Raw genomic sequence first — 57671 nt, 5'->3', positions numbered from 1 at the left:
TTGCCCCTGTTGTACTAGTCGTAGTAGTCCTTAAAACCTGTGAGTTGGATGATGAGGATGCCCCAGCAGTGGTCGTAGCTGCGGTGGCTGCGGTCGTCGTTTCCGTATCTGCCCGACTTATCAGTGGATTCAGAGTAAAGGTAGCCACGGTAATACCAGCAAATACCCAGAAACGTCCCTTTTTATACATTTTATAATGCTGCTTGCTCGTTATAAATCTATTCATACATGTCCCCCCAAGAATCCATGCAATAAATCATATCAAAATTAACTTATTATCAATTTGAGTTATACTAAATCTGATTAATATCAGAATAATAACATTCTCCAAAGTTTAGTATCAATTATATTTATTGAATCAATTAATAAATAACGCGTTTAACTATCAATACAATTATATGCTAACATAATTACCAGCTAAGTCGCAAGTGCTTGTACCCGACCTTTCGCAAAATATTTATAGCCTGATAACCATTTTGCTAGTATCTAGAACATTTATAACAGTGAGCACTACATCAGTACATATAAAATATATGCTTGCCGTCGTCCGTCCACGGCACAGAACCACCAACAACACATACTAAAAAAGGTCTTCCAAGAATCGAATTAATTCTTGGAAGACCTTTTTATGACGCTGCCATACTCGTTGTATGGTGCAGCGATGCAACGCTAACGTAATCGATGCCTAGTAATGTTTCATAACCCGGTCGATTTGACGCTGTTGTTCGCGTTTCTTGATATCTTGCCGTTTATCGTATTCCCGTTTCCCGTGAGCGACTCCAATTAAGACTTTCGCAAATCCATGCTTGAGATACATCTTAAGTGGAATAATCGTCACACCCTTAGTCATTGTTGCTGCACCTAACTTAATGATTTCTTTCTTGTGCAACAAAAGTTTCCGGGACCGCAACGGGTCAACGTTATAACGGTTACCCTCTTTAAACGGACTAATGTGAACGTTTTGCATCCAGGCTTCACCGTTGCGAACTTGAACGAAACCATCCTTTAAGTTGACCCGCCGATCGCGAACTGATTTGATCTCCGTCCCCGTCAGCGCAATGCCAGCTTCATAGGTTTCCTCAACAGCGTAGTCATGGCGTGCTTTCCGATTTTGAGCGAGGGCGGTATCTGGGTGCTTACCGTGTTGTTTGGCCATTGCCGCACATCCCCTTACTTAAAAATTAACGCCGACGATCGGTTGATGACCGCCGATTGTTGTTAGTACTATGATTATTATTGTTGCTATTATGATTATTATTGTTCCGGCGACCATTGCTATTGCCATTACGATGGTTATTGTTGTTGCCACCACGATGGTCGTTATTCCGGTTATTATTGTTCCCATTTCGCCGGTAGTTACCGTTATTGCCACCACGCCGATTATTACCACGATAGTTATCATGATGTTCCCGCTTTGGCAATAAATCAGTCTTTGGCGCTTCTTCAGGATTCAATAACTTAAAGTCGACTTCTCGTTGATCCTTATCGACCCGCATTAGTTGAACTTTGACGGGCTGGCCGATTCTAAATGTCCGTTTCGTCTTACGACCAACCAACGCTAATTGTTTTTCAACGTATTCGTAGTAGTCGTCGTCCATCGTACTGATATGAACTAAGCCTTCAACGGTATTTTCTAGTTCAACAAACAGACCGAATTTCATAACGGAATCAACAACGGCTTCAAACGTCTCACCAACGTGATCAGCCATATATTCAGCCTTCTTCATCGAATCAACGTCGCGTTCAGTATCAATCCCCCGCCGTTCATGATCAGAAGTCGTTTCCGCAATATTTGGTAGGTTATCCCGATAACGTGCCCGGGCTTCTTCACCAGTGCCGTTTTCAGCATAATGGCGAATCAAACGATGAACCATCATATCTGGATACCGCCGAATTGGTGACGTAAAGTGAGTATAATACGGTGCCGCCAACCCAAAGTGACCAAGCGACTGGTCAGCGTATCGGGCCTGCTTCATGCTCCGCAGCATCATGACTGAGACCATGGCTTCTTCGGGCTTACCAGCAACCTTCTTCAAAACGTCTTGAAGCATCTTCGGCTTAACATCCTTAGAACTCCCCTTGACACTGACACCAAAGTTAGTGACGAATTCAAAGAAACTAAGCATCCGGTCACTATCAGGCGTTTCATGTACCCGGTAGATAAACGGTACCTTAAGTTGACTATAGTTTTTTGCAACCGTTTCGTTGGCTGCCAACATGAAACTTTCGATCATTCGTTCAGCTAAGCCACGTACCCGTAATTGAATGTCAATTGGATGACCGGCTTCGTCAACGATAATTTTAGCTTCGTTATCATCAAAATCGATCGCACCACGATGCCGCCGATGCTTGTACAAGATACGGTGTAAGTCGCCCATCGTATCAAACATGTCGACCAAGTCCGCGTACTTTTCACGCGTCTTGGGGTCATGGGCTTCGAGAATCTGATTAACAGCGTCATAAGTCATCCGGGCGTGTGACCGAATCACACTTTGGAAAATCTTATGGTTAACGATTTCCCCCGTTTGATCAATCTCCATCTCACAACTCATGGCTAATCGTTCAACATCAGGATTTAAGGAACAAATCCCGTTTGATAGCCGCCGTGGCAACATTGGAATCACACGGTCAGTTAAGTAAACTGACGTCCCACGTTTGAATGCTTCCCGGTCTAACTCAGAGTTCTCGGTGACATAATGGCTAACATCCGCAATGTGAACGCCTAGATGGAAGTTCCCATTTGGCAAGCGCCAAGCAACAACCGCGTCATCCAAGTCTTTAGATTCGGCGCCATCAATCGTTACTAATGGCTGGTCCGTAATGTCGACCCGACCAACTTTTTCTTCATCAGTCACGTAATCCGGAATCCGGTTGGCTTCATCCGTCACTTCTTCTGGAAACACTGATGGGACGTCGTGTTGGTAGACCACTTGTAAGACGTCCATCCCAGGATCATCAACACTCCCAATGACCTGCTTGGCAATCCCAATCATCCGCGTTGGATGCTGAGCGTCAGGATAAGCAGCCACTTCAGCAATGATGACTTCCCCCTCAGTGGGGTGTAAGCCCTGATCAGTGATTAATAACTGATATTTGGATAATTTCTTATCCTTAATTTCCACAGAACCAATAATCCCGTCTTCATCCGTACTTGGTGTATACGCACCGACAATCTGGGTATAGTTCCGTTTAACGATGCTGACAATTTTACCTTCAGGGCCGCGGTCGGAACCGGGACGGGCTGGTCGAATGATTTCAACCGCAACATCGTCACCGGTAATGGCAAACTGCGTGTTGTCCGGATTAATGTAAATATCAGGCAAATCGGGATCGTAACGAACGAAACCAAAGCCCTTGTCATTACCATGAAATGAACCTTCAACAGTCTTCGTTTCCTGGACCAGCTTGAAATGATCATGATCATCGGTACTAACTAATTTTTTACGTTCCATATTCGCAAGTTCCTTTACTAGAAAAGTAAACGCCGTTGCGCCTGTAAAATGCAATTCATCCGTTAGTTGTTCAACACTATACGTGCGATCGGGATGAGCTTGCAAAAAAGTCAGGATTTGTTCTTGTAAGTTTGCTTCTGACATTATTTACCTCATTTATAAATAGTTTTTAAATATGTTAAAACATCTTGTTCCAATTGGTGATGCGCACTGTTGACGGTAATCACGTGTCCAGCATCAGCATACCAATGAAAATCAACTGGTACTTGTGGTAATTGATCACGTAATCGTCGCGCTACCGTCGCATCAATTAATTCATCTTGCCCACCCTGACCAATGAAGAAAGGTTGGGTCACAGCGCTGAGGTGACTCGTAACCTCTGTCGTAGTAAAGGTATTGACTGCCTGCAATTGCCGCTGAACCAGTTCCGGCAACGTCATTAAGATCTGTTCACGCTCGGTAATTGAGAATTGACTGTGCGCCAGTTGATGGTGACTCAGCGTGATAAACATTTCAGCAACGTCACTACGATTACCAGCAAATAGTGGTGAACTAAACGTGCCACCACCTAGCAACTGAGGATCACGTTCCAAGGCCGCCGTCGCAAAAATACCACCTAATGATAAGCCAAAGATACTAATTTTAGTATAGCCTTTTTGCCGCATAAATGATATTGCTTGTTGCGTATCTTGCCACCATTGCGCCGGCGCCTGTGCGAGAATATCTCGTGGATCATCAGTCGCGTGTCCACTGAATTGGGGGCCATAAACTGTATAATCTTCCCGTTCTAATGCTCGTGCTAACATCCGCACATCATTGGCACTTCCCGCATAGGCGTGCAATAAAATGACGGCATGTTGGCCATGTTCAAAGAAAAACGGTTCCGGTTGTTTCAGCATCATTACACCACCTTAAAAAAAAGCCTCCTGAAATCACAGGAGGACGGTCAATTACTTCGATGAGTACCATGCTAGAGCTAACGCCAGGATAAAGAATGCGATTCCTAATACCACGGTTACCTTCTGCATGAACGCTTCAAAACCGCGGGGCTTCTGCTTGGCAAACAAGTCATCAGCACCACCGGTTAATGAAGACATGGCATCATTAGTTTTGGATGGTTGCATCATCACCGCAATGATAATCAAAACGGAAACAACCAGTATTAACGTTAACAATAAATTATACAAGAAATGTGCCTCCTAAAGCCTCCGCTATGTCTATAACAATTTAACATATTTTGCCTTATTTTTCCAGTATCCTGAACAATTCGTTGCTTTGTTTAGTGCTCAGGGCGTCGCGACCGTTAAATGTGCGATTTGATGACGCACCCACGCACGATTATCACGGTCAGTCAAGATAATTAAGGTATCACCAGCCCGCATCAAGGTGTCGCCATGCGGGATCACTTGACGCTCCCCACGGCGAATAGCGATCAATAATGACTCTGCTGGCCATTTAAAATCACGAACTTGATGGCCCTCTAACTTAGAGCCTTCAAAGATCGGCAATTCTAACCGATCCTGGATACCGCTATGTTCCGGTAACCGCGGCTGAATTAACTTCTCTAGCAAAGCCTCATAAATCGGAGCGCCGCCTAAGAGATCCACGACTAAGTAGGCCGTCATCGAAACGACTGCTAATGGCATCAAGTGATGTAGTGTCCCGACCATTTCAGTAATCAATAAAATTGCGGTAAACGGTGCTTTACCAATGCCGGCAAAGTATCCAGCCATTGCAAAAATAATAAAGTTCGGAATCAAGTTCGTCGGCATCCAACCAACGGCAACCATGAACTGGGCATAGATTGCACCTAAGATGGCGCCCAGTGACAAGATTGGCAAGAAGATGCCCCCCGGCAAACCAGAACCATATGAAATGGTAGAAAAGGTAAATCGTAACACGAAAATCCCTAACAAGGCGAGTAACGCTGGCGTTACCGCGGCCAAATTAATCCAATCGGAATCACCAGTAAAAATGGCACCAAGCCATCCAACCAACTGGGCAACCGCAACTTGGCATACCAATTTGGCATCGTCAGCGTCACGTTTTGATATAGATAACCGAAAATACCGAGAAAAATCCCGAGCCCAATCAGATTGCCATATTGACTCAACGGAAGGTTATGGCCGTACGGAATGTGTAATACTGGTACAAGGCCAAAAAAATTGAGCGAAATAAAATTACTGGCCATCGCACTAACTAATGCGGTGGTCCAAATGATTGGTGAAAAATTATGATAAACCTCTTCCAGAACAAATAACGTACTGGCAATCGGTGCGTTGAAGGCCGCTGAAAGGCCAGCTGCTGCACCACCGGCAATCAAGGAGCGTCGATCTGATCCCGTCTGTTTGAGTTTCGACGCGACACCCTGACCAATCGTAGCTCCCAATTGAATCGAGGGGCCTTCGCGGCCGAGAAACAGTCCAGAACCAATGCCCAGAATACCACCGACAAACTTGCGCCAGAGCACTGACCACCAACTATAATCAAGCTCGCCAGCTAATTGACCCTCAACTTGTGGAATGCCAGACCCTTTAATATTCGGTTCATTCTTAACTAACCAACCCACAAAGAACGCCACAGCCACAGACAAGCCTATCCATGGAAAGAGCAGTAGCCAATTTGTATGAATTTGTGCGTACACCCATTGAACGAACCTCAGTCCCTGCTCGATGCTGAAACGAAAAATACTAACCACGATCCCAGCAATCACACCGACAATTAATGCCCGGCCAATCGAGCTGAACCGTGTAAAGTCAAAATGTTGTTTTGCAATGTGCGGCCGCTGTGCCACCATGAGTTCCCCCTCTTAATCATGATAATCGTTGTGCAATCACTTGCTGGACGGCCGCTAACGTCACGGGCGCTCCAGGATGTAATGCCTGAATCTGCTGTGGTCCATCTACGCGTAATAACAAACCTAATAACAGATCCTTTTCTAAGTCGTCAGTTTGATAAGTTTCCTTAAATCCAGCCAATAAGTCAGTATCATCATTAAATGCTTGCAAAATTAGCGGGACTAATTCCGTTTGTTTTGCAGCTTGATGGGCGGCACTGAATCGCTGTAAACCTAATTCACCACTAGTCACAATTAAATTCTCGCCCACTAGATTGCCATGAACAAATTGATTAGGCGTTACGGTGTGTACTTGTAGCCAGGCCGTACGCTCGGCAACAAAGTCGGGGCCCAGTGTATCCCACTCGGTTGATTGGGCAGCGGTTGGCCCAAATGCAGGAACTTCAGCATTAAGTCGCGTCAACATCGTCCCAATCTGGCGCCCCAGTGTTGACTTAGCAAGGGGCTTAGCCGTTGCGCAAAATTCAGTTAGCGTCAGACCTTGTAGTGGCTGATAAATCACGTAGTAGAACTGGTACTTATCAAAAATGAAGCCCGCATGCAATAGACGCGGAGCACCCAAGCTCAATCGAGCCATCCGGGTCAGTCCAAAACGTTCCGCCTGATAATAGGCCCGAGTTTGGGGGATAACCTCACTGGGTGGAAAAATCGCGATTTGGGTGGGTCCGACCGTAAAGCGGGCGGCCAACTTATCCGCAACGGGTTCTGGCGTTTTATAAGGCTCATTTTCACTGGCATAAATTTTTTGAATCACCGGTTCAAAAGCACCCGCATTCAGTTGCAGTCCTTGCCAATCAGACCACTCATTAATTTGTTGCTGAAAGTCATCCATTCTGCTCGCTCCTTACTCAAAATACGCATGTTTCTATTCTACCACGACTCGTCCGTCCCTAGACCCTAAACTCAAACAGATGTTCCTTAAATTATGTATAATAAAAACGCCGTCCCATCGGAACGACGTTTTCATTAGAACTTCAAATTACTTGCTAGTAATGGTGTTCCGTGCAGCTTCGTCTAAGTTGTAGAAACCGTGGATACCTTTGTATTCTGAAGTGCTTTCAAGTTGGTCTTCGATCCGCATTAATTGATTGTATTTAGCAATCCGTTCAGTACGGCTCATTGAACCAGTCTTGATTTGGCCAGCGTTCATTGCGACAACTAAGTCAGCAATGGTCGTGTCTTCAGTTTCACCAGAACGGTGAGAAACGATGGCAGTGTAGCCAGCTTCTTTAGCCATTTCGATAGCTTCAACAGTTTCAGTTAAAGTACCAATTTGGTTAACCTTGATTAAGATTGAGTTAGCAACGCCCATCTTGATACCCTTTGCAAGGTAGTCCGTGTTCGTAACGAATAAGTCGTCACCAACGATTTGAACTTTCTTACCAAGCTTGGCAGTTGCCATTTGCCAGTCTTCCCAGTTGTTTTCATCCAAAGGATCTTCGATAGAAACGATTGGGTACTTGTCAACAATGCTGTCAAGTAAGTCAACGAATTCTTCGGCAGTAAATGATTGACCATTTTCGCCTTCACCCTTTAAGTCGTACTTGCCAGTTTCTTCGTTGTAGAATTCTGAAGCGGCACAGTCAAAGGCAATGGCAATATCCTTACCAGGCTTGTAACCGGCACGTTCGATAGCTTCAACTAAGATTTCGAATGGTTCTTCGTTGTTCTTCAAGTCAGGCGCAAAACCACCTTCGTCACCAACGGCAGTTGAGTAACCGCGTTCGTTCAAGATCGCTTTCAAGTTGTGGAAAGTTTCTGAACCCATCCGGATAGCTTCTTTAACTGAAGAAGCGCCAACAGGCATGATCATGAATTCTTGGAAGTCAACGTCGTTGTTGGCGTGGGCCCCACCATTGATAACGTTCATCATTGGTGTTGGTAAAACGTGAGCGTTGAATCCGCCAAGGTAGTTGTATAAAGGCATTTCAAGTTCGTCAGCAGCAGCACGTGCAGCGGCAATGGAAACACCTAAGATAGCGTTAGCGCCTAACTTAGCTTTGTTAGGAGTACCATCTAACTTGATCATAGCTTGGTCAATGGCACGTTGGTCAGTTACATCGTAACCAACAATTTCCTTAGCAATTAACTTGTTAACATTGTCAACGGCTTTAGTAACACCCTTGCCCATGAAACGGCTCTTGTCACCGTCACGTAATTCAACGGCTTCATGTTCACCAGTTGAGGCACCTGAAGGAACGATACCGCGGCCAAATGCGCCACTTTCAGTATAAAGTTCAACTTCAACAGTTGGGTTACCACGTGAGTCTAAGACTTCGCGAGCATAAATATCTGTAATAATAGACATTAATTTCTCTCCTTAAAATTGGCTTGTTATTTGTTTCACACTTATTGTAGAAGTTTGTCAATCAACTTGCAATAACTATTATTAGTTATTTTGATAATTAACAAGTTCCAAGAATGAATCAGGTTGTAATGAAGCACCACCGACTAAACCACCGTCGATATCATCTTTGCCCATTAATTCGTTAACGTTGGCTGGTTTAACACTACCACCGTATTGAATCCGAACTTTATCAGCAACTTCTTGTGAGTAAAGGTCAGCAACAGTCTTACGAACAACCGCACAAATTTCTTCAGCTTGGTCACTCGTAGCAGTCTTACCAGTACCGATGGCCCAGATTGGTTCGTAGGCAATAACCAATGAACTTACTTGGTCAGCTGATAAGTCTTTCAAAGCAGCCTTGATTTGGCCTGAAACCCATGATTCTGCTTCGCCGGCTTCACGTTGTTCTAATGATTCGCCACAGCAAATGATTGGCTTCATGCCGTTCTTGAAGATAGCGTGTGCCTTTTTGTTAATGTCTTCGTCAGTTTCGTGGAAATAACCGCGACGTTCTGAATGACCAATAACAACGTAATCAACGCCTAAGTCAGCTAAGGCAGCTGGTGAAGTTTCACCAGTAAATGCCCCAGCATCTTCAAAATAAGCATTTTCAGCAGCAATCTTTAAATCAGAACCCTTGGCAGCTTCAACCATTTCCTGTAAGAAAAGGGCTGGGGCAGCAACGACTGATTCAACTTTTGATGGATCTGGTAATTGATCCTTAACAGCATTAACGAAAGCTAAAGCTTCGCTAGCTGTTTTGTTCATTTTCCAGTTACCGGCAATAATAGGTGTACGCACGATAAACCTTCCTTTCGGAGAACAGATTATTTTTCAGAAATAGCAGCAATACCAGGTAATTCCTTACCTTCAAGGTATTCAAGTGAAGCACCGCCACCAGTAGAAATGTGGGTTAACTTGTCGCCAACGCCAAGTTGCTTAACAGCGGCAGTTGAGTCCCCACCACCAACGATGGTCGTTGCGTCTGATAAGGTTCCTAAGAACTTACCAATTTCAAGCGTACCTTTGGCGTAGTTGCTCATTTCGAAGACACCCATTGGTCCGTTCCAAACAACGGTCTTAGCGTCGCGTAAAACATCTTCGAATTCTTCGATTGACTTAGGACCAATATCTAAGGCCATGTAGCCATCAGGAATTGAACCTTCAACAACCTTGCTAGGAACATCGTTATCAAACTTTTCAGCAACGATTGAGTCGCTAGGTAAGACTAACTTGTCGCCAGCTTTTTCGATGATTGACTTAGCCAATTCAATCTTGTCTTTTTCAACAAGTGAGTTACCAATGCCCATGCCTTTAGCAGCATAGAACGTATAAGTCATCCCACCACCGATGATGATCTTGTCAGCTTTGCTGATTAAGTGATCGATAACACCGATCTTATCAGAAACCTTGGCACCACCTAAGATAGCAACGAATGGGTGCTTAGGATTGTCAACCGCGTCACCTAAGAACTTGATTTCCTTTTCCATTAAGAAACCAGCGGCAACTTGATCCATGTTTGAAGCAATCCCAACGTTAGAAGCATGGCTCCGGTGAGCAGTCCCGAAAGCATCGTTGACGTAGACATCACCAAGTGAAGCCCAGTACTTGCCTAATTCAGGATCGTTACCAGATTCGCGCTTAACTTGTTCGCCGTTAACAACGTCTTCAAAACGAGTGTTTTCAACAACTAAGACGTCACCGTCGTTCATGTTGTTGATGGCAGTTTCCAGTTGTTCGCCTTCAGTAACAGGTACGAAGGTAACAGGCTTGTTTAATAAGTTTGAAAGACGTTCTGCAACAGGACGTAAGCTTAAGCCTTTCTTGTCGTCTTCGCTCTTAATCCGACCTAAATGTGAGAATAAGATGGCTTTGCCATCATGTTCAATCACGTATTTGATCGTTGGTAAGGCAGCGACGATCCGGTTGTCGTCACCAATTTTGCCGTCTTTAATTGGAACATTAAAGTCGACACGAATTAAAACTTTTTTATCTTTAACATCTAAATCTGAAACGATTAATTTAGCCAATGTTAAAATCCTCCTAGAATTCGTGACTGCTGAAATTAAAAAAACGGCAAGAGGAGTTTTGCCTCCCCCCGCCGTCAAAACCATATGCGGTTTTAAAGTTCTTAACTATCTAATCAAATATTAGAGAGTGGCGAACTTCAATAAAGTACGTACCATTTGGCAAGTGAAGCCGTATTCGTTATCGTACCAAGCAACAGTCTTAACTAATTGGTTGTCACCATCAGAAGTAACTTCTGTTTGAGTAGGATCGAAGATTGAACCGAAAGTAGTACCGATAACATCAGATGAAACGATTTCGTCATCGTTGTAACCAAATGATTCGTTACCTTCAGTATGCTTCTTGATTGCGGCGTTAACTTCGTCAGCAGTAACTTTCTTGTCTAAGATAGCAACTAATTCAGTTAATGAACCATCAACAACACCAACACGTTGTGCATGGCCTTGTAATTTACCGTTCAATTCTGGGATAACTAAGCCAAGAGCCTTAGCAGCACCAGTTGAATGAGGAATAGTGTTTACACCGGCAGCACGGGCAGCACGGAAGTTACCACCACGTACAGGGCCGTCAAGTAACATTTGAGTTGAAGTGTAAGCATGGATAGTAGTCATAGTACCAACCTTGATACCGAATTCTTTGTTTTCAAAGAATGCTAATGGTGCAAGGCAGTTAGTAGTACATGAACCAGCAGAAACGATACGGTCATCTGCAGTCAAGATGTCATCGTTAACGTTGTAAACGATGGTCTTCAAGTCTGAGCCAGCAGGAGCAGAAATCAAGACACGCTTTGCACCAGCGTCCAAGTGAGCTTGTGACTTAGCCTTTGAAGTGTAGAAACCAGTACATTCGAGAACGAAGTCAACACCGTCGTTCTTAACCCAAGGAATATTTTGTGCTTGTGGTTCAGCATAAACACGGTAGTTCTTACCGTTAACAACGATTGAATCGTCGGTTGCTGAAACGTCAGCGTTCAAAGTACCATGAGTTGAGTCATACTTCAAAAGATGAGCCAACAATGCAGGTGAAGTTAAATCGTTAATAGCAACAACTTCGATATCACTTGACTTTTCACCAAGTTCTAAGATACGACGGAATGCTAAACGACCGATACGTCCGAAACCATTAATACCAATTTTTACAGACATACTAGAATTTCCTCCTTGTGGAAATAAAAATAGTTTTATTTTAAAAAGCAACTTCACTATAGAAGATTACTTTTTTAAAATCAAGTTAGCCGCACCCTCATCCGTGATCAAACACGTCTGTTTAGGTGCAATGTTCTTCATATACGCGGCAATTGCGGTGGCTTTTGAAGTCCCACCCGCAATGGCGAGTATAATCTCCCGATGGGCCAGTTCTCCGATTTGCAATCCAATCCGTGGAATCCGGTAGACCACGTTACCCTTCTTATCAAAGAAGTAACCAAAGGCTTCACCAATCGCTTCACGACTGCGTAACACCTTGATCTGATCCTCAGACATATTCCGGCGATGGGCCATTGAAATGGCTTCACCGATACTATGCACGACCACGTTAGCTTGCCCGATAATCGCCAGCACCTCTTGAATACTTGGTTCTTTGAGGAGCGGTTCATACGTTCGTTCACTGACCTGTTCTGGTACAAACAACGAGCGGAACTTACCGCCAGTATGTTGTGCCATTTGTGACGCGATGGTATTTGCTTGAATCGCAACCGATTCACCAACACCACCACGCGCCGGAACAAATAACAAATCACGTTTATCACCTAATTTATTAGTTAAGCGACTTGCCACATGTTCCATGGTATGCCCACCCATAACAGCAATAATATTACGCCCTTCCGGCAATAATTGCTGTAATAGCTGGTTCACTTCTTCGCCCATGGTCCCAATAACTTTCAACTGTCGATCGGAATCACCAGAAACGATGATGCAACGCTTAATATTAAAGTATTGCGCCAACTGTCGTTCTTTCTGGCGAATGCCCATTAGCTCATCCATAAAATGACTTAGGCCTACTAACACGTCCTGACCTTGCTGGGTAACTTGCATGCCCGATTTGTTTGTCATAATCAAATCTAGCTTCCGTAATGTATCCGTTTCGGTCCGTAACGTCCGTTCGCTAACACCTAACGTCTGAGCTAATAGCCGACGTCCAACTGGGGCCATCCAATTAATGGTTCTTAATACTAAGTAACGACGACTCAGCATGTCAACCATATCTGGGGCAATTGCCTCAATCCATTGAATATCTGAATGCATGGCATCCAACCTGCTCTCTAGTGGGACGGGTCTGGTCCAGCTATGTCGAAAAGCGACCCAAAGACTTCAAAAAACAAAGCACACAACGCAAATTCACTAAGAAATCAATGTTGCATACCTCTCTTACCACACCATGAATTATAACAGGTTCATAAGGTGGTTGCAAATGAAACCCCAATTAAACTTATAACCGACTGGTCCAAATGGCGCGTCAAATTATCGTTCGGTTCTCAAGTGTTGTTTTCGCCTTGATGACGACGGAATGTTAAGATTTTCACGATATTTCGCCACTGTCCGCCGAGAAAGTTCGACATTTTCCGCATTAAGAATCTGAACAATTTTTTGGTCTGAAAGCGGTTTTTCTTTATTTTCCTGTTCGATCAAGGTCACAATTCGGTGTTGAACACTGTCGGCCGAAACGATTTTGCCACCAGTGGGACGTTTACTGACCGCTTTGGTAAAGAAACGTTTAAGTTCAAACATACCGAAGTCCGTTTGAATGTACTTTCCATTAATACTTCGACTGATTGTTGATTCATGCACTTTTAACTGTTGGGCAACATCTCGTAACAATAGTGGCCGTAAATCCGTCGTTTTTTCCAAGAAGAAGTCTGCTTGACGCTCGATAATGGCCGTTCCCACTCGAAAAATGGTTGCCTCGCGTTGCTGCAAACTGTTAGCAATCCAGTCATACTCACTTTTCTTTTCTTTCAAATATTCCGTAACTTCCTGATCATCATGCTGCCCCATCTGCTGATAATACCGACTGCGGAATTTAACCACCGGTTGAGCCATGGATGCGGTTCGCAATGCCAGCTGGCCTCCCTGATTCGTCACCACTAAATCGGGAAAGATGTACCCGGTCGTCTCCTGCCCGATTGCCGCACCGGGTACGGGTGTTAGTGTTCGCACATAATCATAAATACTTGAAATGTCCGCAAGCGTCACCTGATACTTCTTAGCCAACAAGTCCCATTGTCGATTAACCAGCTCGTCAAAACTTTCTTCTAAGACAATATAGGCTAAGTTCGGTGCATGGTCATCATTTTCTGTCTGCAACATCAGCGCTTCTTGCAAGCTCCGGGCCCCAACACCCGGCGGATCAAGTTGTTGTAATAAGGTAATTGCATCCAACAACTCAATTGGCGTTGCCTTAGTTTCTTGCCGAACCTGCCTCTCATCAATCCGCAAATAACCATTCACGTCAACGTACTCAATTAAATAAAGGACAATCTGACGCAAATGGGTATCACGCATCGTTAGGTGAATCTGATCCAACAAGTATTCAAATAACGAATGCTGATTAGAGGTCGACACACGCTCAATGAAATCCGCCTTAGTGGTTACATTTTTGGCTGCGTTCAAACTGGCGTGATTATTATTCCAATTTGTATCCACATCGATCAATGGGTTTTCTAATGCTTTTTGCGTTAGAAAATCTCTTAGTTCTTCCACATTAAACTGCAACATCTGAATGGATTGTTGTAGTCGCTGGGTCATCGCTAACTTCTGTGATTGCCGCTGTTGCTGGCGAAATCCTGGTCCCAGTGCCATAAAAATACCTCCCTGAATAAATTTTTATGTAAAACCCTTGTGTTTTTATCCATTATTCGCTAGAATATAATATGTTGTTTAGGCGCCCGTGGTGTAATGGATAGCACGTAAGATTCCGGTTCTTGAGATGGGGGTTCGATTCCCTCCGGGCGCATCAGTAGCTGAGAAATGATTCTCAGCTTTTTTTGTGCATTTATTTAAGTGACAACTACTGGACTATACCAGTCACATCTCCATATAGTAACTTAATTTAAACCAAACAACAAGTAATATCCTTTCGGGGTCAGTAATAGTACCTATACCCGCTCGTCCAAGTAAAAATAATCAAAAAGTAATCAGTTCAAGTAAACCATATACCAGTGTAGTCGTTTAGTAGATTTAATAACAGCTAAACTTACACTATTCAAATAATAATTACTACAATTGTTATTATATTATAGAATCGTTTTAATCATGGTAAATTTCATTCATGCATCCGATACTGATTAATTCGTTGCGAGCAACTTGAGTCCAGCAACAAGGTCAAGTCGTTTAATATGTCGGCTCACGTGCGAATTTCCAACTTCTATTAGACTCATCGTTGTGGGTCACTATCAGTAAATTGATTCACCTACTATCGCGATAATAAAATTATGCGGGTCGACTACTTTTAAATCACCACATTAGTGCTGAATATGCAAGTTCATTACTGCTTAATCTTGAATCATTATTATAAGAGAACATCGTTTTCAAGCCAAGGTAGACGCAACACTTAATCCAAGGCCTACTAACTAAAATCGTCGAAAAAAAAGAGATTGGGTTCACCCAATCTCAAGCCGTATTATGATAGAAACCTAAGTATACCACGTTAACTGCATAAACGGAATTCTGTTTTTGAGGTTTTTCTTTTGACCTTCACTGACCTTAGCGGTAAACTACATTTATATTAGCAATCAGCTAATCAAATAATGCAACCTTAGGAGGCTAACAAATCATGTATCCAGTTCCTACAGTTATTGAACAGTCATCACGTGGCGAACGTGCTTATGACATCTATTCACGACTATTAAAGGACCGTATCATTATGTTATCCGGTCCCATTGAAGATAACATGGCAAACGCCATTATTGCCCAACTACTCTTCTTGGATGCCCAAGATTCAGGTAAGGACATCTATCTCTATATCAACTCACCAGGTGGTGTCGTTACTGCCGGCTTAGCAATCTACGATACGATGAACTTCATCAAATCTGATGTTCAAACCATCGTTATGGGGATGGCTGCTTCCATGGCCAGCGTCTTAGCTTCATCTGGTACTAAGGGCAAGCGTTTTGCTTTACCTAACTCTGAAATCTTGATTCACCAACCATCTGGTGGTGCTCAAGGTCAACAAACGGAAATTGAAATTGTTGCGGAAGAAATCTTGAAGACTCGTAAAAAGATCAACCAGATTTTAGCTGACAACTCGGGACAATCCGTTGAAAAGTTGAACCATGATACTGAACGTGATAACTACTTAAGCGCACAAGAGGCTAAAGACTACGGTTTGATCGATGATATTATGGAAAACAACAAATTAAAATAAGCTAATATCTTTGACTGGGCTAACTAGACGTTGGCCCAGTTTTTTTGCTCGTTTTCTTGTCATTCGTTTTGCAATAGCCCATACTGCACATAAGCAGGGATTACTACCCGGACAATATTACTTGTCCTTGAACTTAAAAGTAAAAAGGAGTCTCTATAATGACAAAAGTCTTTATTGCTGGTCAGCTTCCAGCCCAAGCTAATACGTTACTTTTACAAAGTCAGTTAGTCATTGATACTTATACCGGCGATAACCTGATCAGTCGCGCGGAACTCATCCGTCGAGTCGCTGATGCCGACTTTTTGATTACCCCACTCTCAACTCAAGTAGATCAAGATGTCTTAGACCACGCCCCACACCTTAAACTGATTGCTAATTTTGGTGCTGGCACTAATAACATCGATATCGCGGCAGCAGCTAAGCGCCAGATTCCAGTCACGAACACGCCGAACGTTTCGGCGGTCGCAACCGCTGAATCAACGGTCGGTTTGATTATCAGCCTAGCGCATCGTATCGTGGAAGGCGATCACTTAATGCGAACTAGCGGCTTTAACGGTTGGGCGCCACTGTTCTTTCTCGGCCACAACTTACAAGGCAAGACACTCGGCATCTTAGGCCTTGGCCAAATTGGTCAAGCTGTTGCCAAACGATTACACGCCTTTGACATGCCCATCTTATACAGCCAACACCACCGCCTACCGATTAGCCGTGAAACGCAACTTGGCGCAACCTTTGTCTCCCAGGATGAACTTTTACAGCGTGCCGACATCGTCACTTTACATCTGCCGCTTACCACACAAACAACGCATCTAATCGATAATGCTGCTTTTAGCAAAATGAAGTCCACGGCGCTCCTCATCAACGCCGCACGGGGGCCAATTGTCGACGAGCAAGCACTTGTGACGGCGCTGCAACAACATCAAATTGCTGGCGCTGCACTCGACGTCTACGAACATGAACCGCAAGTCACACCTGGTTTGGCCACGATGAACAACGTCATTTTGACACCTCATCTTGGCAACGCAACGGTCGAAGCTCGCGATGGCATGGCTACCATTGTCGCGGAGAATGTGATTGCGATGGCCCAACATCAGCCAATCAAGTACGTGGTTAACGACGTAACACCAGCATAGACCAATCAGTGTAGTTGTCTTGCGTGACAACTCAAGCACTGTAGAACCATTCGTCGAAATAAATAAGCGGTCCACTTCGATTCGTCAAGACACTCTGACAAGTCGAAATGGACCGCTATTTTGTTTTGATCAAGGCAACGTATGGACCTGGCGCTCCTACTAAGGTAACAGCTAAACGACCAGTTACCATGAACGTCCCTCAATCAGTTAATTATTTGGCAATATAAGCATACTTATAATTCCACTGTGTCCCAGCAGTATTATGAATAATACCCTTTACCTTTGGATTTTGTAAATAAGAGTATACCGTCTGATACAATGGCGTAATTCCTTGATCCTTCATGATCGTCTTCTCAGCGTTGATCATATCTTGCCAACGAGCACTAGTATCATTGGCATCCTGGTTTTGAGCCTTGTTAACCAACGCATTGTACGTGCTGCTGTTATATTTTCCGTAATTATAACCACTATTATTAGTCATAATTTGCAAGTGCGAGATTGGGTCGTTGAAATCAGCACCCCAACCACTGAGATAAAGGTCAAAATCACCACTTTGAGCACGACTTGAAGCTACCTTTGATGGAATGTTGGATAAGTTGACCGTCAAACCATCGAGATTCTTTTCTAATGCTGATTTCAAGTATTGTGAAATCGGCTTATTAGGTTCGTCATTAGAAGCTAATAACTGAATGGACAATTTCTTAATTCCCGTTTCCTTAAGGCCTTGTTTCCATAACTTTTGTGCCAGCGCTTTGTTATATGACGTTGAATTCTTAACCGTTGATTCATCTGCAAAATCCTTACCAGTTTTAGCGTCTTTAACTAAATCCTGAGGAACAAACGTCTTTGAGACCGTTGATGCGTCACCAATCACATTCTTTACTAACGTCTTGCGATTGATCGACAATGAAATTGCTTGACGAATCTTAGCGTTATTGAGCGCCTTTTTGATTGTCGCGTTACTGTCTTGGAAATTATAAACCAGAAACGCGGTGATAGAATAAGGGTACGTGGTATAGTCAGAACTGCTCTTCATATTCTTAACTTGTTCACTCGCTAATTGCGTTAGATCAAGTTTCTTTTCTTGGAACAAGTTCAATGTTGTCGTAGTACTCTCATTGACCGTGTAGTTGATCTTTTGTAGGTGGACAGCTTTCTTATCCCAGTACTGATTATTTTTTACAAACTGCCAGCTATTATTAGTTCCAGTCCAGCCAGTCAACTTAAACGGTCCACTGTAGAGCATGTACTGAGCCTTAGTGGCATATTTGCTACCCCATTTTTTGACCGCTTTCTCACTAATTGGTCCAAACAACGAGTAGGTCATTAACTTCTTAAAATAAGTAATTGGCTTATCAAGAGTCACAATAAAAGTATGTTCGCCTTGCGCCTTGACGCCCAATGTACTTGGTGACTTTTTCCCAGCGACAATTTCATCCGCATTCTTCACCCCTGAGAAGAGGTAGGCATACTGTGACTTAGTTGCTGGGGTGACGGTCCGTTTCCAAGAATAGACAAAGTCTTGCGCGGTTATCTTCGAACCATCGCTCCACTTTGCATTGCGAATCGTAAAGGTATACGTCTTGCCATCCTTTGAAACCTTAGTTGACTTAGCTAATCCCGGTGTAATGCTACCATTCTTTCCTAACCGGTATAAGCTTTCAAAAATATTACCCGTACTGCCATATCCCGACATATTGGAAATATCGATTGAATCCAATGAACTAGGGTACGACAAGTTTAAAACCTGACTACTTGCATACTTGCCATTACCAGAAGACTGGCTATTGTGCTTCCCACACGCAGCCAGCACCGTCACTAATACTAGGCTCATTACCACTGCTAACACTGATCGCTTCTTCAAACTTCTCGCCCCTTTACATTCCCATTTTGATGTGTTGATCTACTTATTCCCATCGGTTGTAACAAAAAACGCCTGTTCAGAATCTCGTCAGATTCCAAGCAGGCGTTTCAAAATTAACGATTTGAGCTCAATCCCGTTATTTTTGATGCAGAGACGCTTGTAATTCAACGCAAATAGCCATGTTGTTTGATTCACAACATGGGCAGCACATCATCATTTGCATTGTTGATTTTTGCATAATTACGTCTCTCCGATTTCAATAAGATGTGTTCAGTATAAATAGTTGCACTTACTTTTGTCAAGTGCTTTTCGAGTATGGCGAACGACAATCAATCCATTTCAACCCAAAAAAGCCGCTAACACCATCTAAAATGGTTAGCAAGCTTTTCAACAAAACTCATGCTTAAGCCATCCTTATCGACAACTAAGCATCTTTTTGTAATTGTTCCGCAAATTGATTGATTTTACGCAGCCGATGATTGATTCCAGACTTAGAAATCGGTCCGCCCGGAACAAGGGTTCCTAGTTCCTTGAGGCTAACTTCACGATGTTCCAACCGGGCAACAGCGACTTCTTGTAATTTTGGTGGTAACTGTTGTAATCCCACCGTAGCATCGATCAATAAAATATTTTCAATCTGTTTGCTAGAGGCATTGGCAACCTTATCCATGTTGGCATTCTCACAGTTAACCAACCGATTGACCGAGTTACGCATGTCCCGCATGATTCGAATATCTTCAAACTTAAGCATGGCATTTGTCGCACCAACCAACGACAAGAAGTCGGCAATTTTTTCCGCTTCCTTGATGTACGTAATGAAACCACCACGCCGATCAGTCGTTCGTGAATTCAAGCCATACTGATTCATCATCTCGGAGATCATATGATTATGTTCCTCATACAGTGAGTAAATTTCCAAATGATACCGGGAAGTTTCAGGATTATTAACCGAACCGCCCGCTAAAAAGGCGCCACGCAAATAAGAACGCACCGCAGCATCATCCGTTAACACTTCAGTTGGTGCCACTTCAACGATTTGATAATCCTTTAAAATACCCAAATCAGCGAGTACCATGTCCGTACCGGTCTTCAATCGTACGATGTACAAATTATTCTTATTTAATTTCATTTTGCGCCGAACAATCAATTCACTATCGACGTCATAAAATTGTTTGAGTAGCCGGTAAATACGCCGCGCGATGGCCGGATTTTCCGTCTGAATATTCAAAATGAAGTGATGATTAGCAATGCTGATCGCCCCATTCATTCGAATCAAAGCCATTAATTCAGCCTTAGCATTCTCGCGATGGACAGCGAGGTTAGTCAATTCTTTCTTAACGTCACTGGCGTATGACATGCCACGACCCCCTTATCTGAAAACGTCGGAATGACCGACTAGATTCATTAATTCAGCGACAACTTGGTCGCCATCATGAAAGGCCCCATTATCACGGAGTTTCAAGAAGTTCGATGAGATTACGCGACAGTTTTGTTCACGTAACCCCCGGAAGTCATGACTCACTTGCTTTGAAACTTCGTTAAACTTATGAAAATCCATGTAATCTTCTGGCACTTTTTCGGTGTTAACTAACACCGTATTAATAAAGTTTTGCCCCAAATGACGGTTTAAGACCCGCACATGATCAGCATCGGAGAAATTATCCGTTTCACCTTTTTGAGTCATAATATTACAAATATAAACCACTTCTGCATCAGACTCACAGACGGCCCAACCAATATTTCCAATCGTTAGGTTCGGTAGAATACTGGTAAACAAACTACCGGGCCCCAAAACAATCTGATCTGCCGCCATAATCGCATCAATAACTGGTTGAACTGCTTGTGGTTCCTTACCATTCTTGTCAGTGACCCAAACACGTTCCAATGACTTATGGGCCGCGGTAATTTCGGCTTCACCTACTAACTCGGTACCGTCACTAAACTTACCATGTAACGTGAGTGCTTCATTCGCTGCCGGGTAAACATGACCTTCTACTTGCATCATATTTGATAATTCCTGTACCGCGTCAAACACCCCGGATTTCATTTCTGTTAAAGCCGCAATCACTAAATTACCAATCGCATGGCCGGCAAAAAACTGGTCATCGCCCTGAAAACGATACTGAAAAATATTTTTATATAAATCAGGCCAATTCGATAAAGCCACCATCACATTACGAATATCACCAGGTGGAACCACGTTAACGTAGTTGCGAATAATGCCAGATGACCCGCCATCATCAGCAACCGTCACCACTGCAGTAATATCAACAGCCTGTTTACGCAGGCCATTCAGAACAACCGGTAATCCGGTCCCCCCGCCAATCACCACAATTTTAGGCCGCTGGGTCTTAAATGTGTATTTTCTCATGAGCGATTAACAGTTTCCTTTCGTTTCTCAATATCACGATGACTGATGTGCACCTTATAGTGCTTAGTCAACGCTTCACCAATACGTTGCGTCAAGGCAACAGACCGGTGTTGACCACCCGTACAGCCAATTGCAATCGTCAGACTACTCTTACCCTCGGCTTCATAGCCGGGCATAATACTTTCCAGCATACTCAAGAACTGCTGATAAAACGCTTCCGTAGCCGGTTGCTGCATAACGTAATCCGCCACAGGTTTATCTAGTCCCGTCAGCTTCTTTAATTCAGGAATGTAGTATGGATTAGGCAAGAAGCGCACATCCATAACGATATCTGCATCAATCGGGAGTCCGTATTTAAAACCGAATGATAGCATTTCAATATGAAAAGTCTCATCCTGATCCGTTTCGAATTTGTCAAAAATTGATTCACGCAATTCACGTGGTGTCAACGTCGACGTATCAATGACGTAGGAAGCCCGATCTTTCAGTGGTGACAATAGTTCCCGTTCCTTGCGCACCCCATCCATCACGCGGCCTTCCATGGCTAATGGATGTGATCGACGCGTCTCTTTATATCGTGACACTAATTCTTCGTTGGAAGCATCCAAAAACAGAATCCGGGTCGACACAAAGTCCGTGTTGTCTAAGTTAGCCAACATGTCCATAATTTCGTCATAAAAAGCCCGCGAGCGCAGATCAATCACCAATGCTACTTTCTTGATTTTGCCCGACTCCTCAACTAATTCTGAGAACTTCGGTAATAACGCTGGTGGCATATTATCAATGCAAAAATAGCCCAGGTCTTCAAAGCTTTGAACGGCAACCGTCTTACCGGCACCACTCATCCCAGAAATAATTACTAGTTGTAATGATTCTGCCATGCTGTATTGGCCCCCTTTAGTCCATATTGTTGGTAGTATAACACACCGGGTGTGTCATTTCTACTGACGAGCCACTTCGTCCCGCCATTTGATTCCAAACATTATTACATTAACGCGCAAAAAAGACCCATTAACGACACACCGGCACCATCAATAACAAGCGCCAAGTATCGCTAACAGGCCAATATTGCCAAGCTAGTTACGCCGAGCAAAGGCAATCAAGATCGCGTTGATACCAAAAACTGCAAAATAGAAACTAACCAATACATTGAAACTAATCACAGCAATCATTGGATTGATTACTAATAAGATTCCCAATGCCAAACTAATAATATCTAAGATTAGAGATAGAACAAAATACCCCGTTCCAAAGACGCGTAGATGTGAGACTACGGTCAGCCGTTCAATCGAATCGATCAAGAACCAAAAGGCAAAGACGTAACCGAGTACCAGTACTCCAGTCGGTGCGTGGAATAAGAATAGTAACCCCACTAAAATATCAATAATCGCAAATACAAGGGCAAAGTTTGCCCGCAACCCCGTTTCACGGCGTAGTTTTGTGTAACCACCGATTGTGGTGACCCCGCTAATAATTGCGGCGATGGCAAATAAAAAGACTAAACTTAAAAGTGCTGCTTGTGGTTGCTTGATGACAAAGTAAGCGGCGATCAAGAAAACGATCCCCGTCATGAATTCAGTCCAATCAAACCCCCAGCGATGATCATTAAACATACATCAACATCTCCCATATCCGATATTAATTCCATCTTACCAGTTAATGTAAGAGTTTCCAATTTTTCTGATAGACTTTATGTTAGCTTAATGCTTTTTCAAAATGTCAGTAGCATTAAAAACGGCCGCTAAATGCCGAGGTTCCGCCACTTAGAGGTCGTCTTTAAAAATAATATCAATGGTCAAATTGATAAGCATTAATTAATCAGTGGTTGCGGACTGATAGGCTGACAATTGCGTTTGTGCCCGTTGCAATTCTTGTCTAATCTGATCAAAACCAGTACCACCTAGCGAATGCCGCCGTTCCACCGCAACTTTTGCGTTCAAATCATGGTAGACATCTTCTTGGATCAGCGGTGAGATTGACTGATATTCTTTGAGTGGAATATCCTGCAACGGCCGCTGTTTTTTCAAGCCATCCAAGACGAGCTTCCCCACAATGGCATGGGCCTCCCGAAATGGAATCCCTTTGTTTGCAAGGTAATCGGCTAGTTCGGTCGCATTTGAGAAATCGTTAGTCGTGGCATCAGCCATCCGATCTTCATTAACGGTCAGCGTTGCCAACATGCCGGTGAAGACGTGGAGACTCGTTAACACGGTCGTGACCGTATCAAACGCCCCTTCTTTGTCTTCTTGCAGATCCTTATTGTAAGCGAGCGGAATCCCTTTCATGACAGTTAGCAATCCCATCAAGTTGCCGTAAACCCGGCCGGACTTGCCCCGAATCAATTCGGCCATGTCAGGGTTCTTCTTTTGCGGCATAATCGAACTACCCGTTGAAAACTGATCGCTCAAACTGATGTACTTGAATTCATAACTGCTCCAGCTGACGATTTCTTCACAGAACCTTGAGAGATGCATCATCAGGATCGAAGCATTGCTGAGAAACTCAAGCACGAAGTCCCGGTCAGAAACGGCATCCAAACTATTATGATAGACTTCACTGAATCCTAATAGTTTCGCACTATATTCCCGGTCGATTGGAAAAGTCGTTCCAGCAAGTGCAGCGGCTCCCAATGGCGAAATATCGGTATGCTTCAGGTTAAACTCGAAGCGTTCCATGTCCCGCTTGAACATTTGGTAATAAGCTAACAGGTAGTGCGCGTACGAGATGGGTTGGGCGTGTTGCAAATGCGTGTACCCCGGCATGACCGTCTCCACGTTTTCACTCGCTTTATCGACCAATACCGTTTCCAGTTCATGTAGCCGGTCCAATATTAGTGGTAATTGATGCTTCAAGTACAAGTGGAAATCCGTGGCAACTTGGTCATTCCGCGACCGGGCCGTGTGCAACTTTCCAGCGACCGACCCAATCTCTTCGGTCAATAATGACTCAATATTCATATGAATGTCTTCGTTGACCGTTGAAAATTCCAACTTACCTTGTTTTTGACGCTCAGCCAAGGTTTCCAAACCAGCAACAATTTGATCAACATCAGCGGCGGGCAAAATACCAGTTTTCTTCAACATTTTAACGTGTGCCAGTGAACCAGCAATATCTTCTGCGGCAAGCAACTGGTCAAAGCTAATTGATGCCCCAAAGTCATCAACATACTTAGCACCCGTTTCGGTAAACCGGCCACCCCATAGCTTCTTGGTACTCATTAGGCGTGTGCCTTATCAGTCTTAGCTTCGGCCTGAGCCTTCGCTTGGACTTGGGCATTAACTTGCGTTGGTAAGCCCCATAGCTTAATGAAACCAACTGCCGCTTGTTGGTCAAATGAATCCGCTGATGTATAGGTTGCCAAGTTCGTATCATATAGTGAGTTGGGTGACTTCCGCCCCTCAGTAATAACGTTACCCTTGAAGAGTTGTACCCGGACTACCCCATTGACGACTTGCTGAGTTTGCTTTAAGAAGGCAACCATCGCTTCCATCAATGGTGAGAACCAAAGACCATTGTAGATCGTATCCGCAAGCTTTTGTTCAATGATTGGCTTGAAGTGAGCTAACTCACGCTCAAACGTCAAATCTTCCAAATCTTTATGTGCTTTGAGCAATACCGTTGCAGCTGGTGCTTCGTAAACTTCCCGTGACTTGATACCGACCAACCGGTTTTCAATATGGTCGATCCGACCAATTCCATGTTCACCAGCAATCTGATCCAACTTGATGATTAAATCAGCTAGGTTAAGTGATTCACCATCTAAAGCAACTGGCAGCCCAGCTTCAAAAGTGATTTCCAAAGTCGTTGGCGTATCCGGCGTATCAGCTAAGGCCTTCGTCCGGTCAAACGCATCGGCAGGCGCGCCCTGCCATGGATCTTCTAGAATGCCACATTCATTAGCCCGGCCCCATAAGTTTTCGTCAATCGAGTAAGGGCTGTCCAAATTGATTGGTACGGGAATATTGTGTTCCTTAGCGTAATCGATCTCTTCTTCCCGTGACCAGTGCCAATCACGTACAGGCGCTTCGATCTTGATATCCGGTGCAAGAGCGTGGATGGCAATCTCAAACCGAACCTGATCATTACCCTTCCCAGTACAACCATGGGCAATTGCAACAGCGTGCTCTTGCTTGGCTAATGTGACTAACTTCTTAGCAATTAAAGGACGTGAAAGTGCTGAAACCAGCGGGTATTCACCTTCATACAAGGTATGACCTTGTAAAGCAATTAACGCATATTCTTCAGCAAATTCTTGCTTAGCATCAATCATATATGATGAAACAGCCCCTAATTTTAGGGCCTTTTCTTTGATTGCATCCATGTCCTTGCCTTCACCAACATCAATTCCGCAGGCCACAACATCATAGCCCTTATCCTTCAACCAACTAATTGCGACCGACGTATCTAAACCACCAGAATAAGCGAGAATAATTTTATCATTTTGTTTGACCATTGATTTGTACCTCCGAAATTTTTATCTTTGCTTTTATCAATGACAGTATCGTACCACCCAATTTAACTTTATTCAATAATATTTTAAATATATTCATAATTTGCACAGCATTCACTAAAATATAGAATTTTTATGCAGATATTCATCAATATCAGTATATTTTTTGTTATTTTTGAAACACTACCTTAATCTAATCTTAGATTGTTTTCCCACGATTCAGGACCGCTAAGCTCGCACAATGTCAGTAAACAGCAAAAAGAGCCTAGCTTTTCGTTATGAAAAGCTAGGCTCTTTTTAATTGGTGGCCGGCACCACCATTACTTTTTATATTTTGGTCTATTCAACGACTTTGCGTACAAATGGATCCGATGAAATTCCTTGCGATAAAATCAACTTGGCCCATTCCTTAGCTGAGAATAAAGAATGATCCTTGTAATTCCCACAGCTATCGATGGTCGTCCCTTGTACGTCTTCCCACTTAGCTGGGCCAGCAATGAATTCTAATGAGGACTTCAATGCCTTAGCAACTTCAACGGTGTCATGTTCACCCCAGGTAATCAAATGAAAACCAGTCCGACAACCAAATGGTGAGCAGTCAATCACGCCATCCATCCGATCACGTAATAACCCAGCCAACATATGTTCAATCGTGTGTAAGCCCGCCGTATCAATAGCGGTCTTGTTAGGTTGAACTAACCGCAAATCAAAATTAGTGATGGCATCACCCTTAGGCCCATTTTCCACCGTAATTTTACGAACGTAAGGTGCTAAAACCTTGGTATGATCTAATGTAAAACTTTCTACTTTAGCCATGTACAAACAACTCCTCTAAATTAAAATTACATTACAAACTCAAGTGTAGCACATTGCCCGTTATTTAGCAGGTGCAGTTGCTTCACGTGCTCGATCCCGTTCTAGAACGGGCTTCAAGTATTGGCCAGTATAACTTTCAGCCACTTCAGCGACCTGTTCTGGTGTCCCAGTAGCAACGATTGTTCCGCCGCCGTCACCGCCTTCTGGGCCCAAGTCAATCAAATAATCCGCCGACTTCACAACATCCAAATTATGCTCGATGATTAACACGGTATTACCCGCATCCACCAACCGATCCAAGACACCAATCAAGCGCCGAATATCTTCACTGTGCAACCCAGTCGTTGGTTCGTCCAAGATGTAGAAATTCTTCCCCGACTGTTGTTTGTGCAATTCGGAAGCTAACTTCATCCGTTGGGCTTCTCCACCTGATAAAGTCGTGGCGGGTTGGCCTAACTTAACATAGCCCAAACCAACGTCGACCAAGGTCTGTAGTTTCCGTCGAATCTTTGGAATTGGTTCAAAGAACTTAACAGCTTCTGAAGCGGTCATTTGAAGAACATCGGCAATATTTTTGCCTTTGTATTCAACTTCCAACGTTTCAGAATTGTATTGCTTACCATGACACACTTCACAAGGTACAAAGACATCGGGCAAGAAATTCATTTCAATTTTTAGAATCCCGTCACCGTGACAAGCCTCACAACGACCACCCTTAGTATTAAAACTAAAGCGGCCCTTCTTGTAACCACGTAATTTAGCTTCATTCGTTTGTGCAAATAAATCACGAATATTGTCAAAGACACCAGTATATGTGGCCGGATTACTGCGTGGTGTTCGGCCGATTGGACTTTGGTCAATATTAACTAACCGTTCAATATTCTTAATACCACTGACACTCTTATACTTACCAGGCTTTTCAGAATTACGATTCAACTTCTGTGCCAATACGCGTTTCAAAACATCGTTAACCAAGGTCGACTTACCAGAACCGGAAACCCCCGTTACCACGACAAATTCGCCTAGTGGAAAATCAACGTCAATTTGCTTGAGGTTGTTTTCGGCCGCACCAGTGATACGAATCTTCTTACCATTACCCGGACGCCGAGTTTCAGGTAGTGGGATAAACCGTTTGCCCGATAGATATTGGCCGGTCAGTGACTTCCGCGAGCGAGCCACTTGCTTGGGCGTTCCGGCCGCCATGACCTCACCACCGTTTTCACCGGCACCCGGGCCGATATCCACGATATAGTCAGCGGCCCGCATCGTGTCTTCATCATGTTCGACCACGATCAACGTATTCCCCAGATCGCGCATCTTCTTAAGTGAACCAATCAAGCGGTCGTTATCCCGCTGATGCAATCCAATTGATGGTTCATCCAAGATATAGAGCACGCCGGACAAGTTCGACCCGATCTGTGTTGCTAACCGGATTCGCTGGGCTTCCCCACCAGACAGCGTCCGTGCAGAACGGCTGAGCGTTAAGTACGCCAGTCCCACATTTTGCAAGAATGATAACCGGTCGCGGATTTCCTTCAAGATTGGTTTAGCAATCACGAGACTTTGTTCTGATAAGCTCAACTCGTTAAAGAAATCGAGTTCCTTACCAATGGCTAAGTCAGAGACCATCCCGATATGTTCGCCACCAACTTTGACAGACAGGGCCTTGCGATTTAAGCGGAACCCATGACAAGTCTGACAAGTGAGTTCCGTCATATACTTTCGCATCACATCGCGGGTGAAATCACTGTTCGTTTCGTGGTAGCGGCGGTCAACATTGTTGATAACGCCCTCAAACACAGCGTCAACATCGCGAACACCACCAAAGTCGTTCTGGTAGTGGAAATGGAACGTCTTTCCGTTAGACCCATACAAAACCGTTTGTTGATCAGCTTTTGATAAGTCTTCATACGGCACATCCATCGGAATTTCTAACTGTTCACAAGCTTGCTTCAACATTTCAGGATAATACTGTGAACTGATTGGATTCCAAGGCGCTAACGCACCTTCAGCCAACGTCAGCGACTTATCAGGTACGACAAGGTCCTCATCGACTTCTAGCTTGATTCCGAGACCTTCACAGTCTGGACAAGCTCCCTGAGGCGCGTTAAACGAGAATAACCGTGGTTCAAGTTCTCCCACAGTAAACCCACAGATAGGACAAGCATAATGTTCTGAGAACATAATGGGTTCGCCACCGATCACATCCGCAATCGCATAGCCCCCACTTAATCGCAACGCCGCTTCAAAAGAATCAAATAACCGAGAACGGTCACCGGACTTCACAACGATCCGATCAATGACGATTTCAATCGTGTGTTGTTGATTCTTGTTCAGTTCAAAAGTTTCACTGATATCATGAATATCACCATCAACACGGACCCGCACGAAACCTTCACGCTTGATCTTTTCAAAGATCTTTTTGTGCTCGCCCTTTTTCTGGCGGACAATTGGTGATAAAATCTGCAACTTCGTTCGTTCCGGTAATTTCTGAATCCGATCAACCATCTGTTCAACGGTTTGACTCGCAATCGGTGTCCCATCGTTCGGGCAAATCGGTTCACCGACTCGGGCCCACAGTAACCGTAAGTAATCATTGATTTCTGTAACGGTTCCGACCGTTGAGCGCGGGTTTTTGGATGTTGTTTTCTGATCGATCGAAATAGCCGGACTAAGCCCATCAATTGAATCAACGTCTGGTTTTTGCATCTGTCCTAAGAATTGACGCGCGTACGCTGACAAACTTTCCACGTAGCGACGTTGTCCTTCCGCGTACAAGGTATCGAACGCTAACGAACTCTTACCTGAGCCAGACAGCCCCGTAATCACGACTAATTTGTCGCGCGGGATGGTAACGTCGATATCTTTTAAATTATGGGCTCGCGCACCGTGAATGACAATCTTATCATTTGCCAAAAAAAGGCCTCCTCAATCTCAAGCCAGCAACCTGCTAGCTAATTTGTGCTTTCAATTCCATGACCGTATCACGCAGCGTTGCGGCTTGTTCAAAGTCGAGCTTCTTAGCGGCGGTCTTCATCTGTTCTTCCAACTTACTAATCATATCTAATTGTTGTTCACGGGTCATATCATCAAAGTCGGTTTCTAAGAAGTCATCCTTCTTGCCCGCGTCTTCAGTGGTCTTCGTCGAAGCAATTAGCTCTGGAATGGCCTTCTTAATCGTATGTGGCGTGATGTGATGATCTTCATTGTACTTCATCTGTACGGCACGACGACGTGCAGTCTCATCCATCGCGGCCTGCATCGAATCAGTCGTGGTGTCAGCATACATAATCACTGAACCGTGCTCATTACGAGCCGCCCGACCAATCGTTTGGATCAATGAACGCTCGTTACGAAGGAAACCTTCTTTATCCGCATCCAAAATCGCAACTAGTGAAACTTCGGGAACGTCAATTCCTTCCCGCAACAAGTTGATCCCGACCAACACATCGAACTTGCCCAGACGCAGGTCGCGGATGATCTGCGTCCGTTCCAACGTCTTAATATCACTGTGCAAGTACCGTACCTTGATGCCTAAATCCTTAAAATAGTCGGTCAAATCTTCCGCCATCTTCTTAGTCAACGTGGTGATAAAGACCCGTTCGTTGACTTCAATGCGCTTATTGATTTCACCCACTAAGTCATCGATCTGACCCATAATCGGTCGAACCTCAATCGTAGGATCCAATAAACCAGTTGGTCGAATAATTTGCTGGACGACATGCTTGGTCCGATCCATTTCGTAAGGGCCCGGCGTTGCGGACATATAAACCACTTGATTAATATGCTGTTCAACTTCTTCAAGTTTCAATGGCCGGTTGTCCAACGCACTTGGCAAACGGAAGCCATAATCGACTAGCATTTGTTTACGTGCTCGGTCCCCATTATACATTCCCCGAACTTGGGGCATCGTCACGTGTGACTCATCGACCACGAGCAAAAAGTCCTTCGGGAAGAAGTCCAGTAACGTATACGGTGGTTCGCCAGGTTTACGGCCATCCATAAAACGTGAATAGTTCTCGATACCACTAGTGTAGCCCATTTCTTTGAGCATTTCGACATCATAGGTCGTCCGCTGCTTGAGTCGTTGCGCCTCTAACAATTTGCCATCGGCTGTCAATTCTTTCAGGCGGCCGTCCAACTCATCTTCAATGCCCTTGATGGCGTGTTCCATAATCGCATCATTCGTCATAAAGTGGGTCGCTGGGAAGATCGCAACATGTTCACGATCAGCCACAATTTCACCGGTTAAGGCGTCAATCTCACGGATTCGATCAATCTCATCGCCAAAGAATTCAACGCGCAATGCGTGGTCATCCCGTGAAGCCGGAAAGATTTCTACGACATCACCATGGACCCGAAAACGCCCCCGCTGGAAATCAATATCGTTACGATCAAATTGAATATCAACAAGTTTACGCAACAGATCATTGCGGTCGATCTCCATGCCGACTCGCAGTGAGACTACGTGATCTTGGTACTCGTGAGGATCCCCTAAACCGAAAATACTGGAGACCGATGCCACGACGATCACATCGTTGCGTTCCAATAATGAGCTGGTCGCAGAGTGCCGTAACTTATCGATTTCATCGTTGATTGCCGAGTCCTTTTCGATATAGGTATCACTCGAAGGCACGTACGCTTCCGGCTGATAATAATCGTAATAACTCACAAAATATTCAACGGCATTGTTCGGGAAAAACTTCTTAAACTCCCCGTATAATTGACCCGCTAACGTCTTGTTATGTGACAAGATTAACGTTGGCTTATTCACCTTTGCAATCACGTTCGAAATTGTAAAGGTCTTCCCGGTCCCGGTCGCCCCCAACAAGATCTGCTCTTTTTCTCCCGATTCAATGCCAGCGGTTAATTGCTGGATCGCTTGGGGTTGATCGCCCGTTGGTTGGTAATCTGAAACTAAGTCAAAATGATTATTATCTACCCGATCAATCAAACGTAGTCCTCCTTTTAAACGGTCACCCGTTCATATCATCTATTGATAACTAAATCTTACTGTCGCACCATAAAAAATAGGCAAGCCCGCGCTTCCCTATCACATTCAAATCGCGTTTAATTTTAGCACATCGAACATACTTTCGCCATTAATCGGATTGCGGCCCGGCCGTTAAAATCTGGGTCGTCAGCGCCTGTAATTGATCCTGATGCGTGAACGGTTCCGCTAACATCTCTGGTAGCACTGCTTTTAAGAAATATTGAACACTAGTCATCTTTTTAAACGCGACAATTGTTTTTAAACTTTCTTGATAAATATCCCTAAAAACTGGTTCCGGATTACCCTTTTGAATTTCACCAAACGACTCATACAATAGGTCAATTTTATCGGCTACCGACAATATCTGGCCTTCTAGCGTTTCATCCTTGCCTTCTGATAGACGCCGTGAATAAGCTGCCTGAAACTCAGCTGGAATCTCATTTTGCACAAAATTTTGTGATAATTTATGCTCAACATCCGCCAGCATCGTCCGTAGCGTCGGCGTTGCGTACTTGACAGGCGTCTTAATATCCCCGATAAACCGCTCATTATAGTCGTGATTCAGCGCCTTCTCATAGAGGGCTCGCCAATCAACAATTTTTCCGGCATTTTCTTCCACATCACCTAAAAATTGGGCGACTTCAGCAACCTTAAATGAATGCGCCGCAACTGAATGATTCTGATACTTAAAAAAACCCGGGGCCCGTTGAATCGTTTCTAAATTACTTAAGCTCTGAAAATATTGATGCATTCCCATTGCAGCCCACCATCCTTCAATCTAATTTGGCCTAAGTGTAACAAAAGCGCCCCGGGGACGCAAACCCGGAGCGCTTTCGCTGATTAGCTTAACTGTTATGCAATGTTAAACTTGCTGATGTGAATGAACCTGGTTCGGTAATCGTAACATAAATGCCATTAAATAAGAAACAATCAAGAATCCGGCCACCACCAGATATGGATAGTGATAATTCATATCTAGTAACATCCCCGACATGATTGGGCCAACGATATTGCCAACACTCGTTAAGGACATGTTAAGCCCATTGATTAGCCCCTGGTTGGCCTCACTTGCTTTCGTTAATAGGGTCGTAATAGCGGGCCGCAAAAGATCGAATGCCGAAAAAATAACGAGCGTTGCAACCATGACAGCAACTTTCGAATGAGCCTGCGTAATCCAGATAGTGCAGAGCGCCGCAGCTGCAAAGCACACCCGAATGACCCGCCGTTCGCCCCAACGCTGGACAAAGGTATCAAATAGTGCCACCTGTAGGAAGAGCGAAATCAAACCATTTAAAGTCAAGACCAACGCAATGTTGCTCAGACTAAAGTGAAAGACTTCATTCACGTAAATACTATAAATGCTCTCAAACCCCTGTAAGCCAAAGGAAGACACTAAAATCATCGTAAATAATATAATAATCGGGACGGTCCAAAATGCCCGCGTCATCGGATGATTGGTCGTCGTTGTCGTGGCCGTAATTGCTTCGCGATCAGGATCAATCTGACGATCCGCAGGCAACAGAATGACGAGCACAATAGCACTGAGTAATCCCAATGCACCAGCAACCCAGAACGGCGTCTTATAACTAATGCCAGCCAATACCCCACCGATACCGGGTCCTAAAATCAAGCCACCACTAAAGGCCGCCGATAACCAGCCAATTACTTTAGCTCGCTGTCGTTTGGTCGTAATATCGGATGCTAACGCCATCGCCGTCGGAACGACCATCGCTGCTGATAAGCCACCAACAATCCGGGAAATATTAAAGACCCACAGCTGGTTGGTTAGCGCAAATAGTACTTCCGAGACCATATATAAGACTAGCCCTACCGTTAATACGGGCTTGCGACCAACTTTGTCTGAAACCCGGCCAATAATGGGTGAGGCCACAAATTGTGCCAATGCGAATAACGCATTCATTATTCCCATATCGGTAGCCGTTAAATGCAGTTCATTTTTAATAAACGGCATGACCGGAATAACTAAACTAATCCCTAAACAAACTAAAAACTCACTAAAAACTAAAATTAAAATTGCGCGTCGTGTTTGTCGATCCATGCGACCTCACCTCTTCAATCAATTGTTAAATTTACACCGCTTTCCATCATATCAGGGACCCGGATTGAAAGCTAGCAGAAAGTTTGACACCATTTACAACCCTTTTAGTCGGTAAAATATCGGCCAATCAGATACAATAAGCATAACTAAATTCTAAGGAGGCCCTACTATGGATCAAGCTTTAACTGGTTTCACCAATATTCAACACTTAGACCCCGAAATCATCGTTGACCTGCGTTATGCCACCACCAATAACTTTACTCATCAAGTGATTTACGACTTTACCACGGCCATTGTTCGCACTGGCACGGCCCACAAACTCGCCAAGGCAAGCGCCCTGGTTAAACAACAAGGTTATCGGCTCAAAGTCTGGGATGCTTATCGGCCCGTCAGCGCCCAGCGCCGTTTATTTGAAGTGTATCCTGATCCAGAATTTGTTGCCCAGCCTAATCCTAATTTCAGCCACCAAAAAGGCGTCACCTTAGATTTGACCCTGGCCCATCCTGATGGTAGCGAGTTAACAATGCCAACTGCCTTCGATGACTTCACGGCAGCTGCTCACCGTGACGCTCCTCGAACCGCACTTCAAGAAAAAAATTATCAGCTGCTGGACACCGCCATGACCGCCGCGGGCTTTGTCGGCTACGTTAACGAATGGTGGGACTACCGCGACACCGAAATGGACGCTTACCAACCCCTAGCCGCTGATCCCAACGACTATGCTTGACCAATCGCTTTCAAATAATATAAAGGTGGCCGCCTAACAGTCAGGTTATGAAACCCACTGTTAGGCGGCCACCTTATTTGGCTCATTATTTTTATGGATTCACCAGCACTTATTATTAAAACATGCCAGTTAGTTGGATTCTTGCCCGTCAGCATATGCGCGTCCTCGTCTGACTTCCAGGAAACCACTCGAGTGGCAGATGAACGACCGCTTAACCCAAGCTAAACTGTCGCTGAACCATCCTACTCCGTTAGACTTGGAACAAACGTTAACGTAGCACATTCGTTTTGAATACCATCCCAGCCGATTGGCAGCAATAACTGAAGAACGGTATCGGACACACTCACCACACAAGTTTACGCTAATCTGAACTTATTCCAGCGGGTCTAAGCTGGCTGTTCTTGATTTTAACAACCAGCACCTTCTGACCATAATTAGTGCAAAAACTTAATTATTCCGACGATAGCCATGTTCCTGATCTACTGCAGCCTGCGCCACTAAATTCAAGTAATTAAACGGTTCATCAAAGTTGGGTGAGAATAGCATATCCATGAAGGCTAATTCATCAATCGTATTACCATTATGAATCACTACGGACAACGTATTTGCTGATTGTGAAACTTCATGAGCACTCATTAGTTGACCACCCAAAACCTTCCGCGTTTGTTGATCATAAACCAACTCAATCATGACTTTCGCCGTGGTAGGCATAAAGTCCGGCCGATAATTGCCTTCATAAAAAGCTGCTTGGGCATCGAAGTTAGCTGCTTTGGCCGCCGTTAAGGTCAGACCTGCACAAGCCACGGTCTGATCAAAAATCAACATCCCAGTCGTCGCTTGCGTACCAATTGCACCTAAGCGTTTATCAAAGATATTAATTCCTGCCAGTGCACCTTGCCGAATTGCATGTGAGACTAATGGCATATAGGCGTGTTCCTTCGTAGGATTAAAGTTAACTTCCGTCACATCGCCAGCCGCAAATATATCCGGGTTGGAGGTTCCCATATAACGGTCCGTTACAATGGCCCCCTGCTTCGTTCGGTTGACCTGTCCCGCCAATAACTCTGATTGTGGAATCACCCCCGGACAAATAACAGCCATATCAAATATTTCTTCACTATCAGCGGTTGCAACTCGTAGTCGATTATCAGCCGTATCACTAAAAGCCGTCACTTGTGCATTGGTTCTAACTTGGATGCCTTTCGTCGTTAACAAGTCTTCGATCTTCTCAGAAATTTGTGGATCAAGATACTCATTAATTAAGTGGGGGCCCCGTTGAAACAACGTCACAGTGTGTCCGGACTTCACGTACCCCTCAGCAAGTTCCACCCCCGAATAGCCACCACCAACGATTGCAATATGGTGTGCATGTTTAGCTGCTTCGTAGAGTTGCTGGGCCTGTTCACATGTTTTGCAAAGCATGACCTTAGGATTCTCTACGCCCGGAATAGCCGGGATTGCAGTGATTGAACCCGTCGCCATGACTAACTTATCATAGTGATCCGTTTGTAATTCTTTTGTCTGTAAATTTTGAGCCAAAATTGTATGCTTATCAGCATTCACATTGATCACATCATACTGCATCCGCATCTGCACACCTTGTTCACTAAATTCACTAGGATTAGCGTACAACGCTTGATCCAAATTATGGATGGTACCCCCTAAGTGTAGATAAGTCCCACAAGACATATATGAAATATCCGCGTGCCGTTCATAGACGGTAATTTCAGTGCCCGGATAATATTTCAAGATTTGTTTCATGGCGGCAATCCCCGCATGTGTACAGCCAATAATGGCAACTTTCATTGTTTCGACCACAGCTTTCATTAAAAGTTAAAATTTAACTTGGATTAAGTTAAACATTTATTTAAGTTGACGTATACTTAGAGTATACAGCGATTCGGTTGATATTAAAACGATTCAATGATTTTAAACTTATTATAAAAGGCGATGGTACTTATGGAACCAATTTACCGCTATTTTGTACAACCTCAACTTAACTTACTCAACAATACAGTTTACGGATACGAACTACTAATCAAACAACTAACCCCAGACGGCTGGCGTCTGCCTGAATCCTTTGCCGCAATTAGTTCACAAGTTACCTCTGATCTGCTCATTGCAACGACTAAAATTCTTGGACTAAAAGTTCGTTATTGTGCAGTCAATATCAGTCGCGAACAATTGATGGATACAACGGTTGCGAAGGCCATTATTCAAAGTCAGGTTCAGCTCTATCCTGCTAAATTAGTCGTTGAGCTAACTGAGGAACGTAGTCCTAAGGATTATCCAGATACCATGTTAATCCCACACTTACGGGGGTTCATCGAACATGGTATGCAAATTTCACTTGATGATGTTGGTACCGGAATTAACGATTTCAAGAGTATCCAAGAAATTTTGCCATTAGCTTCTGAATTAAAATTTGCGTTGCAAAACTTCCGCAGTGATATCAAAGATCCTAAGATTCAGCAAAAGCTCCATTTTTGGCGGGCCATCAGCAGTGAATACGGATTGCGTTTAATCTTAGAGGGGATTGAAGACGCCGAAGATGATCACTTGAGTAGTCACTTCGATATTAATCTTCGACAAGGTTATTACTATGGCAAACCGCAATTATTACGCCTACCCGGTGACCCCGTCAACTTTGAATATCCGACAATGAATTAATTTCTAATGTGAACAACAACTAAATAACGCCTTACGAAATTAACTTGAAATTTCGTAAGGCGTTATTTATCACTTAGCATGGCTAGTCAGCTGGGCCGTACAACTTCTGACTAAATAACCAATTTATTCTTTAATAAACGCTTGAATGGCATCTTCAAATTTCGCTAACTTATCATTAGCTTCTTCTAACGTACTACCTAGCGTTCCAATGTAGAACTTGATCTTTGGTTCCGTACCAGATGGCCGAATGGCGATCCAAGTGCCATCATTTAAATGATACTTCAAGACATTCGCCTTTGGCAAAGCAATTGGTGCCGTGTGGCCATCAGCAAAGCTTTCCGTTTGACTCTGGAAGTCTTCAGTCCCAGTGACATCGTAGCCGGCAAAGGCAGTTGGTGCTTCGCTTCGGAACTTAGTCATCAGAGCCGCAATCTTATCGCTGCCGCCAACGCCATCAAATTCTTCGGACGTGGTTTGTTCGCGGAAGTAACCGTATTCCTTAAACAAGTCTTGTAATCCATCATAAAGGTTCTTACCTTGTTGCTTATAATAAGCCGCTACTTCGGCTAAAAGCACTGTGGTTTGAATCGCATCCTTGTCATGAACAAATGGTTTGATTAAGTAACCGTAACTTTCTTCAAAACCAAACATATAGGTATGTTCGCCAGTGGCTTCAAAATGTTCGATTTGTTCAGCAATATACTTGAAACCGGTCAAGACATTGATCATCGTGACACCATATGAAGCCGCTACTTTAGTAGCAAATTCACTTGAAACAATTGACTTAACTGCGGCCGCATTGGTCGGTAACGTCCCGGCATCCTTGTTTGCTTGCAAGATGTAGTGTAACAAGACAGCGGCAATTTGATTACCCGTCAACAGAACATACTCACCATTAGGTTGACGAACAGCTGTCCCTAACCGGTCAGCATCAGGATCAACCGCAATCAAGACATCCGCACCTTCTTTTTTACCCAAATCAATGGCCATCTTAAAGGCTTCAGGAAATTCAGGATTAGGGAATTTAACCGTCGAGAATTCAGGGTCAGCCACAGCTTGTTCCTTAACAACACTGAAGTTTTTAAACCCGGCATTCTTCAAAGCCTTTTCGCCAAGCATCCGGCCAGTCCCATGTAATGGTGTGAAGACTAACTTCATGTCCTTACCGACTTCATCCACTAGTTTTTGATTGATCGTCACTTCTTTGACCTTAGCTAAGTAGTCCTGATCGACATCATCCCCAATAATGGTTTCCGTCTTATCAGCTAATAATTGTTGTTCATCAGCAACGGCAATCGCAAAGACATCGTCAACTTTACGAATATATGATGTGATAAGATCAGATTCCTTAGGTGGCATTTGACCACCATCTTCGCCATAAATCTTGTAGCCATTATATTGCTTCGGATTATGGCTCGCCGTAATCATGATCCCTGCGTAAGTATGCAGATGCCGAACGGTAAATGAAAGTTCTGGGGTTGGCCGCAAGCTTTCAAAAACGTATGACTTGATACCATGTTGGCCCAATACTCGCGCAGATTCATGCGCAAAATCTTCTGAATGATGGCGGGAATCAAAACTGATTGCTACCCCGCGTTCCTTAACCTCAGCAGGCAAGGTATCCATGAAGCGTGCTAACCCTTCCGTTGCTTGACGAACCGTATAAATATTCATCCGGTTGATACCAGGTCCAAGTACCCCCCGCATCCCCGCGGTTCCGAATTCCATTGGTTCATAAAAGGCGTCTTCTAAGGCGGCGTCATCGCCAGCCATGCCCGTCAATTCTTGTTTTAAACTAGTTTCAAGTGTCGCTTGGTTTTTCCAGGTATTATAAGTATCCTGCCAACTCACAAAAACCATCTCCAATTCCGATATTTGTTAGTGCTTACAAAAATAGTATACAACATTGACACACTTTACAAAGTAAAATTTACTAAGAAAATCCATTAATTAATGCATTTTAAATGCGTAGTGGGCCCGCATCAGTGCGAATACCCATAAATTCTGAAGTGCTAGTTAGTTCAGTCACTATCAAAACTTGCTATAATAAATCTTATAAGGAGGCCATCATGACTTTTTATTCATACAACTACTTAGTCCATCAAAATAACAATCATACTCTTGTCCAACTCGCAGCCATCGGCATCATTATATTAATAATCGCCATACTCAGCTGGTTATGGTACCGCCATAAAACAGACCTAAAATACCGCGACTTATTCATTATCATGGTTTTATTATTATTGCTGCTCGTCGGCATTCAATTTAATGAATGGCAGACAATCAAAAATAGTTTCAACCAAAAATCACAAGTGACACAAATTATGCAGCGTGTCGCCAAAGAAAAAGGGGTTCGTAAAACCGCGGTCTGGTCTAATACAAGTTCTGTCAGCAGTGGGATGCTCATTAAAGTCCATGACCATATCTATAACGTGACGATCAATACGGATGGAAACAGTTATACCCTGACTAAAGCCACACCGATTCAATCAACAATCAATTATGTTAAGGAGGGGCAATAAATGTTTTCATACTGGGATGTGACGATCAAACTGGCCCTCGGGCTATTGACCATCATTCTACAAATCAATCTATCTGGTAAAAGTAACCTTGCGCCAATCAGCGCCCTCGACCAAGTTCAAAACTACGTTCTCGGTGCAATCGTTGGGGGCATGATTTATAGTACCAGCGTTACTGTTTTACAATACATTTTAGTGCTTCTCATCTGGACACTGCTAGTGCTGGTCCTGCGATTCCTAACACATCACAATCGCTACGTGAAACGTTTGATTGATGGACAGCCACAGCTATTGATTAAAAATGGGCAATTACTCGTCAGCACGGCCCTCAAAAATGGGATGAGTGCTAACGATCTGATGTTTCGCTTGCGTACGGAAGGTATCACGGATATTCGCTACGTCAAACGGGCCGTACTTGAACAAAACGGCCAACTGACGATTACCCAAGTGGGCGACGACGCCGTCAAGTATCCAATAATCGTCGATGGTCAGGTCAACCTCGATGCGCTTGAAACTAGTAATCATGATGAAGCCTGGTTACTGACCCAATTGCAGGCCCAGCACTATACTGTCAGTGATATTTACCTGGCAACGTATACTAACAAGCAATTGCTTCTATTTCCCTATCAACACTAATTCGCGAACCTTTGGTCATCGTCAAACAATGACTAACGCTATATTTGCCAATAAAAAATGCGTGGCTGATCTCAATTAAATCAGCTACGCATTTTTTAATTTTATTTAATTGTTAACTTTGTCGCCTAAAGCAGTGATATAAGTGTAAACGCCTTGACCGGCAGTTCCGCCTTCACCAACCGCCGTCGCAACTTGGCGTAAATCTTTCTTACGAACATCACCGACTGCAAAAATACCAGGGACCTTGGTTTCCATGTGGTCATTAGTTTCGATCCAGCCGTTTTCGTCAGTAATCCCAAGATTACTGAATGGCTTCGTAATTGGGTTAATACCAACATAGATAAAGACACCATCGACCGCAATCTCACTGTCTTCACCAGTCTTATTATTATTAACCTTAACTCCCGTGACCTTCTTATCATCACCGATGATTTCCGTCACGTTGCTATTCCAAACAAATTCCATCTTTGGATTAGCAAAAGCCCGATCTTGTAAGATTTGTTGTGCCCGCAATTGGTCACGACGATGAATAACCGTCACCTTATCAGCAAGCTGTGTCAGGTAAGTGCCTTCCTCAATCGCTGAGTCACCGCCACCAACGACAACTACATGCTTGTTACGGAAAAACGCTCCATCACAAACTGCGCAGTATGAGACACCGCGGCCACCATACGTATCCTCGCCAGTAACACCCAGCTTACGATATTCAGAACCAGTCCCAATGACAAGGGCCTTAGTCTCAAACGTATCGCTATCCGTCGTCACGATTTTAACATCGCCGCGATCTTCAACGGATTCGACGCTACCATACGCGTATTCAGCACCAAACTGGGTCGCTGATTCATACATGTCTTTAGCCAAATCCGGCCCCAAAACAGATTTGAAGCCCGGATAATTTTCAATTGCGGCGGTATTATTCATTTGCCCACCATAGATTCCGCGATCTAATAGTAGCACTGATAGATTGGCTCGTGAAGCATAGAGGGCGGCTGTCATGCCGGCAGGCCCCGCACCAATAATAATCACGTCGTAACTCTTTGCCATTTCTAAAGACCCCTTCCACTTAAATTCCTATGACGCTTAATATACCCCCAAAATTTACATTTGTCGACTATCTTGTTTGTACACAACTGAAGTCAATTATAGCTTTTAACCATATATTGACTAAAAACCGAGATTTAAATAAATAAAATTATGCCAGTTCACTTGAATTCAACCCATGGTAAGACTTACTTCTTATTGTAAATCCTTATCATTTTGCTTGGCCCAATCGCCATAGGCCGTAATTCGTGGGTGATTGCGGCCTGCCTGGCGTTCTTGTTCAATCGCTTGTTGGGCGACGAGGTTCAGATAATTGAATGGTTCATCAAAATTAGGTGAGAATAACATATCCACAAATGCTAGATCATCGATGGTGTTTCCATTTTGAATCGCGATTGATAACGCATTAGCAGACTGTGCCACTTCATGCGCACTTAAGAACTGAGCACCGAGAATTTTACGATTTTCCGGATTATAAATTAATTCAATCGTCAGTTTCGCCGTACTTGGCATGTAAGCTGGTCGCCAGTTGCCCTCATAAGTCACCCGTTCAGCTGGAATATGATTCAATTTCGCCATTGCCAGTGTTAACCCCGTGGTTGCCAGCGTGTGATCGAAGAGTTGCATGGCCGATGTCGCTTGAGTCCCCATATATCGTTGCTGGTTACCAAAAACATTGGCCCCCGCTAACGCACCCTGCCGAACCGCATTGGTTGCTAATGGCGTATAAGCCGAACGCCCAGTTGGGTTGAAGTTAACGACACAAGAATCACCAGCAGCGTAAATATCTGGGTCAGAGGTCTGAACGTAATCATTGATGATAATGGCACCGTGCTTATCCATCTCAACTTGACCGCGTAACAGTTCTGTATTGGGAACAAACCCAGTTCCGACAATTGCTAGATCAGCATTAAAATCGCCTTGATTGGTTTCAATGACAAGTTCACCATCATCATTACCAGTAAAGGCAGTTACTTGGTGATTCAATAGCACGTTCACGCCATGATCTTTTAATAGCTGAACTGCTTGGTCTGAAATTTCTTTACTAATGTAATTATTCAAAATTTGATCATGCGATTGGAATAACGTTACTTCATGATGTGTATTTGCATAACTTTCAGATAATTCGGTTCCAATATAACCCGCCCCAATGATTGCGATCCGCTGATTGTCTTGGGCTGTTTGGTAAATTTCCTGTGCTTGGCTGTAGGTCTTGCATAATAGGACCTTAGACTCATCGATTCCAAAAATCGGCGGGACCGCAACATTTGAACCAGTCGTCATAATCAATTTATCATAAGTATCGCCAAACACTTTTCCAGTAGTCATGTCAACCACTTGTAAGGTCTTCGACTGGGCGTCAATTTTTAACACGTTATGTTTGGTTCTGACCATTGCCCCCAACTTGGCTAACGTTTCTGGTGACGAATAGAACATATCTTCCAAGTGATTGACCTTTCCCCCGAGATAAAGGTAGATCCCACATGATAAGAATGAAATATTGTCATCACGCTCATAAATCGTGACCGTAGCCTCCGGATGATCCTTCAGAATTTGTGCAGCCGCAGCGGTCCCCGCATGCGTACATCCAACAATTACAATCTTCATTTCATTTTGCTCCCAATTATAATTTTATTTATTTAACCATAGGTATATTATAACCGCTTTACTGCGCAAATACATAACTCTAGTCAATATAAATACAGGTCATGATGAAACATAACTACTTTTAAAAACCAATCAGCGATACGCTGGCAAGCAGTTATTCTCATAATATCGTCCATACCAGCTTTGCCAGGTAACCACTAATTGACTTTTTACTCATTTTCAGAAAATTACCTTGTTCACCAAGCAGTTTAGCACAATCATCATTAGCCCAATTGATAATCGATACCATGCAAAAAAAGATGGTGTCAAACAGTTTCACTTATTCATTTTTTGGTATAGTATGTATTAGGAAGCATCAAATCGTGTTAATTCAAGTCTAAGGAGTTCCCTTATGTACCGCTATTTTATTCAGCCCCAGTTAGATAAATTTAATAATTCACTGATTGGCTACGAGATGCTGATTCGCTATCGTGAGACTGATCAGGACCGGTGGGCCTTACCAGAAAGCTTCGATAATATTCCGATCGATGTACAAGTCAGCTTACTAAAGGCTACGGCTAGTGAGCTTGCATTAAAAATCGGGTCAGTATCAATTAACTTTAATCGCAAGCAATTTTTAAATGATGATATTGCTGCCGCAGTCATTGATGCTCAGAAAAAGCTATTCCCGGTTCATGTTATCGTCGAAGTCACAGAAGAACCCGGTGAAGATACGTTTACACTGGCGGCGATGCAACAACAAATTGATAAGTACAAGGCTAACGGCCTACAATTTAGCATTGATGACGTTGGCACGGGAATCAACGTTTACGACCACATTAAACCGCTACTCGAATCGGCCGAAGAAATCAAATTCGCCATGCAAAACTTTCGGGCCGAAGATCGTGAAAACGAGATTCCCATTCAATTAAAATTCTGGCGCGACATTGCGGTACAACATGATATCCGGTTAATTCTAGAGGGTGTTGAAAACGATGCCGAAGATCAAATGGCGAATGACTTAAATATTTCACTACGCCAAGGTTATTATTATGGCAAGCCCCATTTATTCAAATTAAAAGCCGACCACTAGGTGCCAGCTTAATTAGTGAATCGCAATTATTCAGCAGTTAACTAAAAACAACCGTGAAATCTTAATAGATTTCACGGTTGTTTTAATTAATCAAGTATTATTTAGTTGGTTTCTTCGTTGTTTTAGGAGCGGCGCTATCTTCTTTAGATAACTTAGCACCAAGATCCTTGATGTAAGTCCGCAAGTCAGCCTTAACATCCGGATGAGTTAACCCGTATTCGATCGTCGTCTTCAAGTAGCCAAACTTGTAGCCAACATCGTGCCGAGTCCCCTTAAATTCATGGGCAAAGACCCGCTGAGTCTTGTTCAACGTATCAATGGCATCCGTCAATTGAATTTCGTCACCCTTACCAGGTTTTTGGTTTTCAAGAACATCAAAAATTTCTGGTGTTAATAAGTAACGACCAATGATAGCAAGATCACTAGGCGCGTCTTCAGGCGATGGCTTTTCAACAAAGTTATTAACGTTGTATAGGCCCGGTTCCTTTTCACTTTCAGGATTGATAACCCCATACTTAGAAACTTCCTCATGAGGAACCTTCATAACAGCTAACGTTGACGCATGTGTCTTGTCATAGCTATTCATTAACTGTTTGGTTAACGGTACTTTGTCTTCCATTAAATCATCACCAAGCATGACGACGAAAGGTTCGTCACCAACGAAAGCTTTAGCCGTTAAAACGGCATCGCCCAAACCACGTGGGTGTGATTGCCGGATAAAGTACAAGTTAATGTCTGTGGTTTCTTGAACCAGCTTGAGCATTTCTTCCTTGTGCTTAGCCCGTAAGTTATCCTCTAATTCTGGGTTAGAATCATAGTAATCTTCAATACTACGCTTGCTCTTACCCGTGACGATAACAATGTCTTCGATCCCCGATTTACGAGCTTCGTCAACAATGAACTGAATCGTTGGTTTATCAACGATTGGTAACATTTCTTTAGGCATCGCCTTAGTAGCAGGCAAAAACCGTGTTCCTAATCCGGCCGCTGGGATAACGGCTTTTCTAACTTTTGACATGTGATAAATCCTCCTAAAAATAGTGAAATTAGTTTGGAAATTCCTACTGAATCTCAGGTTTCCCCTCGCGCCGCATCAATTGTGGAATGACTTCCTTAATGTCGGCACTCTTATATAATACATCATAAATCGCTTCAGTGATGGGCATTTCGATATTTTGTTGCTGTGCAAGCTCGTAAGCGGCTTTAGTTGACGGGATACCTTCAATAACCATGCCCATGGTATCAATCACCGTCTTGAGGTCCTGACCAGCACCTAACTCATTACCAGCACGCCAGTTACGCGAATGGACACTAGTTGCCGTAACAATTAAATCGCCAACACCGGATAAACCGATAAATGTCAACGGCTCTGCGCCCAACGCCACTCCGAGCCGACTGATTTCAGCTAAACCACGAGTCATTAAGGCTGCCTTGGCGTCATCACCATAGCCCAGGCCGTGTAGCGCACCAGCACCCAGGGCAATGATATTTTTGAGCGCCGCACCTAGTTCAACACCAACCACGTCGGTATTCGTGTAAATGCGGAAATAGTCATTCATGAAGAGTTGCTGTACTAATTCGGCTGCAGATTCATCGGCGCTAGCCGCCGTAATCAACGTAATATCGTGGCGGGCCACTTCTTCAGCATGACTAGGGCCCGATAAGACAACGATCGCTTGTCGTAATTCGGTGGGAATTTCTTCTGCCAAAACTTGCGACAGCCGCTTGTGTGTCTCTTGTTCGAGTCCCTTGCTAGCATGCACAATAATCGGCCGCTGATGGGTCTTGGCAAGCACGGCAGTCACTTGTTGGGCCACTTCGCGAATCGCTTTGGTTGGTACGACAAACAAGATTACATCCGCACCATCAATCGCCTGTGTTAGATTAGAATAAGCAGTCAACGTTTCTGAATATTTAAAATCAGGAACGTATCGCTCATTCGTGTGTTGCTTATTTAATTCTGTGACTTGGGCCGGTGAGTACGACCAGAGCCGCACTGAGTGGCCATTTTCATCCAACAGATTTGCCAAAATGCTACCCCATGAGCCAGCACCTAAAACGGCAATTTTTTTCATCATTCAAATAACCCTCTAATCTACTTATTTTCTGCGACAACCTTTTGACCAGAACCCGCTAAATACCAACGATTATTCGGATTGTGATGCCGGCGCCAGATCATTAAGCCAATGCTACCAAAGAACAGTACCACTGACAACGCTTGTGAGACCCGAATAACGTTAAATAGCATGAGCGAGTCAGTCCGCATCCCTTCTGTGAAGAAGCGGCCAAAGGCGTACCAAGCAACATAAGTCAAGAAGACATCACCCTGCTTATACCAATGTGTGCGATGACGCGTGAGCATCAGTAAGGCAAATCCTAATAGATCCCATACCGACTCATACAAGAATGTTGGTTGCCGATACGCGCCACGGATATGCATCTGGTTAATCAGCCAATCAGGTAAGTGCAAGCCTTGTAAGAAACTCAGACTAGTCACTCGACCAAAAGCCTCCTGGTTCATAAAGTTACCCCAGCGACCAATACCTTGGCCCATAATCACCGTTGGTGCGGCAATATCAAGCATTAGCCAAGTTGGGATAAAGCGTGACCGACAGAATAAAATGACCACAATTCCGGCGCCAATCAAGCCACCATAGATGGCAATTCCACCATCCCAGATACGGATGATTTCACCGGGATTCTGACGATAATATGACCACTGGAAAATCACATAGTAAGTCCGCGCCGCAATTAAAGTAAACGGAAGTGCCCATAAAATCATATCGTAAATGTCATCGGGCCGAACACCCCGTCGCTGACCTTCACGTACTGCTAGTGCAACCGCAATGACGACGGCACTAGCAATAATGACGCCGTACCAATGGACCTGAATTGGTCCTAACCGCAGTGCAATTGGGTTAAGTGCCCCTAAAACGGTATTCACGCTACTGCCATCTCCTTATTACTTGTGAGAATCATGCACGGAATTCGTTTTGATCAACTTGTTCAAGTTATCGTCAAAGACCTTGGTCGCATCGTAGCCCATGCTCTCGGCCCGAAAGTTCATGGCCGCTGCTTCGATAATGATTGCTAGGTTACGTCCAGTCTTAACTGGAATCGAGATTTCAGGAACTTCAACATCAAAGAATTTCCGGTTCTGTTCTCCATTTCCTAGTCTATCAAATTGCTTATCCGGCGTCCAATTCTCAAGGTGCACGATAAGGTCAATGTCGGTATCTTGACGAACAGCCCCAGCGCCAAAAAGATTCATAACATCAATAATTCCGATACCTCGAATCTCCAATAAGTGATTCAAGATTGCGGGTGCTTCACCGACAAGCGTTTGTTCATCCTGTTGATAGACATCGACCCGGTCATCAGCAATCAAACGATGCCCCCGTTTGACTAATTCCAGGGCCGTTTCACTCTTCCCAACACCGGAATCACCAGTAATCAGCACACCTAATCCATAGATGTCAACTAATACCCCGTGGACAGATTGTCGTTCAGCTAATTTACCTTCCAAGTAATTCGTCATATTACTTAGAATCCGTGATGATGTCATTTTCGTTCCTAAAATCGGCACGCCATTTTCCTCACCGGCTTGCACGAGTTCTTCTGGAACGGGTAACCCCGTTGAAATGACGAACGCGGGTGTGGTTAACTGACACATCTTACGAAAAATCATCAGTCGTTCATCATGACTCATATTTTTCGAATAAGCGGTTTCAGTTTTACCTAGCAATTGCACTCGTTCACGAGGATAGTAGTTGAAGTAACCGGTCAACGCCAGCCCCGGACGTGAAATGTCGCTCGTTGTAATATCTTTCTTTTCTAATAAGTCAGCGCCATGATACACATCCAGGCGCGTATTTTTCACCAAATCGGCAACGGTTACACTTCCTGCCAAAAGAATCCCTCCTAATTGTTCCACTAATAAAAAAGTGTGGCCCGCGTTGTCCAGTCGCGCCATTACGCTACCCTTTCAAGCGGCCACACTTTTATGACTGAAAACGGATTATTTCTATCTTCTAATCTTAGCACTTTAAAGCGCTTTATTCACCATCAACGCCGTCTTTCGCGAAAAAGTTGGAAACAATCACGTTAGCAATTGACATGAGAATCGAAACAACCATCGCCATGCCAAAACTCGAAAAGCCGAAATTGGCCTTACCCACAACGTAGGATGTCATCTGAAGCATAAAACCATTGATGACAATACTGGATAGCCCGAGTGTCAATAACGTAATCGGTAACGATAATAACAGCAAAAACGGCTTAATAGCGGCGTTTAAAATTGCAAGCACAAAACTGGCAATTAAAGCCATCCACACACTTGCAACGTGAAAACTGCTCTGAAAAAAGCCAGCAATCGCAATAAATAAGATTGTATTGATTAAAATTCGTTTCCAAAAGCCCACTGTATAATCACTCCATTAATCTTAGTGACGCGGATCATCCTCTTCATGAACGTTATGAATCTCTTTGCGCCCATGCGCTTGCGGTTTAGCTTGAGTACCGGTACTTTGCCGCATCTGTTCGAAGAAACCCGTATTGTCTGGTTTACTTGGGATAATTGTCATTAATACTAAGTATACCAAAACACCAAAGCCATGGGTAACCAAGGTTAAAATAACGTAGAGTACTCGTAGAATCGTTGCATTCCAGTTCAAATATTCAGCAATGCCCCCGAGGACGCCGGCGAAAACGCGATTATTAGATTTAGTTAACTTTTGTTTTGTATTTGATTTCATCGTTAGACGCTCCTTATCAGTTTATCTAACCATATCTTACTAATTGTAAAAGCCGGTTGCAAACTAGACGACCGGCTTTAAGCAATTATTTATGATTAGTTACACTAAATTAGAACTTTCTGGATTCAATTCGATAATCTCACCAGTATTCAAATACACGATCCACTCACCAATATTAGTTACTAACGCCCCGATGCGCATTAGGTAAGTTGCAACATTCAGGTAATCCGTGGAACCGATGACCGTCTCAGGATGGCGCTCCATCTTGGAGATTCCCTTCTCATTAATACGATCATACATCTCCCCGACTTTTGCGTCTTTAGCTGCGACCCGGCGTGCTTCCTGATCATCACTTTTGACGTAAGCTGCCAACATCTCTTCGACCATCTTTCGCACGCGATTCCCCATTTCTGATAACGCTGCCTCAATTTCAGGGACGCGCACATTTCCTTTGACCCGAATCGTAGCGTGAGCAATATTACGTGCATAATCGGCCATCCGTTCCAATTCAGAGACGGCTTTCAAAATGGTGACAATTTCTCGCAAATCAGAAGTGACGGGTTGGTATAACGCAATCATCTCAAATGATTTCTGTTCTAGTTCAACTTCCCGTTGGTTGATTTTAGCATCATTATCAATGATTTCTTGTGCGAGGTCGCGGTCATGGTCGATAAACGCCTTGACTGCCTTTTCAATCGTCTCGCTAACCATCATTCCCATTTCAGTGAAGTTTGCATCAATATCGTTTAGTTCATCATCAAAAAGTCGTCGCATGTTTTTTTCCTCCTAACCAAATCGTCCTGAAATATAGTCATTGGTTTCCTGTTTAACTGGATTCATGAAAATCTGTTTCGTGTCGTTGACCTCAATTAATTCACCATTCAGGAAAAACGCCGTTCGGTCAGAAATTCGTGACGCCTGTTGCATGTTATGCGTAACAGTTATGATAGTGTAATCCTGGCGCAAATTCAATAGGGTTTCTTCAATCATCCGACTCGATATCGGATCAAGTGCACTAGTGGCCTCGTCTAAAAGGATAATATCAGGTTCGACGGCTAGGACGCGTGCGATACAAACCCGTTGTTGTTGCCCACCAGACAATGATAGCGCATTGGCATGCAACCGGTCCTTAACTTCATCCCAAATTGCAGCCTGCTTCAGACTTCTTTCTACCGCCGCGTCTAAGCGTTCTTTATCATGGACTCCTGTCAACCGTAACCCGTAAATGACATTCTCATAAATTGAGAATGGAAAGGGATTCGGCTGTTGAAACACCATGCCGATCTCTTTACGCAATTGAACCGTATCGGTCGTGGGCGCATAAATATTGTGACCATTGAAGTTCACCTCACCCGTGATCGTTACATTAGGAATCAGATCGTTCATCCGGTTCAAGCAACGTAAAAAGGTGGATTTACCACAGCCAGAGGGCCCAATCAAAGCCGTGATTCCTTTATCATCAAAATCAATGTTAATTCCTTTGAGGGCCTCTTTTTTACCATAAAATAATGATAAGTTCTCGGTCGTTAAAATTGTACTCATGAACGGTCCTCCTATCCAAAGTTTCCGGAAATATAGTCATTCGTCAGATCAACCTGAGGATTGGTAAAAATCTCACCGGTCTCTGAGTATTCTAGGACTTTGCCGAGGTTAAAGAACGCGGTATAGTCGCTAATTCGCGATGCTTGTTGCATATTATGCGTCACAATAATAATGGTATAATTCTGCTTTAGTTCTAACAAAGTATCTTCAATTTGACTTGTCGAGACTGGATCCAAAGCACTCGCTGGTTCATCGAGCAGTAAAATGTCTGGCTTGATTGCAATTGCCCGAGCAATACAGAGTCGTTGTTGCTGCCCGCCAGACAGAGCTAACGCACTTTTATTTAAGTCATCTTTAACTTGGTCCCACATCGCCGCTTGCCGTAAAGACCGTTCAACAATTTCATCCAAGTCTTGTTTCTTGTTCATTCCGCGCTGGCGGAGTGCAAAAGCAATATTCTCATAGATTGATTTGGCAAACGGATTAGGCCGTTGAAACACCATGCCAATGTGCCGGCGCATCTCATAGACATCAATATCATTACTGTTAATATCTAAGCCGCGATACATAATTTTGCCCTTAACCGTTGCAATACGGTCATTCATTCGGTTTAGCGAACGCAAGTAGGTTGACTTTCCGGAACCGGATGGGCCAATCAACGCACTAATCTTATAACGTTCAAACTGTAAATCGCCCTCTGAAATAGCCTCGGATTTACCATAAAAGACGTGTAAATCCTCAGTTGAAAGCGCGATTTCATGATCTTTAGGATCAAACGCCATGATGTTACGTTGTGTCGTCGTCATTGTGTTATCTGCCATCAAAACGGCCTCCTTTATTCAGCGGTTAAGTGTTTGTACAAGCGTTTGCCAAGCCAACGAGCTAAGAAGTTAAAGAGCAATACCGCAATAATTAATACGGCTGAAGCCCCCGCCGAAACGGCTTTCGCGTCCGGCATAATTCCTTCTGAGTTGATCTTCCAAATATGAACGGCCAACGTTTCGGCTGGACGTAGTGGACTGAGTGGACTACTGATATCAAATGGATTCCAGTTACCAAAGTCCAAGGCTGGTGCACTTTGACCCGCAGTGTAGATTAAAGCTGCGGCTTCACCAAAGATCCGCCCGGCACTCAAGACGACCCCCGTTAAAATGCTTGGTAAGGCAGCGGGAACCACGATCTTCGTCACCGTCTCCCAACGTGATAGCCCTAACGCGTAGCCGGCCTCCCGTTGATTATCTGAGATATTGGCGAGTGCTTCCTCAATACTCCGGGTTAAAATCGGTAAGTTAAACACGGTCAGCGCAAACGCCCCGGAAAGAATCGAGAAGCCTAACTTGAACTGCACTACAAAGAACAAGTATCCGAACAGCCCCACGACTACGGATGGCAATGAACTCAGAATTTCAATGGTCGTCCGAATCAGGCCAGTCACCGTATTTTGCGGCGCATATTCATTTAGATAGATCCCCGCACCCAGTGAAATCGGTAATGAAATCAATAACGCTAAAAATAGTAAGTAGAAGGAGTTAAACAACTGAATGCCAATCCCACCACCCGCTTCAAAAGCCAGGGCCGGCGACGTTAAAAAATGCCACGAAATTTTGGGCACCCCTTGGATCAGAATGTATCCCAATAGGGCAACTAAGATGATGACCACAAAGGCTGCGACGCCGTATAGCACGCCAGTGGCAATTTTATCGATGCGTTTAGCGTTCATGGTTTAATTTCCCCTTTCGACCAATGTAGCGAATGACTAAGTTAAAGACTAAGGACATCAATAACAGGATCATGGCTAATGACCACAATGCATTATTTTGTAATGAACCCATGACAGTGTTCCCGATTCCCATCGTCAAGATACTTGTCAAAGTTGCGGCTGGTGAAACTAGGTTATGCGGCAACAACGTCGCGTTCCCAATCACCATTTGGACCGCCAGAGCTTCCCCAAAGGCGCGGGCCATCCCAAATACGACGGCAGTCAGCATGCCAGGAATGGCTGCCCGCAGGACGACTTTATAAATTGTTTGCCAGCGCGTCGCCCCTAGAGCTAGCGAGGCTTCTCGGTAATAACGGGGTACCGAATTCAGCGCATCCGCCGTCATTGACGTCACGGTCGGTAAGATCATGACAAATAGCACAAAGGTCCCAGAAAGAATCCCGTAGCCACTACCCCCAAACGTATTACGAACAAACGGTACGACAACTTGTAGCCCGATAAATCCATACACTACGGATGGAATACCAACTAATAGTTCCGTAACTGGCCGGAGAATCTTCGCCCCCCGCCGTGGTGAAATTTCGGTCATAAAGACCGCCGTCCCGATAGCAAACGGTGTGGCAATGAAGGCCGAAAGAATCGTAATCAAAAACGATCCAACAATCATCGGTAGTGCCCCCACAGCTGGTTGTCCATTCGTTCCGACTGTTCCGGGGTTCCACTGCGTCCCACTCAGAAATTGCCATAGATTAATGTGATTTTGAAAAAAGGTTGCTAACCCCCGTGATGCAACAAAGTAGAAAATCAAAAAGACAATCCCGACAATTAGCGCTAGACAAACTAGACTAATGGCCTTACCACGCCGTTCAATTTTACTAGCAACTGATTTTTTTAATAAGCTTTCTCGAATTTTATCCATGCGCTCTCCCTCATTTCATAACTGAAACTTTACCGGCCGCATTCCGCTGTACTTGCATGTCATGGACCGAAATATAACCTAACTGCTTGACTAACTTCTGCTGAACAGCGGTTGATAAAATGTAATCAATAAATTTTTTGGTTAACTGATTGGGGTGCTTCCCCGTATATAAATGTTCGTAGGACCAGATGTACCAGCGATTATTCCGCACATTTTTTTCGGTTGGCCGAATACCATCAACATTGACGGTCTGGACTGAGTTGTCTAAGTAAGAAAAAGCCACATAACTAATTGCGCCAGGTGTACTAGCAACAATTGACCGAGCTAATCCTGACGAATCTTGTTCTTGGGAATCAACACTCTGATTACCCTTTAAGGCGTATCGCTCAAATGTCTTCCGGGTTCCGGAGCCTTGAGCACGGTTAATTAACGTAATCGGTAAATTACGTCCACCAACTTCACGCCAATTCGTGACCTTGCCAGTAAAAATCTGAATGAGTTGCTGCTGCGTCAAATTGGTAATGCCCGCCTTTTTATTAACGATGGGGGCAATACCGACGACGGCTACCCGGTGATCAATTAACTTGCTCGCTGTAATGCCAGACTGTTCTTCGGCAAAAATATCAGAATTACCGATTGCCACGGCCCCCGCCTGAATTTGACTGAGTCCCGTTCCAGAGCCACCACCCTGCACATTGATAAACACACCGGTATGGTTGCTGCTGTATTGTTCACCGGCTGCTTCAACCAGTGGCTGTAAGGCCGTTGATCCAACCGCGGTAATTGATTCACTGGCACTAGTTTGATCGCGATGTGTGTACCCTAATCCAACTAGTCCAATGATCGCGATTAACACGATTAATTGGATGACCCGACTTTTTCTCATAACTATATACCTCCTACCCATTGCTCATATTCAATAATACAAAGTTTGTGTAAATGCTTTATATGAGTTTTGTAAAGATTGTGTAAACGTCGATATATTTTTAATTATTACCGGCTTTTAGCCCCCAATATGAAAGGAAAATTAAAAAAGTGCACAAAAAAAACGATTTTCAAGGTTTACATTTACCTTAAAAATCGTTATCAATTCGTCTGGCTTAATTACGACACATTCAATGCTCAACTAATGACATCTTTTGACTCAGCAATGCAACTCATACCGTCACCACGTCATCATTTGATAGACCACCAGTTACAATCAGAACTGTCCGTATGCTTAACGCCTTACTACTGCTCGGAAGCACTCGCAGCTAGTGGCAATGTAACTGTCATAGTTGTCCCAACGCCCCGTTGACTGACAACGTCGATTGTTCCGTGCATTGCGTTGACCAATTCTTGAACAATCGCTAATCCGAGTCCAGTCCCACTCACAAGTTGCTGTGAACGTGACGGACTCGCCCGATAGAAGCGTTCAAAAATACGCTGTTGATCATCGGCACTGATACCAATGCCCGTATCTTTAACTATCAGCGACCACGTTTGATGACTGACCATGGTGGCAATCGTCACGCTACCATGAGGTCGATTATACTTGATTGCATTCGTTAACAGATTTTTGATGATCTGACTCAACTTCTGTGAATCGCTCGTTATCATTAGATCAGCATCGACTTGGTTATTGATCGTTAAGTGCTGACGTTCGATTGCCTGCTGAACTACAGCCAGTTCCTGTTCGATCAATGGTCGAACAGCAAGCGGAACTAAGGTTAACATCGTCGTATTCTGAGCACGAATTCGCGATAGCGACAGAACATCCTGAATGAGATCAATCAACCGTTGACTTTCATCCGCAATAATATGCAAGAATTGGTCAAGCGTGTCCGGATCATCCTTGGCACCACTTAACAACGTTTCAGTGAAACCGGAAATGGCTGTAATCGGCGTCTTCAACTCGTGGCTAGCGTTGCTGACAAAATCATCCTGCATTTGTTCAATCATATAGACTTCAGTGATATCATACAACATCAGGACAATTTGAAATTGTGAACGATTGCCTTGGATATAAACGGTTGAAGCCTCGACAACCTGCGTGCTAGGCGCTGGAGTCAACGTAATCGTTGCCCGTTGATTTTTGCCACTAGTAATCGTATCTTCAATCAATTTAGTCAACGCGTACAGCTGAATATCCTTGGTATAAATGTGGGCCACCGTATTAACCGAGACTTGCAATAGTTCACTCATCGCCGGATTAGACAGTTGAACCTGTCGCCGGTGGTCAATGACCATCACTCCCACAGGCAAGTACCGCATAATCATCATTAACTCTTTTTCTTGCAGTTCCGCACGGCGCGTCTGACTTTTTTGATAACTCTCTAACTGGTTGACCGCTTGTGCTAGGCTGTATAAGGGGTCCGATTGTGGCAATAAGATATGTGGTGGAAATTGCTGGCTACTCATCTGACGAAGCTTAGCTTCCATACGGTCGATCGTGCGCTGCCGTTCACTTTGTTGCCGCCAAGCGATCAAGCCCTCGATTACTGCCAAAACCAGCCAAGCACCAACTAAACAACCGACTAGGCGCCAGGACCACTTAATTGGCGAAAAGTGCTGCAACACGACCAACACGATCAAAACCAGTAATACATTTTCCATGAGCAATAACCGTGTCGTCTGTTGCCAGCGATTATGCATGGCCGTCACCCACAAATTCGTAGCCAAAACCCCGGACCGTCCTGATCAACCGTGGCTGCTTGGGATCTGCTTCAATCTTTTCACGTAAATGTGAGATGTGAATATCAACGATCCGCGTCTCACTAGCATAGTCGTAGCCCCAGACGTGATTTAAAATCGCATCACGACTGAGAACCCGACCTTCTCGTTCAACAAAATACACAAGTAATTCAAATTCCTTTGGTGTCAAGCTGATATTTTTCCCGTTGCGCGCGACTCGGTATTTGTTTTGATCAATCTGTAAATCACCAACAAGCATTACCGCACGATTAGCAGGCGGCATGGGTGCCGGTGGTGTCACGGGCTCGTCCGGCGTTGTCCGCCGAATAACTGCTTTGATCCGAGCGAGCACTTCGCGGGGTGAAAACGGCTTGGTTATATAATCGTCCGCACCTAATTCCAAGCCGAACACTTTATCAAACTCATCATTTTTAGCCGTCACAATAATAATAGGCGTCTGAACCTTTTCTTGTCGTAACTTTTTTGTTACTTCCATTCCATCGAGTTTCGGCAACATTAAATCTAACAAAATACATGTAAATGATTGGGCCAGGCCTAATGACAACGCGTCCGCACCATCCGTCGCCGTCACAACTTCGTACCCCGCCTGCTTCAAGTTATATGATAATAACGTGACGATAGCTGGTTCGTCGTCTACCACTAAAATCTTATCCATGGTCATTAATCCTCCTGATCAGTGAATAACACAATTCCTAACTCGTGTGGGGCGCCATTATAGATCGCCGTTTCGGTAATAATTAATTCCTGTTGCCGATTGCGCACTTTGAGGTGAACATACGTCGGACTTTTCAGTAGGGCCGCGTAAAATTCAGCTTCCGTATTAACTGGTTGCCGGTTACATTCCAAGATAATATCTCCTAAATCGAGATTTAATTTATCCGCGGGCGTGTGGGGGCGTAACCCAATCACCCGCACACCTTGTTCAGTATCAGAATATCGAAACTGTTGGTGTCGATCATAATAACGGTGCTGTGCTAAGATTCCCCAAGTTAGCACAACGATTAATCCCATCAATGCTAGCAACCACTGCGGGCTGAGCACTGCAAAACGGGCAATGATTGCAACCAAAACACTCGCGAGTGTTACCCAACCATAGCGGGCCGCTAACTGCCGCCATGCAATTTGTGGCAGCTGCTTATAAACGCGAACACTCGTCCCAACTAATAAAGGCAACAATAAAATGCTGAAGGAGCGCTCGCCAACCATAAACACAGGCCACCAACTGATAGTTGCGTGTAACCAATCACCGGGGACCAGTACCCCAACTGGTAAGACCAACAATTGTTGCCACTGGTAACGAACAAGTCGCTTTCCACGTTGGTCGGGCTGTAGTTGCGGTGAACGGCCCTCATAATCATAGTGTCGTAACAAGACCGCCGTAGCCGCCAGCACGATGGCTAATAACAATAGTCCGTTCACCACCAAATTGCCACTCATACTGGTCATGGCAACACCGTGCCGTTGTAAAGCGCCCCCCACCGTCGTTAATTCCGGGCTCATAATCCAATAAACTAACCAGCTGAGGCCAAAAGCGGTCACTGGTACCAGTGCACCAGGAATAATGATCAAGCTAATGGCCGCCACTACTTCGTATATAACCACCCAGATGGGGGCCACCACTAATCCCAATGCCAAGCTAATAATTGTCATTAGAACTCCTAGTAAACAGCCATCCACTAAAAAGTGGTGGACTTCAACTAATTGTGGGTTGATAGCACTCTGAAAATGCTGCCGTTCACTCTTCACCCGCCGTTTAGCGGTTAAATAACTACGCAGCAATCCTAACCAAACTAGCGGTTGTAAAAGAAACAATTCAAAAATCTTTAATACCTGCATGTGCGTGACCCCTAACGTTAAACTCTGAAGTTAGTATAGCATTTTTGCCCAAGGAGACCAACGCCGTTTCAATTCCGTCAGTCCTGCTATTACCGCTTTAATATCTCTATATTATAAGACTAGGGACTGTCTGAAAACTAAAAATTCAGGTATAATCTGAGGAAAAACGAATCGAGGCATTCCGATGACAACACCTAAACGA

At 44.1% G+C, this 57671-nt stretch carries 51 protein-coding genes, 1 tRNA gene and 1 pseudogene (1 of these 53 running past the window's edge); 8 read left to right on the top strand and 45 right to left on the bottom strand.

Annotated features, from left to right (window positions below; translation table 11 throughout):
• The 14 genes and pseudogenes from ACOV1R_RS06200 to rpoN all read right to left on the bottom strand — a co-directional run.
• A protein-coding gene (locus tag ACOV1R_RS06200) for a bacterial Ig-like domain-containing protein (RefSeq protein ID WP_097558036.1) crosses the window boundary here: on the bottom strand, positions 1 to 226 show its start. The gene continues 7754 nt to the left of window position 1, outside the view; the window shows 226 of its 7980 coding nt (coding positions 1-226); its start codon is at positions 224 to 226; its stop codon lies off the left edge, out of view.
• Positions 227 to 685: 459 nt separating this feature from the next.
• Entirely contained in the window at positions 686 to 1156 is a 471-nt protein-coding gene (gene smpB / locus ACOV1R_RS06195; RefSeq protein ID WP_053267135.1) for an SsrA-binding protein SmpB, read from the bottom strand.
• Positions 1157 to 1181: 25 nt separating this feature from the next.
• Positions 1182 to 3596 (bottom strand): ribonuclease R, encoded by a 2415-nt coding sequence (rnr, locus tag ACOV1R_RS06190; RefSeq protein WP_003641052.1) that lies wholly within the window; start codon positions 3594 to 3596, stop codon positions 1182 to 1184.
• 8 nt (positions 3597 to 3604) lie between these two features.
• The gene (locus tag ACOV1R_RS06185) at positions 3605 to 4354 is read right to left on the bottom strand and encodes an alpha/beta hydrolase (RefSeq protein WP_053267136.1); all 750 of its coding nucleotides are present in this window, start codon (positions 4352 to 4354) and stop codon (positions 3605 to 3607) included.
• Positions 4355 to 4402: 48 nt separating this feature from the next.
• Positions 4403 to 4639, bottom strand: a complete 237-nt coding sequence (secG, locus tag ACOV1R_RS06180) for a preprotein translocase subunit SecG (protein WP_003641050.1) — start codon at positions 4637 to 4639, stop codon at positions 4403 to 4405.
• A gap of 99 nt (positions 4640 to 4738) precedes the next feature.
• Positions 4739 to 5077, bottom strand: coding sequence for a TrkA C-terminal domain-containing protein (locus tag ACOV1R_RS06175; RefSeq protein WP_234369363.1), 339 nt, complete (start codon positions 5075 to 5077; stop codon positions 4739 to 4741).
• Between the two features lie 39 nt (positions 5078 to 5116).
• Positions 5117 to 6249 (bottom strand): annotated as a pseudogene (locus ACOV1R_RS06170) (ClC family H(+)/Cl(-) exchange transporter); the annotation flags it as partial.
• A 16-nt stretch (positions 6250 to 6265) separates the two neighbouring features.
• The gene (locus ACOV1R_RS06165; protein WP_021357260.1) at positions 6266 to 7141 is read right to left on the bottom strand and encodes a hypothetical protein; all 876 of its coding nucleotides are present in this window, start codon (positions 7139 to 7141) and stop codon (positions 6266 to 6268) included.
• 147 nt (positions 7142 to 7288) lie between these two features.
• Positions 7289 to 8617: a phosphopyruvate hydratase gene (gene eno, locus ACOV1R_RS06160; protein WP_003643976.1), complete on the bottom strand. Its 1329-nt coding sequence runs from the start codon at positions 8615 to 8617 to the stop codon at positions 7289 to 7291.
• An 81-nt stretch (positions 8618 to 8698) separates the two neighbouring features.
• Positions 8699 to 9457, bottom strand: coding sequence for a triose-phosphate isomerase (gene tpiA / locus ACOV1R_RS06155; protein ID WP_003643975.1), 759 nt, complete (start codon positions 9455 to 9457; stop codon positions 8699 to 8701).
• A 26-nt stretch (positions 9458 to 9483) separates the two neighbouring features.
• Positions 9484 to 10686 (bottom strand): phosphoglycerate kinase, encoded by a 1203-nt coding sequence (locus tag ACOV1R_RS06150; protein WP_003641045.1) that lies wholly within the window; start codon positions 10684 to 10686, stop codon positions 9484 to 9486.
• 120 nt (positions 10687 to 10806) lie between these two features.
• Positions 10807 to 11829: a type I glyceraldehyde-3-phosphate dehydrogenase gene (gap, locus tag ACOV1R_RS06145; protein WP_003643974.1), complete on the bottom strand. Its 1023-nt coding sequence runs from the start codon at positions 11827 to 11829 to the stop codon at positions 10807 to 10809.
• Positions 11830 to 11895: 66 nt separating this feature from the next.
• Complete coding sequence (locus ACOV1R_RS06140) at positions 11896 to 12927, bottom strand: sugar-binding transcriptional regulator (protein ID WP_021357259.1); 1032 nt, start codon at positions 12925 to 12927, stop codon at positions 11896 to 11898.
• 216 nt (positions 12928 to 13143) lie between these two features.
• Positions 13144 to 14481 carry an RNA polymerase factor sigma-54 gene (gene rpoN / locus ACOV1R_RS06135; RefSeq protein ID WP_424743528.1) on the bottom strand — a complete coding sequence of 446 codons (1338 nt, stop codon included), beginning with the start codon at positions 14479 to 14481 and terminating at the stop codon, positions 13144 to 13146.
• Between the two features lie 82 nt (positions 14482 to 14563).
• Between rpoN and ACOV1R_RS06130 the strand changes: the two genes are divergently transcribed.
• The 3 genes from ACOV1R_RS06130 (at position 14564) to ACOV1R_RS06120 (ending at position 17178) form a co-directional block, all read left to right on the top strand.
• Positions 14564 to 14635: transfer RNA gene (locus ACOV1R_RS06130), tRNA-Arg, on the top strand.
• Positions 14636 to 15454: 819 nt separating this feature from the next.
• Positions 15455 to 16045: an ATP-dependent Clp endopeptidase proteolytic subunit ClpP gene (gene clpP / locus ACOV1R_RS06125; protein ID WP_003641041.1), complete on the top strand. Its 591-nt coding sequence runs from the start codon at positions 15455 to 15457 to the stop codon at positions 16043 to 16045.
• Positions 16046 to 16203: 158 nt separating this feature from the next.
• Positions 16204 to 17178: a 2-hydroxyacid dehydrogenase family protein gene (locus tag ACOV1R_RS06120; protein WP_053267138.1), complete on the top strand. Its 975-nt coding sequence runs from the start codon at positions 16204 to 16206 to the stop codon at positions 17176 to 17178.
• A 211-nt stretch (positions 17179 to 17389) separates the two neighbouring features.
• Here ACOV1R_RS06120 and ACOV1R_RS06115 read toward each other — a convergent pair whose 3' ends face one another.
• The 12 genes from ACOV1R_RS06115 to ACOV1R_RS06060 all read right to left on the bottom strand — a co-directional run bounded on the left by ACOV1R_RS06115 (position 17390) and on the right by ACOV1R_RS06060 (position 33731).
• Entirely contained in the window at positions 17390 to 19042 is a 1653-nt protein-coding gene (locus ACOV1R_RS06115; RefSeq protein ID WP_097558035.1) for a peptide ABC transporter substrate-binding protein, read from the bottom strand.
• Between the two features lie 424 nt (positions 19043 to 19466).
• On the bottom strand, positions 19467 to 20399 hold the full coding sequence (whiA, locus tag ACOV1R_RS06110; protein ID WP_003641038.1) for a DNA-binding protein WhiA: 933 nt from the start codon (positions 20397 to 20399) through the stop codon (positions 19467 to 19469).
• Between the two features lie 12 nt (positions 20400 to 20411).
• Positions 20412 to 21413 (bottom strand): gluconeogenesis factor YvcK family protein, encoded by a 1002-nt coding sequence (locus tag ACOV1R_RS06105; RefSeq protein ID WP_054519064.1) that lies wholly within the window; start codon positions 21411 to 21413, stop codon positions 20412 to 20414.
• Positions 21410 to 22294: an RNase adapter RapZ gene (rapZ, locus tag ACOV1R_RS06100; protein WP_053267140.1), complete on the bottom strand. Its 885-nt coding sequence runs from the start codon at positions 22292 to 22294 to the stop codon at positions 21410 to 21412. The genes ACOV1R_RS06105 and rapZ overlap by 4 nt, the downstream gene beginning before the upstream one ends.
• Before the next feature lie 195 nt (positions 22295 to 22489).
• Complete coding sequence (locus tag ACOV1R_RS06095; RefSeq protein WP_011101155.1) at positions 22490 to 23026, bottom strand: HdeD family acid-resistance protein; 537 nt, start codon at positions 23024 to 23026, stop codon at positions 22490 to 22492.
• A 201-nt stretch (positions 23027 to 23227) separates the two neighbouring features.
• Positions 23228 to 24631 (bottom strand): argininosuccinate lyase, encoded by a 1404-nt coding sequence (gene argH / locus ACOV1R_RS06090; RefSeq protein ID WP_053267141.1) that lies wholly within the window; start codon positions 24629 to 24631, stop codon positions 23228 to 23230.
• Positions 24631 to 25866, bottom strand: coding sequence for an argininosuccinate synthase (locus ACOV1R_RS06085; RefSeq protein ID WP_054519063.1), 1236 nt, complete (start codon positions 25864 to 25866; stop codon positions 24631 to 24633). The genes argH and ACOV1R_RS06085 overlap by 1 nt, the downstream gene beginning before the upstream one ends.
• 336 nt (positions 25867 to 26202) lie before the next feature.
• The gene (locus tag ACOV1R_RS06080) at positions 26203 to 26679 is read right to left on the bottom strand and encodes an S-ribosylhomocysteine lyase (protein WP_003641031.1); all 477 of its coding nucleotides are present in this window, start codon (positions 26677 to 26679) and stop codon (positions 26203 to 26205) included.
• Between the two features lie 60 nt (positions 26680 to 26739).
• Positions 26740 to 29595, bottom strand: a complete 2856-nt coding sequence (gene uvrA / locus ACOV1R_RS06075) for an excinuclease ABC subunit UvrA (protein ID WP_003643969.1) — start codon at positions 29593 to 29595, stop codon at positions 26740 to 26742.
• 34 nt (positions 29596 to 29629) lie between these two features.
• Positions 29630 to 31633, bottom strand: coding sequence for an excinuclease ABC subunit UvrB (gene uvrB, locus ACOV1R_RS06070; RefSeq protein WP_003641029.1), 2004 nt, complete (start codon positions 31631 to 31633; stop codon positions 29630 to 29632).
• A gap of 148 nt (positions 31634 to 31781) precedes the next feature.
• Positions 31782 to 32429, bottom strand: coding sequence for an HD domain-containing protein (locus ACOV1R_RS06065; RefSeq protein ID WP_003646087.1), 648 nt, complete (start codon positions 32427 to 32429; stop codon positions 31782 to 31784).
• Positions 32430 to 32534: 105 nt separating this feature from the next.
• Positions 32535 to 33731 (bottom strand): MFS transporter, encoded by a 1197-nt coding sequence (locus ACOV1R_RS06060; protein ID WP_003641027.1) that lies wholly within the window; start codon positions 33729 to 33731, stop codon positions 32535 to 32537.
• 169 nt (positions 33732 to 33900) lie between these two features.
• Here ACOV1R_RS06060 and ACOV1R_RS06055 point away from each other — a divergent pair, with 169 nt between their 5' ends.
• Positions 33901 to 34458, top strand: a complete 558-nt coding sequence (locus tag ACOV1R_RS06055; RefSeq protein WP_003643967.1) for a M15 family metallopeptidase — start codon at positions 33901 to 33903, stop codon at positions 34456 to 34458.
• Between the two features lie 447 nt (positions 34459 to 34905).
• On the opposite strand, the gene ACOV1R_RS06050 is transcribed toward ACOV1R_RS06055, so the two are convergent.
• Positions 34906 to 36264 carry an FAD-dependent oxidoreductase gene (locus ACOV1R_RS06050; protein WP_003646086.1) on the bottom strand — a complete coding sequence of 453 codons (1359 nt, stop codon included), beginning with the start codon at positions 36262 to 36264 and terminating at the stop codon, positions 34906 to 34908.
• Positions 36265 to 36417: 153 nt separating this feature from the next.
• Between ACOV1R_RS06050 and ACOV1R_RS06045 the strand changes: the two genes are divergently transcribed.
• On the top strand, positions 36418 to 37128 hold the full coding sequence (locus ACOV1R_RS06045; protein ID WP_021357362.1) for an EAL domain-containing protein: 711 nt from the start codon (positions 36418 to 36420) through the stop codon (positions 37126 to 37128).
• A gap of 123 nt (positions 37129 to 37251) precedes the next feature.
• On the opposite strand, the gene ACOV1R_RS06040 is transcribed toward ACOV1R_RS06045, so the two are convergent.
• Positions 37252 to 38979 (bottom strand): phospho-sugar mutase, encoded by a 1728-nt coding sequence (locus ACOV1R_RS06040; RefSeq protein ID WP_003646085.1) that lies wholly within the window; start codon positions 38977 to 38979, stop codon positions 37252 to 37254.
• 218 nt (positions 38980 to 39197) lie between these two features.
• On the opposite strand from ACOV1R_RS06040, the gene ACOV1R_RS06035 reads away from it, so the two are divergent.
• Both ACOV1R_RS06035 and ACOV1R_RS06030 read left to right on the top strand, forming a co-directional pair.
• Complete coding sequence (locus ACOV1R_RS06035) at positions 39198 to 39650, top strand: DUF3290 domain-containing protein (RefSeq protein ID WP_003646084.1); 453 nt, start codon at positions 39198 to 39200, stop codon at positions 39648 to 39650.
• Positions 39651 to 40283, top strand: a complete 633-nt coding sequence (locus ACOV1R_RS06030) for a DUF421 domain-containing protein (protein ID WP_003641021.1) — start codon at positions 39651 to 39653, stop codon at positions 40281 to 40283.
• A 105-nt stretch (positions 40284 to 40388) separates the two neighbouring features.
• Here ACOV1R_RS06030 and trxB read toward each other — a convergent pair whose 3' ends face one another.
• On the bottom strand, positions 40389 to 41327 hold the full coding sequence (trxB, locus tag ACOV1R_RS06025; protein ID WP_003641020.1) for a thioredoxin-disulfide reductase: 939 nt from the start codon (positions 41325 to 41327) through the stop codon (positions 40389 to 40391).
• A 192-nt stretch (positions 41328 to 41519) separates the two neighbouring features.
• Positions 41520 to 42932, bottom strand: a complete 1413-nt coding sequence (locus ACOV1R_RS06020; RefSeq protein WP_011101153.1) for an FAD-dependent oxidoreductase — start codon at positions 42930 to 42932, stop codon at positions 41520 to 41522.
• Between the two features lie 391 nt (positions 42933 to 43323).
• Between ACOV1R_RS06020 and ACOV1R_RS06015 the strand changes: the two genes are divergently transcribed.
• Positions 43324 to 44004: an EAL domain-containing protein gene (locus ACOV1R_RS06015; RefSeq protein WP_128485080.1), complete on the top strand. Its 681-nt coding sequence runs from the start codon at positions 43324 to 43326 to the stop codon at positions 44002 to 44004.
• Between the two features lie 97 nt (positions 44005 to 44101).
• On the opposite strand, the gene galU is transcribed toward ACOV1R_RS06015, so the two are convergent.
• The 15 genes from galU to ACOV1R_RS05940 all read right to left on the bottom strand — a co-directional run bounded on the left by galU (position 44102) and on the right by ACOV1R_RS05940 (position 57469).
• A complete protein-coding gene (galU, locus tag ACOV1R_RS06010) occupies positions 44102 to 45022 on the bottom strand; it encodes a UTP--glucose-1-phosphate uridylyltransferase GalU (protein WP_003641010.1) in 921 nt (306 codons plus the stop codon).
• A gap of 43 nt (positions 45023 to 45065) precedes the next feature.
• Entirely contained in the window at positions 45066 to 46082 is a 1017-nt protein-coding gene (locus ACOV1R_RS06005) for an NAD(P)H-dependent glycerol-3-phosphate dehydrogenase (protein ID WP_021357360.1), read from the bottom strand.
• Between the two features lie 17 nt (positions 46083 to 46099).
• Entirely contained in the window at positions 46100 to 46948 is an 849-nt protein-coding gene (gene lgt / locus ACOV1R_RS06000) for a prolipoprotein diacylglyceryl transferase (protein ID WP_021357359.1), read from the bottom strand.
• A gap of 18 nt (positions 46949 to 46966) precedes the next feature.
• Entirely contained in the window at positions 46967 to 47914 is a 948-nt protein-coding gene (gene hprK / locus ACOV1R_RS05995; RefSeq protein ID WP_003643956.1) for an HPr(Ser) kinase/phosphatase, read from the bottom strand.
• 145 nt (positions 47915 to 48059) lie between these two features.
• Positions 48060 to 48425: a phage holin family protein gene (locus tag ACOV1R_RS05990; protein WP_021357358.1), complete on the bottom strand. Its 366-nt coding sequence runs from the start codon at positions 48423 to 48425 to the stop codon at positions 48060 to 48062.
• Between the two features lie 21 nt (positions 48426 to 48446).
• Entirely contained in the window at positions 48447 to 48758 is a 312-nt protein-coding gene (locus ACOV1R_RS05985; RefSeq protein WP_003641005.1) for a PspC domain-containing protein, read from the bottom strand.
• 99 nt (positions 48759 to 48857) lie between these two features.
• A complete protein-coding gene (phoU, locus tag ACOV1R_RS05980; protein WP_003641004.1) occupies positions 48858 to 49532 on the bottom strand; it encodes a phosphate signaling complex protein PhoU in 675 nt (224 codons plus the stop codon).
• Positions 49533 to 49544: 12 nt separating this feature from the next.
• Entirely contained in the window at positions 49545 to 50300 is a 756-nt protein-coding gene (pstB, locus tag ACOV1R_RS05975) for a phosphate ABC transporter ATP-binding protein PstB (protein WP_003646079.1), read from the bottom strand.
• Between the two features lie 11 nt (positions 50301 to 50311).
• Positions 50312 to 51121: a phosphate ABC transporter ATP-binding protein PstB gene (gene pstB / locus ACOV1R_RS05970; RefSeq protein WP_003641002.1), complete on the bottom strand. Its 810-nt coding sequence runs from the start codon at positions 51119 to 51121 to the stop codon at positions 50312 to 50314.
• A gap of 14 nt (positions 51122 to 51135) precedes the next feature.
• Positions 51136 to 52020, bottom strand: coding sequence for a phosphate ABC transporter permease PstA (gene pstA / locus ACOV1R_RS05965; protein WP_003641001.1), 885 nt, complete (start codon positions 52018 to 52020; stop codon positions 51136 to 51138).
• On the bottom strand, positions 52010 to 52939 hold the full coding sequence (gene pstC / locus ACOV1R_RS05960; RefSeq protein ID WP_003641000.1) for a phosphate ABC transporter permease subunit PstC: 930 nt from the start codon (positions 52937 to 52939) through the stop codon (positions 52010 to 52012). The genes pstA and pstC overlap by 11 nt, the downstream gene beginning before the upstream one ends.
• A gap of 10 nt (positions 52940 to 52949) precedes the next feature.
• Positions 52950 to 53825, bottom strand: a complete 876-nt coding sequence (locus ACOV1R_RS05955) for a phosphate ABC transporter substrate-binding protein PstS family protein (protein WP_003643954.1) — start codon at positions 53823 to 53825, stop codon at positions 52950 to 52952.
• A 344-nt stretch (positions 53826 to 54169) separates the two neighbouring features.
• The gene (gene pnpS, locus ACOV1R_RS05950; RefSeq protein WP_054519061.1) at positions 54170 to 55573 is read right to left on the bottom strand and encodes a two-component system histidine kinase PnpS; all 1404 of its coding nucleotides are present in this window, start codon (positions 55571 to 55573) and stop codon (positions 54170 to 54172) included.
• Positions 55566 to 56294 (bottom strand): response regulator transcription factor, encoded by a 729-nt coding sequence (locus tag ACOV1R_RS05945; protein ID WP_003640997.1) that lies wholly within the window; start codon positions 56292 to 56294, stop codon positions 55566 to 55568. The genes pnpS and ACOV1R_RS05945 overlap by 8 nt, the downstream gene beginning before the upstream one ends.
• A complete protein-coding gene (locus ACOV1R_RS05940; protein ID WP_003646075.1) occupies positions 56294 to 57469 on the bottom strand; it encodes a hypothetical protein in 1176 nt (391 codons plus the stop codon). Before ACOV1R_RS05940 ends, ACOV1R_RS05945 begins: the two co-directional genes overlap by 1 nt.
• Positions 57470 to 57671 lie beyond the last annotated feature (202 nt).

This window comes from Lactiplantibacillus sp. YT640, from assembly GCF_049745435.1.
GTDB classification, from domain to species: domain Bacteria; phylum Bacillota; class Bacilli; order Lactobacillales; family Lactobacillaceae; genus Lactiplantibacillus; species Lactiplantibacillus plantarum.
The sequence above is the reverse complement of the archived record's forward strand: the minus strand, read 5'-3'. Positions and strand labels throughout refer to the sequence as shown.

Coding starts and splice junctions, on each gene's coding strand:
- pstC (WP_003641000.1), bottom strand. CDS start 52,939: ATGGATAAAATTCGAGAAAGCTTATTAAAAAAATCAGTTGCTAGTAAA.
- ACOV1R_RS06055 (WP_003643967.1), top strand. CDS start 33,901: ATGGATCAAGCTTTAACTGGTTTCACCAATATTCAACACTTAGACCCC.
- trxB (WP_003641020.1), bottom strand. CDS start 41,327: ATGGCAAAGAGTTACGACGTGATTATTATTGGTGCGGGGCCTGCCGGC.
- pnpS (WP_054519061.1), bottom strand. CDS start 55,573: ATGCATAATCGCTGGCAACAGACGACACGGTTATTGCTCATGGAAAAT.
- ACOV1R_RS06045 (WP_021357362.1), top strand. CDS start 36,418: ATGGAACCAATTTACCGCTATTTTGTACAACCTCAACTTAACTTACTC.
- clpP (WP_003641041.1), top strand. CDS start 15,455: ATGTATCCAGTTCCTACAGTTATTGAACAGTCATCACGTGGCGAACGT.
- pstA (WP_003641001.1), bottom strand. CDS start 52,020: ATGAACGCTAAACGCATCGATAAAATTGCCACTGGCGTGCTATACGGC.
- ACOV1R_RS05945 (WP_003640997.1), bottom strand. CDS start 56,294: ATGACCATGGATAAGATTTTAGTGGTAGACGACGAACCAGCTATCGTC.
- ACOV1R_RS06050 (WP_003646086.1), bottom strand. CDS start 36,264: ATGAAAGTTGCCATTATTGGCTGTACACATGCGGGGATTGCCGCCATG.
- ACOV1R_RS05940 (WP_003646075.1), bottom strand. CDS start 57,469: ATGCAGGTATTAAAGATTTTTGAATTGTTTCTTTTACAACCGCTAGTT.
- ACOV1R_RS05955 (WP_003643954.1), bottom strand. CDS start 53,825: ATGAGAAAAAGTCGGGTCATCCAATTAATCGTGTTAATCGCGATCATT.
- gap (WP_003643974.1), bottom strand. CDS start 11,829: ATGTCTGTAAAAATTGGTATTAATGGTTTCGGACGTATCGGTCGTTTA.
- ACOV1R_RS06005 (WP_021357360.1), bottom strand. CDS start 46,082: ATGATGAAAAAAATTGCCGTTTTAGGTGCTGGCTCATGGGGTAGCATT.
- ACOV1R_RS06175 (WP_234369363.1), bottom strand. CDS start 5,077: ATGACGGCCTACTTAGTCGTGGATCTCTTAGGCGGCGCTCCGATTTAT.
- ACOV1R_RS06020 (WP_011101153.1), bottom strand. CDS start 42,932: ATGAAGATTGTAATTGTTGGATGTACGCATGCGGGGACCGCTGCGGCT.
- ACOV1R_RS06095 (WP_011101155.1), bottom strand. CDS start 23,026: ATGTTTAATGATCATCGCTGGGGGTTTGATTGGACTGAATTCATGACG.
- smpB (WP_053267135.1), bottom strand. CDS start 1,156: ATGGCCAAACAACACGGTAAGCACCCAGATACCGCCCTCGCTCAAAAT.
- whiA (WP_003641038.1), bottom strand. CDS start 20,399: ATGTCATACGCCAGTGACGTTAAGAAAGAATTGACTAACCTCGCTGTC.
- argH (WP_053267141.1), bottom strand. CDS start 24,631: ATGAGTACCAAGAAGCTATGGGGTGGCCGGTTTACCGAAACGGGTGCT.
- galU (WP_003641010.1), bottom strand. CDS start 45,022: ATGTCAAAAGTTAGAAAAGCCGTTATCCCAGCGGCCGGATTAGGAACA.
- pstB (WP_003646079.1), bottom strand. CDS start 50,300: ATGAGTACAATTTTAACGACCGAGAACTTATCATTATTTTATGGTAAA.
- ACOV1R_RS06140 (WP_021357259.1), bottom strand. CDS start 12,927: ATGCATTCAGATATTCAATGGATTGAGGCAATTGCCCCAGATATGGTT.
- ACOV1R_RS06035 (WP_003646084.1), top strand. CDS start 39,198: ATGACTTTTTATTCATACAACTACTTAGTCCATCAAAATAACAATCAT.
- ACOV1R_RS06015 (WP_128485080.1), top strand. CDS start 43,324: ATGTACCGCTATTTTATTCAGCCCCAGTTAGATAAATTTAATAATTCA.
- rapZ (WP_053267140.1), bottom strand. CDS start 22,294: ATGGCAGAATCATTACAACTAGTAATTATTTCTGGGATGAGTGGTGCC.
- rpoN (WP_424743528.1), bottom strand. CDS start 14,481: ATGGCACTGGGACCAGGATTTCGCCAGCAACAGCGGCAATCACAGAAG.
- ACOV1R_RS06080 (WP_003641031.1), bottom strand. CDS start 26,679: ATGGCTAAAGTAGAAAGTTTTACATTAGATCATACCAAGGTTTTAGCA.
- ACOV1R_RS06105 (WP_054519064.1), bottom strand. CDS start 21,413: ATGAGAAAATACACATTTAAGACCCAGCGGCCTAAAATTGTGGTGATT.
- eno (WP_003643976.1), bottom strand. CDS start 8,617: ATGTCTATTATTACAGATATTTATGCTCGCGAAGTCTTAGACTCACGT.
- ACOV1R_RS06165 (WP_021357260.1), bottom strand. CDS start 7,141: ATGGATGACTTTCAGCAACAAATTAATGAGTGGTCTGATTGGCAAGGA.
- rnr (WP_003641052.1), bottom strand. CDS start 3,596: ATGTCAGAAGCAAACTTACAAGAACAAATCCTGACTTTTTTGCAAGCT.
- ACOV1R_RS06030 (WP_003641021.1), top strand. CDS start 39,651: ATGTTTTCATACTGGGATGTGACGATCAAACTGGCCCTCGGGCTATTG.
- ACOV1R_RS06120 (WP_053267138.1), top strand. CDS start 16,204: ATGACAAAAGTCTTTATTGCTGGTCAGCTTCCAGCCCAAGCTAATACG.
- ACOV1R_RS06085 (WP_054519063.1), bottom strand. CDS start 25,866: ATGGTCAAACAAAATGATAAAATTATTCTCGCTTATTCTGGTGGTTTA.
- ACOV1R_RS06185 (WP_053267136.1), bottom strand. CDS start 4,354: ATGATGCTGAAACAACCGGAACCGTTTTTCTTTGAACATGGCCAACAT.
- phoU (WP_003641004.1), bottom strand. CDS start 49,532: ATGCGACGACTTTTTGATGATGAACTAAACGATATTGATGCAAACTTC.
- ACOV1R_RS05985 (WP_003641005.1), bottom strand. CDS start 48,758: ATGAAATCAAATACAAAACAAAAGTTAACTAAATCTAATAATCGCGTT.
- ACOV1R_RS06065 (WP_003646087.1), bottom strand. CDS start 32,429: ATGGGAATGCATCAATATTTTCAGAGCTTAAGTAATTTAGAAACGATT.
- ACOV1R_RS06060 (WP_003641027.1), bottom strand. CDS start 33,731: ATGGATCGACAAACACGACGCGCAATTTTAATTTTAGTTTTTAGTGAG.
- pstB (WP_003641002.1), bottom strand. CDS start 51,121: ATGGCAGATAACACAATGACGACGACACAACGTAACATCATGGCGTTT.